Genomic DNA, 57,671 nt, shown 5'->3' with positions numbered 1-57,671 from the left:
CTGAACCATGCTTTTTTGCAATGGCTGCTGCTGTTTCAAGAGCATTTTCTGAGTGCTCTGAAAAATCGACGGGTACTAGTATTTTTTTCATTTTTAATTGTTTTAAGATTAGTAATTATATGGTCATTGAAAACAACTGACTATCGGGGCGTTTACGCTGTAATAATAAATCAAATGCCATACTTATATTTCTAATGAATGGTTTTCCTTTCTCGGTAACAATCAACCCGTTATCTACAAAGGCAAGTAAACCATCATGTTCTAATTCTTTAAGTTTAATAATAATTTCCGGGATTTCTTCAAAATATAAGTCCTCGGTATCCCAATGCGTTTTAAAATTACACATTAAATTAAGAATGTGCTTTCTTATTTTTAAATCTTCTGTATTTAATATATGCCCCTTAAAAACAGGAATAATATTTTCTTTTAATAAATGGTAATACTCTTCAATCGACTTAACGTTTTGTGCAAATCCATACCAACTATCGCTTATGGAAGATACACCAAGCCCAATCATAGCTTGCGTTTTCGAAGCGGTATAACCCATAAAGTTCCTATGCAGTGTTTTGTTAATCATAGACTTGTACAGGGAATCGTTAGGCAGTGCAAAATGATCCATACCAATTTCTGTGTAACCTATGTTTTGTAACATGGTCTTACCTGTTTCGTACTGCTCTCGTTTTTCTTCTCCTTTTGGCACATCTTCGTCTCTAAATCCGCGCTGACCATTACCCTTTATCCATGGCACGTGGGCATAGCTGTAGAATGCAATTCGGTTTGGTTTTAGCATTCCTGTTTTCATAATGGTACCTATAACATCTTCTTTAGTCTGAAATGGCAAGCCAAATATAATGTCGTGCCCCACAGAAGTATAACCAATTTCTCTTGCTAATTCAGTTACTTTTTGTACGTTTTCAAAAGGCTGTACACGATGTATGGCTTTTTGTACATCTATATTATAATCTTGTACGCCATAACTAACGCGTCTAAAACCTAAATTAAATAAAGTTTGCAAGTGTTCTTTAGTGGTATTGTTAGGATGCCCTTCAAAGCTAAATTCATAATCCTCTGCAAGATTAGATGTCATTAATATTTCAGAAATTAAGAACTCTAAATTTTCTGGTGAGAAAAATGTTGGTGTACCACCACCTAGATGGAGCTCTTTTATATTTGGTCGTCCTTTAAAAAGCTTAAGGTACAATTGCCATTCTTTTAATACTGCTTTTATGTATGGCAACTCCAATTCGTGACGTTTTGTAATACGCTTATGGCAACCACAAAAGGTACACAGACTTTCGCAAAATGGTAAATGTATGTAGATGCTTAAACCTTCTTGTGCATTACTTTCGTTAAAAGATTGTATTATCGATGATTCCCATTTTTTCTGAGAAAACGTATCTACATTCCAATACGGAACGGTTGGATAACTTGTGTAACGAGGACCCGCTACGTTATATTTATTAACTAGTGATTTGCACATACCTATGAATTGATAATCAAAATTAGCGGTGTGGCATCGAATAAAATATGATATTTGTCATGTAATAGATTTACCTCTTTTCGCTATGATTAAAACTGAAGTATTTAAAGTTAGTTTGGCAGATAAGCAAAGTGTAATAATCCCTAAACTTTATGCAGAGGTATTCTATAAATTAAAACAAAACCGAATTAAAGTTAAAGCCAATTTTAATTCTAAAACCATTGAATTTTATGCTGCGTTAAGACGAGAAAAAACAGGTGTTTTTAGAATCTATTTTAGTAAAACAAAACAGAAAGAACTTAATCTTACATCTACTGATAACTTAGAAATGCAACTCTCTGAAGATACTACTAAATACGGTGTTATCCCATGTGAAGAATTCGAAGCAGTGATGCTCACAGATTACGAGGCTTACAACATATTTGAAGCTCTTACGCCAGGCAAAAGGCGAAGTATCATTTACGCCATAAACAGATACAAATCATCACAAACGAGGATAGAATAAACTCTTTTGTTTGCTAATAATCTTCGGCGAGGCATATTTGACCAAAAACTATGGTTAAAGGAGAATTAAAGAATTTGCAAAGCACAATCAATCTGCGTAACTTTACTCAAAACCAAAAAAATAGATGATGAAATATTTAAAACCAATCGTAATCTTTATGGCTTTAATTTCTTTTATAGCATGTAAAGACAATAAAAAAACTGAAGAAGTTGTTGAAGAAGTTGAAGTTGAAGAAGTAAAAACTCCAGAAAGTACAACAAAAAAAATGACGATTAACCTATCACCTAAAAGCGATAGTAACGTAGAAGGCACGGTAACATTCCAAGAATCAGACGGAACCGTTTCCATGACAGCAAACATGACTGGACTTACAGAAGGTTCTCATGCCATACACATTCATCAAACTGCGGATTGCTCTTCTGCAGACGGAAAATCTACTGGAGGGCATTGGAATCCTACAGCTCAACCACATGGAAAATGGGGTGATGAAGCTGGTTATCACAAAGGTGACATAGGAAATTTTGAAGTCGCTGCAGATGGCGTTGGTACTGTCGAGTTTTCAACAGATCAATGGTGTATTGGTTGCGGAGATGAGACTAAAGACATTGTTGGTAAAGCGGTTATTGTACACCAAGGTACTGACGATTTTACATCGCAACCGTCTGGTGCTGCTGGTGCAAGAGTGAGTTGTGCTGGAATTATTGAATAGTCGATAGCGCAATAAAAATAACGTTTAAAAAAGAGCTGCTTATTAAGTAGCTTTTTTAATTTTATAAAAAATCTTAAAATGAATCCTTCAGCAACTGGTTGGATAAAGAAACTACTCACCTTTTTACCTGAGAGTACTGTCTTGCAATTAGACAAGGCTTCCTTCTACAAAAGATTAAAAGCCACTGGGTTTATTTATGGTAGCAATATCAATTGTATCTGCGATTTAGTCGATGATACCGATTTTAATGAGGAAGAACGCTGTAAAGTCAATCTAATTACTGCATTCTACTACATCTTTAGTCTTGAAACGGCCGAAGGTAATTTTCTAGATAGTGTAGTTGATTATTACAAAGCTACTGACGAGCATAAACGTTCGTTTTTATCAGAACTCTTTGGGGAGCCAAGTAGCGATAAGTTGTTAGAACAAATTATTCATAAACGTATTCATATTGATGATAATATCATTACCAAGAATTTCAACTATTTTTTGATTAATGCATTTTTGTTTATAGACATCATCGGTTACCATAGATTTTTAACAGAAAAAGAAAATACAAAGACATACATCTCTAATTTTGAATCTGCATTAGAAACCATCGTATTTACTGTTTTAGATTCTAAAACCAACAAAACAGAATACGACCAAAACCTAATTAAGCTTTTTGAAGCTTCATTAAGGCACAAAAAAGAGGTACAATTATCTAAAGACCAGGTTGCTGCTTCTATCTCTGGAACCTTAGAAAAACGATATGTTGTAGATATTGTATGTATGGCGTCTTGGAGTGATAAGCAAATAGATAAAAACGAATACCTATACCTCAACCAACTGCGGCAAGACTTAGATATAGACTCACATATTCTTATTCAATCCATAGATGATATTAATGCGTTTTACGAAAAAAATCGCGATAAAATAGCGTTTTTAAGCGCTAAGAATCTGGCCCAAAGTTTTTATGACAATAGCAGTAGTATAGTTACGCGACTTATAAAACGAAACAGCAAAAGACTTACTAAAGAGCTGTCTCAAAGCAAAGAAGCCATTTATCTGTTAACCCAATCTACAAAACGCAACTTAACCGAAGAGGAACAGAAAAAAATACAGAATCAGCTTTTAGATATTTTTAAATCCATACCAAGTCTGGCTATCTTTATGCTTCCTGGAGGTATGCTTTTATTACCGCTTTTCGTAAAATTTATTCCAAAGCTATTGCCGTCTGCATTTGATGAGAATAGAATTGACGAAGATTAGTTGTAACAAATTGATTTGCAATGTGACTTATTAGGTAAATTCTACCATAATGATAACTGACTACTACTCTATACTTGGCGTTGCCAAAGACGCTAATCTAGAAACCATAAAGAAGGCATTTAGAAAAGAAATAGCACTTTATCATCCTGAAAATAATAAAACTCCAGAAGCTAGAGAAAAATTCGATGTGTTGATTGAAGCCTTTAATGTGTTGTCAGATGAGAAAAAGCGCGAAGCTTATGACATAATGCTAGAAAAAAGTTTTTCTAGCACCGTACCTATGGTCATTAGTCAAAAAGAAGAGGAAACCTACGAAGATTGGAAAAAAGAAGCCAAAAAGAAATCTAAAAAATCATGGGAGTCGGATTTAACGGATTTACTCTTACTCGACCTATTTTTTGATGTTGGAATGTTTGGTATGTTTGATGATTTTGGAGACATCATTGGTGACACAATCGGTGATGTTTTCGATTTATTCTAACCAATTTTTAAAATCCTTAACACGCTCTCGCGCAACGATTATCTTTTGTTCTTTAAACGTGTTTAATTTTATCTGAAGCCTAGAATTTGTGTAGCTTACCATATCTTTAATAGCATTAATATTTACATAAAACTTACGACTTACTCTAAAAAAAACATGAGGCTCTAAGTCATTTTCTAGTTGGTCTAACGTGGTATCGAGTAAATAATTTCTGCCATCTTTTGTATAAGCATAAGTGCCTTTATTTTCGCTGTAAACACATTCTATATCTTCAATATTTATAAGCTTTAAGTGTTGACCAACTTTAACGGAGAAGCGTTTTTTGTATTCGCGTTCAATTGGGTTTACGAGCAAATTTTTAATGTCATTAAAATCTAGAGTTACAGCTTGTTGTTGCGGTGCTCTTTCTTGAAATTTATCTACAGCCGTTTTTAAATCGTCCTCGTCTATAGGCTTCAGTAAATAATCAATACTATTCAGTTTAAAAGCCTGAAGCGCATACTCATCAAAAGCTGTTGTAAAAATAACGGCAGACTTAATTTCTACAGTATCAAAAATTTCAAATGACAAACCATCACTTAACTGTATATCCAAAAAGATTAAGTCGGGATGTGGATTATCTTTAAACCAACTAACAGCTTCTTCCACAGAGTGAAGCATAGTTTCTGCATTTACATCTATAGCGTTAAGCATACGCTGTAATCGGCGTGCCGATGGTTTTTCGTCTTCGATTATAATAACCTTCATACGTTACAATTATAATTTTTATGTCTTAAGTTATTCCCAAGTTTTATGGTTTTCACCCATAAACTCTTTTATCTTTTTCTCTTCCCATTTTTTATTAAAAAGACTACGACCTTTAAATACTTTGATAGCATTGAGAACAACAAAAAATCCCCAAACAATAACTGTGGTATAATTAACGGCTAAAATGGCATTAGTATATGGTGTATCTTCGATAATAAAAAGATTCCAGATGACAAAAGTAACTACGACTAAATAAGCCGCTAAATGAATGTAAAACCATTTGAGTTGAGACACTCTTTTTTTAGCCTCGATATAATATAATTCTTCTTGTTCCTTATTATTCATAGCCATTGAATTTACTGTCTTTTTCACGTTCTTTTTGCATAAATTCTTCAATTTTACGCTGTTCCCAATTTTTCCCTAAAAGAAAATTGAAACCAAATACGCCTATAAAATGAAATAAAAGTCCAATACCCCAAAAGAAGGCTGTGGCATAAGGACCAAATCCGGAGAAACCTGCATTAAAACCTATGAGTAATATTAAAAACACATTGACAATAACATAAGATGCCAAATGCCAATAAAACCCTGAAATGGCTTCTACTCGCTTTTTTGCTCTTAGGTATGCTTCTTCTTCTCTAAAATCCTTCAGAGGAGATTGTTCTTCTTTATAGGGTTCTATACTATATTTTTCCATGATGCTACTTGTTTTTATTTAATTCTTCTTGCATAAACTGTTCAATTTTGCGCTCTTCCCAATCGTAACCCAACAGGTTTGGAAGGAGAAAAACTGAAAAGGCATGTACACACAAGATGGCTCCCCAAACTATGAACGTACTTAAAGTATGTAGGCTCCATAATTCTGTTATAAAACTATCCCAGCTATCAAGATTATCGTTTACTCTAAGCCATATAATAACTAAGTTGATAATTGTAAAAATCATTAAGTGTCTGTAAAACCCTTTTAAGCGTTCTAGTTTTCGTTTTGCACGTTGAAGTTTTAAATGTGATTCTTGATTTTTCATAATACGCTCTTTTAATTCCAACGGTTATTTTCTTCTTCTTTACGCATATACTCTTGTATTTTGCGTTCTTCCCAACGTGCACCAAAAGCACCATCTCCTATAAATACCTTATAGGCTTGAAAGCATAAACTTAATCCCCAACCTAACATAGGAAACCAAAACCATTGTATGGTATGACTTGAGTATCTGTACCAGATAAATATTAAAAAAGGAATAACTAAACAGTACGATACTAAGCTGCCATAAAAGGCCTTGAGTTCTTCTAAACGTTTACGGGCTTTGACGTAACTCTCGTCTAGCCTGTTTTGAGGTAATTGTGATTGTCTCATGATTGATACTTGTTTTGTGAGCATTGGTATGGCTACTGCAAAATCCTCTGCTCGTTGATTGATGATAACTTTTTTATTTGATAGCAACTTATAACGTTGCTTAATATTTTCTAGACCTACGCCGCTACACTTTTTTACAATTTGTTTAGGCTGTAGATTGTTCATGACTACTAAGTAACCACCATCTTCATAAATTTTGATATGTAATGGCTTACTCGATGTTACCATGTTATGCTTTACCGCATTTTCTAAAAGTAGTTGTAATGATAAGGGTACCACTCTACTTTCAGGATTTGAAGCCTCTTCAGGTATTTCAAAAATAATACTGTCCTCGAAACGCATTTTTAGCAAAGACATATAGGTCTTTGCAAATTGCAACTCCTCGTCTACAGTGACTAAATCTTTATTTTTTTGCTCTAAAACATACCGATATACTTTAGATAAAGAGGTTGTAAACTTTTGGGCGCTTTCTGGATTCTCTTCGATTAAACTTGTTAAAACATTTAAGCTATTAAACAAAAAGTGTGGGTCTAACTGATTCTTTAAAGCATCAAACTTTGCACTTGCAGCACCAGCAATAACTTTCTGCTCTTTTATTTTAGTTTTTTGATAACGGTTATAGAAATAAATAACATAGAAAAACGATACTATGGTGAGCGTTATCCATATACCAAAACCATATTGATTATAACTCTCTGTCTTTAAAAACTCCTCTATAGAATTCCCGAAAATTAAAGTCTCGGTTAATATTCTAATCAAAAAGATAGACAGAGCCGTTATAACTGTTGCGCCTGCAATACCATAAAGAATACGTTTAAGAACATCGTAACTACTAAAAGTTTGTTTCTTAATGTAATTGAAATAAATCGTGTTTACATAACTTAACACAAAGGTGTAAAGCATTGTAAAACTAAAGTCTATTAAGAACGATTTTACACTACTATACTGAAACCAAAATCCTTTTAGGATATTTGAAAATACCAGTACAAAGCAACCGATAACAAATACAATGATTAAACTTTTAATAGACTTAAACATAATTTTAATTTCTATAGTTTAGATTTTACTCTTTACAAGGCTTTACAGCTTCTTGCGCCCTGTTTTTACCCCAATTAGGATGGTATTTACTTTCAGGCTCAAACGAATCGAATAAGTCTATAGAACCTTCTAGCTCTTTACAAAATGGTGTTGGGTCTTGGCCAAAATAACGCGCCGAACCCATGGCCCAATCTGCCTTACACATTACTACTCTAGGATTTTTTGGTGCTAGCGCGTAAGCTTTTGCATACAATTCTGAAACCTTTGCAGCATATTTCATTCCGTAAGTTCTACCGTCAAAGGCAACCCAATTGGTATAAATCTGTCCTTGCATCACTAGTAATTCTGGATTATTGGGGCTAAGAGCCATAGCAATATTTAGATGTTCTTGTGCTTTATCTAATTGTGCTTTTAATACAGTTTCGTCTTTCTCATTCCAACTTTTTAGACTGTTGATTTGTGCAATATAATAGTGCGGTAGCCAGTTCTTTTTTTCGGCATTGGCAATACGCTCAAATAAGTTTTGTGCTTCTTCGGTTTTATCTGCGTTCCAAAGCTGAAAAGCTTTGTCCATACCTTTTTCAAAATTGGTCTGAGCATCTGTAATACCAGTTAATAGTATTACGAGGAGTATGAGTAAATTTTTCATTTTTATATTGATTTGATTGATGATTTCTAAAGCGTTATCGTAATTATTTTGCTTTCGCCTTTAAGTTCAAACTTAGCGTCTTTCCATTTTGGAGGTCCCATGGTGCCTCTAGCATTATTGGAGCAACCATAATCTTCTTTAGGAATACCCAAGAAATTAGTATCCATTTTACCATTGTTATTCTCGTCGTGAATAAATGATACGGCATAAATACCTTCTGGTACGTCTGTAAAGACCACCTTTCCTGTTTTGTTAGAAATTTCTCCAATAACTGACATAAATCGTTGGTCTAAAAAATTAGCTTCAGAATTATAAAGTCCAACTAAAAGTCTTCCCTTATCATTGTCTAGGCCACTAATGTTAACAATAATGTCTTGCGTATTTTCCTTTTGTGCATGAGCTACAGTAATGGTAAATACTAGAATTACTAAAATTTTTACAAGTGTTGACACCACGTTTATCTTTTTATTTGATACAAATATGCAAAGGCTTTTTAGTTTCATAAATCAATAGTTACTCAATTGTAGTTTTTTTAGGATGAAATGTAAGATACTAAAAAAAGCACCCTTTAAAAGTGCTTTTTAACTATAAAAAAATAGTCGTAATCCTTTTAATCATTGCTTTTAGTTCTTCTCAAAAGCATCGATGTAGCGTCTAGCTCTTTTGTTTCCTTTATTTAGGTTGTAAGCCTTTTTGTAATTCTCGTAAGCATTTAAACTATCTCCAGACACTAAGTAAGCCTGCCCTAAGCTATCATAGGTATTTGGACTGTTAGGATGCAGTTTTGTATTCATCATTAAAACGCCTATAGCATCATCGAAATTCTTTTCTCTTATATACTTATAGCCCAGTCGATTGAACTTGTATTGATTTATAAATTCACTTGTAGAGTCCTCTGCTTTTATTTTTAAAAATCCTTCTAAAGCGCTATCCCAATCTTTTGCATCTAGATATTCGCTAGGTGTTTTATAGTCATCTGCAACTTTTAAATAATCGTAACTTAAACTATCTGGATTAGTCTCAGAAACCACAGCTAAATAGTGTTTATTGGTTTGTGGATGCGTGGCAAAACGTAATTTTTTGTACAAATCTGGCACAAAAAACTCGTTTGTATCTGTAACCACTGGCTTAGTCTTTACACCACGCCAATCCATATAAAGCTGATTATCTTCATAGGAAATAGTTATAATATCATCGGCGTTGAATAAATATTTACCTTGAGTTTGCTTTTTGAAAGCATCCGAATAGTCAACGGACGATGAACAAGCAGAAAAAAAGATAGCACAAATTAATATTAGAAATAAGAATTTAGGTTTCATAAAAATATGGATTGGTATTGGCAAAAAAGTCTCACTATAAGTGAGACGACTATTTATTAAATTTGTTACGTTTAAATGTCTACCAAAACTCTATCCTTGGCCCATTGTACAGCTGCTTCTAAACTATTAAACCGCTGTATTTTTTTATTAAAGAAAAGATTTTCTATAACGGTATTCATAATACTCCCTTTTGTATTTGCCACAACACCATAGCCCTTAAGAGAATAACTATTTGTAAAAAACTTTAACCAATCGTTGGGCTTTACCGCGTAAGAATTAATCCGATTAGAGATATATACCAAATCGCTACCATCAGTATTTAAAAAAGAAGTAACATCGTCTACAATTTGTTTGGCGTGGTCGTCCCAAGTAATAGTAACGCCACTATTAATTTCCGAGACTACAAAGCCATCGAATATATAAACATCTCCAAAATCGTAGCTTAATTCCTTAAGAATCTTACTAGAAAATACTGAACTTTTCACTGTTATCATTGGGTTGGGGGACTATCAATAAAAATCTAATGTACACAAAAAATTAACTGAGTATATTAATTTTGCAGAAAAGATGAAATAAAAAAACGCTTCAAGACATTTTGAAGCGTTTTTTTAGTATCTCAACAATTTGATTACTAATGATTTATAAAAAAAAGGTTATCTACTTACTTTACATCCATTAATTCAACATCGAATACTAGGGTTGCATTTGGTGGTATAACGCCACCTGCGCCTGCACTACCGTAACCTAAATCACTAGGAATAACTAAACGTGCTTTATCTCCTACATTTAAGAGACAAATACCTTCGTCCCAACCCGAGATTACTTGTCCTACACCAACTTGAAAGTCTAAAGGCGCATTTCTTTTGTAAGATGAATCAAATACAGTGCCGTCAGCTAACTGACCTTTGTAATGTACAGAAACCATGTTGCCTTTTTCAGCTTTTTTACCGTCTCCTTTTTGAAGGATTTGGTAACGTAAGCCTGAAGCTGTTTCTTCAAAACCAGCAGCTAATTTATCTAACTCAGTGCGTCTAGCTTCGCGTTCTGCAGCAACCCTTTTCTCTCTAGCACCTTCAAAAACTCTAAAGGCTTCAACAGCATTAAAGTTTTCAGCAGCTTTACCTACTCTTACAATCTCTATACTTTCAATCGTATCACCTTGAGCTACTGCATCAACCACATCTTGTCCTTCAGCTACTTTTCCAAAAACAGTGTGTTTGCCGTCTAACCAATCTGTAGCAATGTGTGTGATAAAAAACTGACTTCCGTTTGTGCCTGGACCTGCATTTGCCATAGACAATACTCCTGGACCATCATGTTTTAAATCTGGATGAATCTCATCATCGAACTTATATCCTGGATTACCAGTACCCGTTCCTAAAGGGCAACCACCTTGAATCATAAAATCTGGAATAACTCTATGAAATTTTAAACCATCATAATAAGGTGTTCCTTGAGGTTTAGCCGAATTTTCTAAATTTCCTTCTGCTAAAGCTACAAAGTTACCTACTGTACCTGGTGTTTTTTCAAATTCAAGATTGACTAAAATTTCCCCTTTTGATGTATTGAATTTTGCGTATAAACCGTCTTGCATCTCTTCTGTGTTTTATTTAAGGCTGCAAAGATAACAAATGAATGACGATTGACGAATTTAGACTTACGATTTGTTGTAATGAGCAATTGCTATTCGTAAATACAGATTAAAATACTTAGTCATCTGTCAGGGTGAGCTTATCGAAACCGTGCAACTTAAAACTACTTTTTATTACACTTCGACAAGCTCAGTGTGACGTTTGTTTTCAAAATTGAATTAATCTTTTAGTTTTGTTGAAAACTAACTAATATGAAATTTATCACCAAAATACTCGCTAGCATGGGAAACATCAGAGCAATGGAAAAACTACACGTAGATGACCATACTGAAGCAATAATAAACGATATAGAGCAAAAACCTTTTGGTATTTCTGAAAACAACGTTTTATATGCAGGACTGAATGAGTTAGGTGGTTATTATTTTTTCCAAACTGTGGTTGTGGGACAATTTCATATTAAAACTTTAAAAGGAGCTAGATTAATCTTAAAAGGTGACAATATAGAATTGCAATTGAATTCTGATATGTCTGAATTAGAATCTGATTATTCGAACGTTTCAAATCGAAGCATCACTAAAATAGATTTCCAAATAGAAGAAGCAGATATCAAAACACTACAAAATAGCAGAATTACAAGCATACAGCTAAAAGCTAAAAAGCAGGATATTTTGTTTACGAAGTATGAGGAGAAATAATCAACAAAGCTAACTTCCAACTTCTAACTTCTAACTTCCAACTTCTAACTTCTAACTTCTAACTTCTAACTTCTAACTTCTAACTTCTAACTAAAATACTAATTCGCCACCTCACTAATAAACTTAATACGATACAAGCGGAGTTCTTCGTCATCGTAATCGCCATCAAACTCGTCAATAGCAACGTCTATTTTATCGGTTTCAGATTCCATAAAGTAGTCGTGAATCTCTTCTTGTTGGTCTTCATCTAAAATTTCATCTATCCAATAAGAAATATCTAGCTTTGTTCCTGAGAATACGATAGCCTCCATCTCTTTTATAAACTCTGGCATTTCCATACCTTTTGCAGAGGCAATATCGTCTAAGGGCAATTTTCTATCAACATTCTGGATGATATACAATTTTATACCAGAATTGCTTCCAGTGGACTTTACAACCATATCCTCTGGTCTAATGATATCGTTTTCTTCTACATAATCCTTTATAAGTGCTATAAAATCCCTACCATATTTCTTTGCCTTGCTTTCACCAACCCCATGGACGTTAGATAATTCTTCTAGTGTTATTGGGTATTTAAGCGCCATATCCTCTAGAGAAGGATCTTGAAAAATAACAAAAGGCGGCACGCCTAAACGCTTAGCACTAGACTTGCGCAAATCTTTTAGCATGCCCATGAGTTTTTCATCGACTACTCCAGCAGAGCTAGATTTGGCATTGGTGATGATGCTGTCGTCCGTATGCTCATCGAAAACGTGGTCTTCGGCCATCATAAAGCTTTGCGGATTTTTTAGAAAATCTTCGCCTTCTTTTGTAATACGCAACACACCGTAAGTCTCTATGTCTTTTTTAAGCAATTTTGCTACCAGAATTTGGCGAATTAAGGCCATCCAATAACGCGGTTCCTTGTCTTTACCAATCCCAAAGAAATCTTGTTGATCTGTCTTATGAGAGGATACTAAAGCGTTAGACTTACCAACAATAACTTTTACCAAATCTTTAGCCTTATACTTTTGGTTGGTCTTTTTTACAACATCTAAAACAACTTTAACGTCGTCTTTAGCTTCTTTTTGCGGTTTCGGAAAACGAACATTATCGTCCATATCGCCACCTTCGCCAGTTTCGTTATCGAATTCTTCGCCAAAATAATGCAGAATAAATTTACGTCTAGAAATAGAAGTTTCGGCGAAAGCCACAACTTCTTGAAGCAAAGCATGACCAATTTCTTGCTCTGCAACAGGCTTACCAGCCATAAATTTTTCGAGCTTTTCGATATCTTTATAAGCATAGTATGCCAAGCAGTGGCCTTCTCCACCATCGCGTCCCGCACGTCCTGTTTCTTGGTAATAGCTTTCGATACTTTTAGGAATATCGTGATGAATAACAAAACGCACATCTGGCTTATCGATACCCATACCAAAAGCTATAGTTGCAACAACAACATCCGTATCTTCCATCAAAAACATATCTTGATGCTTCACTCGTGTTTTTGCATCTAGACCCGCATGATAGGGCACTGCTTTTATTCCGTTAACCTGCAGAACTTGTGCTAATTCTTCTACACGTTTACGGCTAAGACAATACACAATACCAGATTTACCTTCATTTTGCTTTATAAAACGAATAATATCTGCATCAACATTTTTGGTTTTTGGACGTACTTCGTAATATAAGTTTGGTCTATTAAAAGACGCTTTAAATGTAACCGCATCTTGGATTCCCAAACTCTTTAAAATATCTTCTTGTACTTTCGGCGTAGCCGTTGCTGTTAATCCAACGATAGGAATATTATCGCCTATACGCTTAATTATATGTTTTAGATTTCTGTACTCTGGTCTAAAATCGTGTCCCCATTCGCTAATACAATGTGCCTCATCAACCGCCATAAAGGAAATGGTCACCGTTCTAAGAAAATCAACATGCTCTTCCTTGGTTAACGATTCTGGAGCAACATAAAGTAATTTGGTAATACCATTGGTAATATCTTCTTTTACACGCTTAACTTCGGTTTTATTTAAAGACGAATTTAAAACGTGAGCAACACCATCGTTATCGGAAACACCACGTATGGCATCGACTTGATTTTTCATTAATGCAATTAGTGGAGAAACCACTATCGCTGTTCCTTCTTTTATAAGTGCAGGAAGCTGATAACAGAGCGATTTTCCGCCTCCTGTAGGCATAATTACAAATGTATTATTACCAGCTACAACATTTCTTATAACGTCTTCTTGCAATCCCTTGAATTCCGAAAATCCAAAATATTTTTTAAGTTCTGAATGCAAGTTAATTTGTGCAACACTCATTAATCCCTATTGCTAATTTTAATTTACCTTTGCGTGAAGTTTAAAGATAATAAAAATCTTTATATCAAAACGATTATTCAAACTAGAAGACTATTTTGGAAAAAAAAGCATCTATACTCGATATCGCCAAAGAGACAATTACGATGGAAAGCAAGGCTATTGCTAATCTAGCCAATCTACTAACAGACGATTTTGCAAAGGCTACCGAGCTTATTTACAGCTCTAAAGGTCGGGTTATTATTACAGGAATAGGAAAAAGTGCCATTATCGCAAACAAAATTGTTGCGACACTAAATTCTACAGGAACGCCTGCCGTTTTTATGCATGCTGCGGATGCTATCCATGGCGATTTAGGATTAATATTAGAAGACGATGTGGTGATTTGTATCTCTAAAAGTGGAAACACACCAGAGATTAAAGTTTTAGTGCCTTTAATAAAAAATGCCAAAAACAAAATGATTGCCATTACCGGTAACAAAGAGTCGTTTTTAGGTCAGCAAGCAGATTTTGTTCTGAACGCTTATGTTGAGCAGGAAGCTTGTCCTAATAATTTAGCACCCACAACAAGCACGACAGCGCAATTGGTAATGGGTGATGCACTTGCGGTTTCACTATTAAAACTTAGAGGATTTTCTAGTAGAGACTTTGCAAAATACCATCCAGGTGGTGCTTTAGGAAAGCGTTTATATTTAAGAGTAAACGACTTATCTTCAGTAAATCAAAAACCACAAGTCTCATTAAATGCAACGCTTAAGGAAGTTATTATAGAAATCTCTGAAAAAATGCTCGGCGTAACTGCTGTTACAGAGGATTCTAAAATTGTGGGTATTATCACAGATGGTGACTTAAGACGAATGCTGAGTAAAAGTGATGAGATTTCAGAATTAACAGCCAAAGACATCATGGGCAGTAATCCAAAAACCATAGACGAAGATGCAATGGCCGTTGATGCTAAAGAATTAATGGAAGAATATGGAATTTCACAATTACTTGTAGAAAAAAATGGCAAATATGCCGGTGTGGTTCATTTACATGATTTAATAAAAGAAGGCATTATATAATGGCAAAGAAAAATGTAGATGAAATGTCTTTTTTAGACCATCTCGAAGATTTAAGATGGCATTTAATTAGAATCACTATAGCTGTGCTCTTAGCTGGTATTGTAGCGTTTTGCATGCCTGGAATTTTATTTGATGTAATCATTTTTGGACCTACAGAAATGAGCTTTCCTACTTACGAATGGCTCTGCCAAATGTCTCAAACTATAGGCATAAAAGACACAACGTTTTGTGCAGACAGATTTCCATTTGATTTGCAAAACAGAACCGTTGCAGGACAATTCTCAGCACATATTTGGACGGCAATATATGCAGGTTTTGTTATTGCTTTTCCTTATGTTTTATATCAACTATGGCGATTTATAAGTCCAGGTTTAAAACCCAATGAGCGTAAAACATCTAGAGGCTTTATTGTTATAGCCTCATTACTCTTTTTTGTTGGTGTATTATTTGGTTACTATGTAATAACACCTTTATCATTCAACTTTTTAGCCAATTATAGTATTAGCGATTTAGTGGTCAATGATTTTGATTTAAATTCGGTTATCGCTGTTGTTAGGTCATCATCTTTAGCTTCAGGTTTGGTGTTCGAATTGCCTATTGTCATTTACTTCTTAACCAAAATAGGTCTAGTAACCCCAGAAGTATTAAAGAAGTATAGAAAATTTGCCTTGGTTATTGTATTAATTATTTCAGCAGTAATTACGCCTCCAGATATAGCAAGTCAGGTTATTGTGGCTGTTCCGATACTAATATTATACCAAGTGAGTATTTTTATCTCCCGAATAGTTGTAAGGAATCAAAAACGAAAAGAACAAAAAGCAAAAGCATAAAAATGTCTGATATAGTAAAAGAATTTAATGACTATCGTTCTAAAATGAACGATAAAATTTTAGCCGATAACAACAAGATTATCAAACGTATTTTTAATCTAGATACTAACGCCTATCAAGCTGGTGCTTTAGATGTAAAAACCAAAGAGCTTCTTGGTCTTGTAGCCTCCGCAGTATTACGTTGTGACGATTGCATTCGTTACCATCTTGAAACAGCTTACAACGAAGGTTTAAGTAAAGAAGAAGTTTCCGAAGCTTTAGGGATTGCTACTTTAGTCGGTGGCACCATTGTTATTCCACATTTAAGACGTGCATACGAATATTGGGAAGCATTAGAAAATCAAAACGATTAAGTTTTAAAAGACATTGTCAGGTTGAGCGCAGTCGAAACCTTTAAAATTATAATTCAAAAACCTTTCGACTGCGCTCAAGGTGACAGAATTACACGAAAATTGTATTTTTACCGTTCTTGGTTTAGAAATTAGTCTATGAAATTACACGCCGAAAATTTAATGAAGTCCTATAGCGGACGAAAAGTGGTAAAAGATGTCTCTCTTGAGGTTAATCAAGGAGAGATTGTGGGGTTGTTAGGACCAAACGGTGCTGGTAAAACCACATCCTTTTACATGATTGTTGGTATTATAAAACCAAACGGCGGTAATATCTATTTAGACGATAAAAACATTACCAAATACCCAATGTACAAACGTGCTCAAAATGGTATTGGTTATTTAGCTCAAGAGGCTTCAGTTTTTAGAAAGTTGAGCATCGAAGATAATATTCTTAGTGTACTACAAATGACGAAACTGAGTAAAAAAGAGCAACATGATAAAATGGAGTCACTTATCGAAGAGTTTGGTTTAGGCCATATCCGTAAATCTCGTGGTGACCTCTTATCTGGAGGCGAGCGTCGTCGTACAGAAATTGCTCGCGCTTTAGCTACTGACCCCAACTTTATTTTACTAGATGAGCCATTTGCGGGTGTTGACCCTGTAGCGGTAGAAGATATTCAGCGTATTGTGGCACAATTGACCAAAAAGAATATTGGTATTTTAATTACCGACCACAACGTACAAGAAACCCTAGCCATTACAGACAGAACTTACCTTATGTTTGAAGGTGGCATCTTAAAAGCTGGAAAACCCGAAGAATTGGCTGAAGACGAAATGGTGCGTAAAGTCTATCTCGGTAAAAACTTTGAGTTACGTAAAAAGAAACTTGATTTCGAATAGGAACAAGCCTTATTCGCCTCCATTAGCACTTTCTTTCAATAACTTCTTTTGATATTTACTTTGTACAATGTCAACAATAACTAATACCACAATAACAAAATAGAACGTAGTCTTACTCATTGGTACAATTTCATTTCCAAATAGCTTTAGATGCGCTAAATGACCTCCTTCGGTAACTAGCATAATACCAACAATAAAAAGAATAAATAACCCAAGTACCTCATACATTCTATTTTTAGCCAAGAAAGTAGAAATACGGTCTGCTAAAAAGAGCATCAGTAAACCACTAGCTACAATAGCAATCGCCATAACAATAAAAGCTGTGGTAGAATTATCCAATTCGTTTGTTAATCCAATAGCAGCCAAAATTGAATCGAAAGAGAACACCAAATTCATAATAACAATGCTCGTAATTACTGCATTAGAGGATTTAGTGCCTTTGGATTTGTCTTCAACATCAACATCTAAATCTTTTAAAGAAATCATATGCCAAATTTCTTTTATCGCTGTATAAATTATAAATCCGCCTCCTGCTAAAACAATAATACTATGTCCATTAAACGCAAACTCTAAAACATCTTCAATCTTACCAGTTAAAAATGAAAAAGGATTTTGAAAATACCCAATTAAAGATACCAACAAAAACAATAAAACAATTCGTAAGCCGATAGCTATTAAGATACCTACTTTGCGCACACGTTTTCTGTCGCTTTCAGGTGCTTTTTTAGATTCAAGAGAGATATAAAGAAGATTGTCAAATCCTAAAACAGCTTGTAGCATAACAAGCATAAGCAGCGTAAAAATAACTTCAGCCATAAGTGATTATGTGATTGATTTTTGATTAAATAATGAGACGATAACGTATAAAAGAATAATAAGTGGTATAGCTATAAAATGAAAGATTATAATTAGTGCAAGACTTAATAATAAGAACACATACCGTATAATATTATCCTGAAAACTCCAAGTCTTAAATTTTAAAGCAAACAGTTTAATGTTAGAATTAAGCAAAAAAGAACTCAATACCGTCAATGCAATTAAAAACCAAACGTTTGTAAATAAATTTGAAACAGTTATCGAATACTGAAAATGTAAAATTAAAGGCAAAGATAATACCAGTAAGGTATTTGCAGGTGTTGGCAAACCTTTAAAATAGGTTTGTTGGTCTTCGTCCAAATTAAATTTACCTAATCGGTATGCAGAAGCTATCGTGATTAAAAAACCAATAAGAGCTAAAGGACGTAACTCACCGCCACTCCAACGCATAGATTGGTTCCATGTATCTTCTACCACAAAAATATTACCACCGCCTAACGCTTCATTTATTAAACCATACATAACAATACCAGGTACTACGCCACTAGTTACCATGTCGGCTAAAGAGTCTAATTGAATTCCGAGCGTACTTTGCACATTTAGTTTACGTGCTGCTAAACCATCAAAAAAATCAAAAAAGATACCTAAAAACACAAACAAAGCCGCACCTACATAATGTGTATTCACTGCAAATAGTACAGCTATACATCCAGATAATAAATTAAGTCCTGTTATAACATTAGGGATATGTTGTTTCATCTACTTTTTTAATTTCTGTAAAAATAGAAAAGAATTTTAGTTTAATTGAAGATAATAAAATCTATTCTATTGACAGATATCCATACAATTGACTCTCAATATCGAACAAATTTTAGACCTAGGGCTTAAGATATTTTTAACAAATTCACTACCTTTGGTCGTTATTATTGGCACTTAATCTAAAAAAATAGCATTTCTAAACATATGAATGTCAAAAAACTCCCCAAAAAGTTAGTCCTTATAATCCTATTTGCCCTTGCTGTAAGCATCACAGCTAGTGGACAACGCTATAAAGATTTAATGAATGATTATTCGGTAAACTTCTACGATGTAGTTAACGAAGCCGAAGCTTATTTTAATACCATTGATAAATATGCAAAAGGCTCTGGTTATAAAGATTTTATGAGGTGGGTCGTTGCTAACGAACATAAATACTATCCTACTGGTAATAGACTTTCCGTTAATCCTGCATTTGCTACAAAACAGTACAATGCATATTTGCAAGAAAATGATATTGCATCCATGCGCGAGAATAGTGTTGGTGGATGGAGAGAAGTTGGACCTTTTTTAGTGGAAAATATTACTGGACATTATGCCGCAGGAATGGGACGAGTTGAAGACTTTTATGTAGACCCATCTAACCCTCTAAAGATATATGCAGGCTCTAGAAGTGGTGGCTTATGGAAAACAATCGACGGCGGTAATACTTGGACAAGTACAGATACTGAATTTTTACCTGCGACGGGTGTCAATACACTATCTGTAGACCCAAATAATAGCGACCATATTTATATAAATGTTCGTAATTCTAGAAATGGTTATTCTTACGGTATTTACGAATCTTACAATGGCGGTGATACGTTTACGGAAACAGCGTTTAATCCAACAAATTTAGGCTTTGGTGGTTTGGGCTCTAATTTCAAAATTTTTACAGTAGATCTGCACCCAACAATTCCAAATCTAATAATGGTTGGCACAAATCGCGGGATTTTTAAAACAACTGATAATTTTTTAACCTGGTCGCAGGTAGTTACAACAGGAGACTTTAAACAGTTTAAATTTCACCCTACAAATGCATCAACCATGTATGCATTGAACCAAAAAAACAATTTTAGAGATTTTTTATACCGTTCCACAGATACAGGCAATAGTTTTACAACAACAACAGTTTCTACCACTAACAGCGCTGCTTTAATTGATGTAACGCCAGACGAACCAAATAGCGTATTTTTTGCCAATGGAACTCAAGTTTTTAAATCTTCTAATAACGGATTAAGCTTTACATCGTTTGCAACACATGGCTTCGGGATTGGCGGTTTCTCGGTAAACAGTACAGATAGCGAAAATCTTATTGTTGGCTATGTCGATTTAGCAAATAAGACAAGTACACAAGCTAATTTTGTACAAAGAACCAATTGGAATCTTTATAATTCTATGAACGGCAATGGAACGCTACAAGATAATTATTTTAATAGCACAGCATATGTCCATGCAGACACTAGAGTTTCGGAGTCTGTTAATGGTGTTTTCTATGTTGGTACAGATGGCACATTAGCAAAGAGTAGTGATGGTGGAGTAACATGGACTAATCTAATGCTAAATTCATCCCCTAGAATACGTGAAAATTACAAATTAGGCGCAAGTCAATCTCACAATGCGGTTACCATTTCTGGGTCACAAGACAATGGGACAACCGTAAAAAACGAAACAGAATGGCTCGAAATCTATGGCGCAGATGGCATGGAAGGTGTTATTTTACCACTTAATCCCGATTATATGGTGGGCAGTATCCAATTTGGCGGTAGAATACGCTCCGATAATGGTGGGCAGTCCGTTGCTAGCATTTCCTCTAATTCAGTCGATGGTTGGTGGGAAGCTCCCTTAGCCTTCGACCCAAATAATCATTTTAAGCTGTACGAGTTTAGAAATGGTGTATATACTAGTGACGATTTTGGATTAACCTACAACTACGTGGGTACAACAAATTTTTTGGCATCTAACCCTGATAATTACTGGTGGCAGATTAGAAATGCAGAAATAGCGCAAAATAACTCTAACATTATTGTGGCATCACGGACTAGTGAAATCGAAAAATCCATAGATGGTGGAGCAACATTCTTTAGCATTAAAAATAATTTACCAAATCTTGCTATAGAAGATATTGCTTTCAATCCTAATAACGATGATGATATTATAGTCGTAAACGCGTCTTACCAAAATAATAACCAGAAAGTATTTAGAACAACAAATGGCGGATTATCTTGGACCAATATATCATACAATTTAAACGACATTCCTGTGCATACGGTAGTGATAGAGCAAAATTCTAATCCAAACATCTACATAGGCACAGAAGTTGGCGTCTTCTATAAGCCACTCAACGGCACAGTTTGGACTATTTACAACACGGACCTTCCCAACGTGGCTATCCAAGAATTAGAGATTAATCATGGTGCAAATACACTAAAGGCCGCAACTTGGGGTCGCGGTCTATGGGAATTCGATTTAGTTGATAGAGAAAGTTTTCCATCCATTATTAAAACTGAAATAACAGATGCACCAACCTTAAACAAACCTAAAGAAGGCGTAGATCAGTACGTTACGTCTTTTATAGATTATGCGGGGTCCTTAACAGCTGTAGAGGTAAAATATAGCATAAATAATCAAAATTTCGATAGTACGATTTCAATGTCTAATTTTGGGGGTAATCGTTGGCGGTCAGACCTACCATTACCAAACGGCGCGGTTGGTGATCAGATATTTTTTAAGGTAAAAGCAACAGGGTCTAACGGAGACGTCTCAGAAACGTATAAATTTATGTACCAAGTAAGACCATTTGAGTATTGTGCGTCCCAAGGATGGAATGGTACAGGTAGCGATTACATTAGCCAAGTGACCATAGGAAATAATTTTACAAACAATTCCGGACAGAACTACTACCAGTTTTTTGACGCCTTAGCACCTGTAGAATTAGAAGTAGGACAAACCTATACAGTAACCATGAGCATGCCCGCAGTTTTTGGACCGGATGTAGCCGCTGCTTGGATTGATTTTAATAAAAATGCGGAGTTTGATGCTACTGAAGAAATTAGCATGTCTAACTACGTCTCTAATACAGCAACTGGAAGCTTTACAGTACCCAACGACGCCATTTTAGACCAAGTATCTCGAATACGCTTCAGTAACATATATAATAACACCATTCAACCTTGTGGAGGCTTTTTTGGTGAAGTGGAAGATTATCAAGTGATTTTTAGAAACTCTGCATTATCCGTAGAAGACTTTAACAACCTAGAGAATTCAATTCACATATCTCCCAATCCTACTGAAGATTATGTGACTATAAACGCGTCCGTTTCTATGAACAAAGTAGAAGTCTATGATTTAAGTGGACGAAAAGTGATTATTCAAAATAATTTAAACAGAAGAGAAACGAGTTTTAGTATTGGTCATTTAGCTGAGTCCGTATATATAGTTCAAATACATACTTCTGGCAGACTAATCACAAAAAAAATAATCAAACAAAATTAAAGTTATACGCATTTAACAAACGCCTGGTGAATAGCTAGTTAATGGGCGTTTGCATTTATTATAATACAAAGTTTGTAATACACAATAACTCTAAGGTTTTAGAGTTTAATAAAAACAAAATAATGTGCATCTTTGTAAAAAATTGCTCTTGAAAAATTACCTAGTAATTCTCTTCATCTGCTTGTCATTAACTAGTTTTGGGCAAACAGCCAGAAAATACTCCAATGAATTTATGAATATTGGTGTAGATGCTGCTGCACTTGGTATGAGCAACGCTGTAACATCGCATACCAGAAATGTAAATTCTGGGTATTGGAATCCGGCAGGTTTAGTTAATATTGAAGACAAAGAACTAGCACTAATGCACTCTAGTTATTTTGCAAATATTGCCAACTACAATTACATAGGATTTGCAATGCCGCTTGACGACAGAAGTGCCATTGGATTATCCGTAATTCGCTTTGGTGTAGATGACATATTAGACACGACACAACTCATCGATGAACAAGGAAATATAAACTACGACCGCATTAATATATTTTCTACCGCAGATTATGGCGTAACATTTTCTTATGCCAGAAAACTTCCTATTGATGGGTTAAATTATGGTATTAATGCAAAAGTTATTCGCCGTGTTATTGGCGATTTTGCATCAGCTTGGGGATTTGGTTTTGATGCTGGAATTCAGTTTGAAAGTGATAACAATTGGAAATTTGGAGTAATGGCTAGAGACATTACCACTACCTACAATTCATGGACCATTGACGAAGACGAATTTGAGAAAATTAGCGGTGCCATTGACGGACAAAACCAGACCTTACCAGAAAAATCGGAATTAACTTTACCAAAATTGGAGCTTGGCATGTCCAAAGAATGGACATTCCATTACGATTACACCTTACTAGCGGCCTTTAACCTTAATGCAAGATTTGCTGAAACTAACGATATAATTTCTACCTCTTTTGCAAGTATTGCACCGGCGTTAGGCTTTCAGTTTGGATATACAGATTTGGTATTTCTACGCGCAGGAGTTGGTAATTTTCAAAACGAGCTACAAATCGATAATTCTGAAAATCTAACCTTTCAGCCTAATTTTGGAGTAGGGTTTAAATATAAGGGTATTGAAATCGATTATGCATTTACAGATATTGGCGACCAAAGTGCGGCCTTGTATTCTAATGTGTTTTCAGTAAAAATAGATTTCAGTATTTTTAGGTAGAATTATTAACTATTTTCCGAAAAAGATGGTCACCTCGAGCGAGGTCACTGAGCATGTCGAAGTGCAGTCGGGAGGTCTCATATCAAAAAATCTATTAACTAAATTTATAAATGATTGTCATTTCGAGCGACAGTCGAGAAATCTCTTAAAATGAATAACTTTTCTTTCCTCTCTTTTCTATGCGCTTTCTTTTTTTTAACAAACACTAGTGTTTCCCAACAATTTCAGTTATCACCACAAGCCGAAATCTCAGTATTAACTATCGGTCAAGGTGATAATCTCAACGACGCTTTTGGTCATAATGCATTTAGAATTAAAGATAGAACTATAGGACTAGACGTTATTTACGACTATGGGCGATATGATTTTAACGCACCGAATTTCTACTTAAAATTTGTTCAAGGAAAACTAAACTACCTCATCGGTAAGCGTAATTTTTCTGATTTTTTGGAAACCTACAGGTATTACGACAGAACGATTGAAGAACAAAAGTTAAATCTATCACCAGTCCAAAAACAAGACTTATATAACTACTTAATAAACAATTATAAACCAGAAAACCGCAAATACCTCTACGATTTCTTTTACGATAATTGCGCAACAAAGATTAGAGATGTAGTTAATACAGCTACTAACAATAAAGTAGTTTATAACGCATTAAAAAATCAAGACAATAAAACCTTTAGAGATTTAATTCACGAACATGTAGGGCATAACACATGGGGCAGTTTTGGGATTGACATTGCACTTGGCTCGTTAACAGACAGAGTTGCAAGCAAGGAAGAGCAAATGTTTTTACCCAGATATATAAAAAAGCATTTCGAAAACGCTTCTCTAAACAACGAGCCTCTAGTAAAAAGTAGCACTACGATTTATAAATCCCAGACAGATACCAAGTATACCTCTAACCTATTGTTCAGTCCAATTGTAGTCACGTTACTGTTAGCATTTTTAATTATTTACATAACCTACAGAGATTATAAAAACCAGAGATTAACAAAATGGTTAGACGTAGCACTTTTTATCATTACTGGTATTTCTGGGTTTGTATTACTCTTCTTGTGGTTTGGTACAAATCATAGCGTAACAGGTTATAATTACAATTTGCTTTGGGCATTTCCGCTAAATGTGTTTGTTATTGCACAATTAAGTACTAAAAAAACTAAGAAATGGTTTAGAGGCTATTTAAAATTCTTGTTGATAATGCTTTGCCTAATGTGTCTCCATTGGGTAATTGGTGTGCAAGTATTCGCACTAGCCTTTCTGCCATTGCTCTTGGCATTGATAGTGAGATACGTCTATGTACTAAAACAATCCGTGGTCTAATTGTAGTTATTAACACCAAACTTCTAACTTTCAACTTCTATCTTCTATCTTCTATCTTCTAGCTTCTAGCTTCCAACTTTAACCCATAAGAGTAATTCTTGAAATTCGTGTCAGAACAATAAATCCTATCATCACTTCGAGTGTTCCAAACGTAGCGTCGGAATGTACTTGTGCTGAGCCCAGTCGAAGCATCGAGAAGCCAACTCCGAACTTCCAACTTCCACTCTACTGCCCGCGATAGTACAACACAGTACTCAACGTTTTTAAAATGATATTTAAATCAAGAAATGGGCTACGGTGTTTTATATAATAAAGATCGTACTGAAGTTTTGTGAGACTCTCTTCAACAGATCCACCATAACGCGAGTTTACTTGTGCCCAACCTGTTAAACCAGGTTTTACGATATGACGCGTTTCATAAAACGGTATAGACCGCGATAATTCTGCCACAAAAAACGGTCGCTCTGGCCGTGGACCAATAATACTCATTTCTCCCTTTAAAACATTGATAAACTGAGGAATTTCATCCAAACGAGAACGTCTTAAAAACTTACCAAAGGTTGTAATTCTTGTATCGTTTTTTGTTGCCCATTGCGCCTTTCCGTCTTCCGCATTTGTTACCATAGTTCTAAATTTTAATATGGTAAACAATGTGCTGTTTCGTCCTATACGTTCTTGTGTGTAAAAAAGCGGCCCCTTATTTCCTATTAAATTTCCCAAAAAGATAAACGGAATAATAAGTAGCATGAAAGACAGCCCACAGACTGAAAAAATAATATCAAACAATCGTTGAAAAAATAGATATAGCTTATTCTCATTATTTCGGCTAAAAGGAAAGTACTTATAAAAATCTTTACCAACATGCTGAATCGGAACCTTATTCGTAACCTCCTCATAAACCTGAGTATATTCTCTTATTTTAAAGCCACGTTCTAATAGCAGCATGAGCTCATGGTATAACTCGGGTGTGATGTTTTCGGCATTAGCCGTAGAAATAATAATTTCAGAAATTTTTTCATCTAATATAACATTAGAAAGCTGCTTGGTGTGATATTCGGTTAGCCCTTTATATTTAATAGATTCTTCAGAAGTTCCTTCGCTATTAATAAATCCTATAAACTTATAATTAGAGTCTGCCGAAAGAAGCGTCGATAAGACATTATCTATAGTAGAAAGCTCGCCTACCAAAAGAATATGCTTAAAAAATCGTGGCGACGCGATAAGCGTGTTATATAAAAAACGCCATAAAAAAACAGAAGCAATTAGTACAACATAGAAATAGATGATTTGTAACCGAGCTTCTGGCAATACAGGTGTCACAAAAGGCGTTAAAAGATAGAACAGCATCACCGTAGACATACAGATAACAATATTCTTAAAACTTACGTCGAGCTTGCTGGCTTGTTGCAAATCATAAATCTCAAAAATAGTTCCAAACAAAGAGATGTAAATGGCTAAAACAACAAGTGGAACAGCATTAGCTGGAGCTAGACTTAAATACTCGAATTGGAAATAGTTGGAGAGTATAAAAATTCCTAAAAAAACCATTAGTATATCAACGATTCGCAAAAGAACTTTACGCTCAGATATTTCAAAATGAATGGTGCTATGCTGTTTCATTATAATATTCGATAGCATAAAGATAAACCTCTTTGGCTATTTACAAATAGTCAAACCGATTTTAAAATCTGATACCATTTTAATTTTATGGTATTCCAATCTAAAGACTCTGCTTTTAACCGCGCTTCAGCACTAAAATCTTGCTGCAACTGATTGTCCTCAAAAATCCTAAGTATGGCATTAGTCATGGCGTTGACATCGCCCTTATCGACTAAAAATCCATAACGACCGTCTTCTATTAAATTAGGCATACCACCAACATTTGTAGATACTATAGGAAAACCTAAAGCCATAGCCTCTATGACACTAACAGGCATATTATCAAAATTGGCCGTATTTATAAAAATAGTATAACCTTTGGATAATGTAATCCATTGCGCCTTCGAAAGTTTCCCAGTAAATGTTGGAAAAACACCTATTTCTTTTGCCATAGTTTTGACGGTTTTTAAACTCCCATCTACATCAGGACCTACCATGCAAAGTTCTGCAGGATACCCTTTATCTTGTAAAGCCTTCAAAACATGTATCGCCATTTCAGGATTATAAATCTTAGAAAATGAGCGAACCCAAAGCAAACGAATGCTATCAAGAGATTTAGGTACGACTTCATAATTTTTAAGCTGAATGGCATTAGGAATATAGTCAGAATCAAAACCAAAATCTTTAAACTGATCTTTCATGTACAACGATGGCGAGATGTTTTTGTAACTGTATTTAAAGATCAATTGAGACAATTTTGGATAGTCTTTAAGTCGTTTAGGTAAATTTCCGCCATGTAAAATTGGTAAGTATGGAACACCTAATAGACGACATAACTGACTGCATAGCAAAGCATAATAAAAATTTCTTGTACTATAAGTATCAATTAATACGGCATCAGCCCATCGAGAATACCGTAAACAGTTCCAAAGCATAGAAACCAATCGCAATCCAGTATTTCGGTAGGATGAGGCATAACGGAATGAATGGCCCTCTTGCTCTAAACGTTTACCCAGCACCTGTATCGTCGATAAATTAGATTTAGGAGTTTTTAAGTTGTTTCCTATGTATAGGAGATTTTTCATAAACGACATTTAATAAGGCTAAAGCGTAGAGTACAGCCGGTGCAGCAATACGCATACCAGAATGATTTATGGTTGCAAACCAAAAGGCCAAGAACGAAAAGAAAAAAACATTCCGCCGATTATTAGTTCTAAAAGCCAAGGGTTTAAAAATTAAAATAAGTAAACATATAATACCTAAAAGACCATGCTCAGATAACAAACGTCCTACCTCATTGTGTGAGGGTAGTACTTGACCCGTCTCCTGTATACGCTTATCTTTAACTCTAGAAGCCCCAATACCAAAAAATGGACTTTCTATAAAGCCCTCGATTTCATCTTCAAACAACTGCCAACGTCCAGTGGTTAAATCTTTTTTTTCACGACCCAAAGCATCTTGATTAGCGTAACGCTTATCAATTAAACCACGAGTCTGGTTAGAACTTATTACCCAGGTAACACCTAGAATACTTACCAATAAGAATATTGAGGCTACCAAAGGTATAAATCGTTTTAATCGGACTTTTAAAACAACGGTAGCAAAAAAGGCAGCGATGACTAATGCAGCCGCTATAACACCACCTCGACTAAAGGTAACAATGGCTCTAAAGGTCATCGCTCCCAAAATAGTTAGATTTATTATTTTTATAAATAGATTTGGCGATTTTAATACCAAACGCACAACAATACAAAAAATACCGAGTCCTAGGATGGTGGACACCTGATTAGGACCAAACCCTCCAGATAACGCAAAATTAGACGCCGTTCCACTCAAACGATCTTTAATTGAGGGTGTATACAAAAACAAATACGTGGTTGTAGAAATAATAGGTAAAAGAATATAAAGAATCACCTTATGCAACTCTTGGTGGGTAATTCGTCGATTATAACAAAATAGCGCGGCAAGACCCAGCGAAATGGGACCACTTAGCACAAAAAGAATATTAGTTCTAAAATTTGCTCCATAAGACAGTGTAAAAGAGGCTACGATAATAGAAGGTACAAGTAAAATCAAATAAATAAAATAAGCATAGCCTTTGCCAGAAACACCACGATAAAACATACCTATCAAAACAAAAAGTATGACTAGATATTTTGAAGCTTCATAAGCCAAGCCACCTTTAGTCATACGGAACAGAATTTCCGCACCACAGAAATATGCACAGCCCAACAAAACATTCATGGTCAATTGTCTAGAATTAGACATTAAAATGCGGTATAAAAAATAACCCATAATCACCAAGAAGAACAATTTTGCAAAGGGCTTAAATACAAAAAACACAATACCGAGTCCAACATGTAATAATACAAGCTGTATGTAAGAATTGGTTTGTAATAATCGCGGTCTCAAAGTAGCCTCAAGATAAGATTTCTATTAATATTCGCTGTGTATAATGATTAAAAGTAAAAGTCTTTATAAAATTAGCATTGTGCATAAGCGTAGAATACGCATCTGGAGTTAGTTTAAAAATTCGCTCTAATTCAGTTTTTAATCTCTCGCTAGTAATTGATGAAAGGACATAACCATTAACGGCATGAGTAACATATTGTGAAATTGCAGATACCGAAGAAACAACAGGAACACAACCAAAGTTGGAAGCCTCAGCAATGACTTTTGGAAATCCTTCTGAGGCACTTGTAGGCATTAAGAAAAAATGACTAGCCTTATAGATTTCAAAGACATCAACTCTATCCAAATAACCGTGAAAAACAAAATCAATACCTGTAGATTTTGTAAGAGCTTCAAAATCTTGTTTTTCTTTACCGTCGCCAACGAAATGCACAATACCGACTTTTGCCTTATGCGCTTCAGATAACTGATTAAAGGCATCTATAATTCGGCCTACGCCTTTAGGCGTTTCCAAACGCCCGACATAACAAAAATTTAGACGGTCGTCCAAGTGCTTTTCAGAGACGACCTGCCGTCCAACGTCTATATCAGCATCAGTTAAGCAAGGATTTTCAAACGTAAGACAATGTTTAGGTTGCTTAGCCCAAGCCCCATTAATCGTTACAATGCGATGCTGCCGTTTTAATAGCCATCGTTGTAATCTATAGCCTAAAGGTGGATGTAACTGATTCCAATTACCGGCATACTTATACCAACCTTTTTTCGTAGAGAAAAAGGTTAAATACGGAATTAGAAACACACCGATACCCGTAGGTGTTCGCAGTTGAAACGCATCAGCATCTTTTAATGCCTTTCTTACTATAGAGATAATCTTAGGAATGTAAAATAGTAACTTTAATTTACTCAAAACTGAAGTACCTCCTAAAGCAGGTAATGCAACAAATTTGATATTAGATTCAGAATAGTTTAAAACACTTTTAGGTGCTTTGGTGTTATGAAGCATGGCCACATGAGTAATAGAACTAAAATGAGGCGCTAAATGATTAATTTCATTCACAGTAGGACTCCAACCAACAATATCGCCATCAGAAGTTTTATAATGCTCGGTATGTGATATAATAACCAGTTTCATGCTTCAATATAATCTACATACTGTTTTATAATATGATGCCAGTGATGTTGTTCTGCCCAAAGCTTCGCGTTTTCTGAAAAATCCTCAGAACCATTAAAAATGGTCTTAACTGCATCGACAAAATCTTCAGATTTAGTAGCATCAATCAAAAGACCCGATATACCATCGTCAATAGCATCCTCAATACCGCACCATTTTGAACCGATAGTCGGTAAACCAAAATGATTGGCTTCTATTAACGCAATACCAAAACCTTCGACATCACCTGTGTCTGTAGTCTGACTTAACATCACACAAATATCTGAGCTTTCATAAAAACCGTTGAGCTGCTCTTGTGATACATGGCCATGAAACGTCACATGATTAGAGACATTAAGTGATTTAGCTAAAGCCAACAGATTTTCAGCTTCAGTTTTTAAACCCACACAGTGGTAATGAATATTTGGATAAACTTTCTTGAGTTTTGGTAGATGCTTTATAACAGTGGCCTGCCCTTTTCGTTCGGTAACATTACCAACAGTTAGTAATTTTGGATGTCCTTCTATTTGAATCTTGCTATCAGTACTAGAATGAGACTCAGACAGTGCATAGCCATTTGGAATCACCTCAACATTCTTAAGGTCCAAATCACCAACTAAAGACTTTGTGAAATTTGAAACTGCAATGACTTTATCAAAACGTTTTAATGACCAATTTATAGATTTCCGCAGGCTATTATTTGAAAAATTAACTTCCGTACCGTGAATGACAGCAATTAACTCTACGGATACAAAAGGCTTTAAAAAAGCACCTATCCAAAGTGGAAACTTTCCAGAACATATAAGTGTATCAGCTGTTTTAGACAACTTGTAACAGTACCAAATACGTTTTAAATACATTAGAAATCGAGGAAACATCAAAGCCACACGATAAATATTGCTTTTTAATTTTCTGTCGAATTCCATTTCATTCTGCGACGTATCTCGTTGGTCTGCAATTACAGAAACCTTGTACCCAAAATGTGATAAATATTCTGCTAAATTATAGGCGTGATTACCTATGCCCCCAGGTAATGGCGGAAACTCAGAAGTTAAAAGAACAATATGTTTGGTTGTATCAGGCATTAGAGCATTTCAATTTTTGGTCCTTCCTTAAGTTTCACTGATGACAATCGCCATGATTTTATAATTTGAAAAAGGATTAATGGAGATAAAACTAAAGCAATTAAACTACTTAAAATCAACATTGGTTTATTGCTTTTGTACTTATAAGGCACTACTGAAATTGGGACTGTCCTTAAAACGGATAATAAACTTCGTTTATCACCAAAATAACGTCTAAAAAAATAGAGCACACTTGGTATTGGTCTTGGTTGAAACAGATTTTTAGTTCTAAAAGCATCCCAACTCCCCATTTCACGCAAACCACCAGAACCCACTTTTAAATGTAAGCGTTTAGCATGTGGATTTGATACATTCTTGTAACCATTTAAAAAAGCACGCAAACCAAACTCGCCATCTCCCATCCGTTGTTTTTCAAATTGTCTATCAAAAAGACCTATCTCAGAAAAAATAGATGTCTTAAGGAGGACATTTCCAGTGTCTAATTGGTCACTTATTTTAAAATAGCTATAATGCGCTGGAATTTTATCGCCTACTTTAGAAATCGAAACACCAGAAGAAATATCGGCTTTAAAAAAGTCTAGCGTTTTTAAGTGCTCTGAAATCCAATTGGGCTCTACCCGATTATCATCATCAAACAATAAGATATAATCGCCCTTGGATTGTTTTATAGCTGAATTCCGTGCTAACCACAAAGCCTTTTCTTGTTGGTAATCAACGCTTAAATTTAAATCATAGTGGTTATAGAAGTCTTTTTCAAATGGCTGCGACTGGTCAACGACTATGACTTCAAAATTACTGTAATCCTGAGCTTCCAAATCTTTTAAAACATCCTTAAGGTATGGATAGCGATTGAGAGTTGGAATGATAACAGAAACTAAAGGCTTCGATTTTAAAAGCTGACTTTGGTAATGGCTGTATTCAGTATAATCGAATGTTTCCGAACCAGATGAATAACGAGTTATTTGTCTGCTTTTAAAAAATCCTGAAAGTTCTTTGATTGGATTTTTCAAACGCAACAGCCGTAATAACAAAACGTAGTACACCCAAGCTTTACTAAAATATTTTCTCGAAAACACATAATTATCAAAAACAGATAAGACTTCAACTTCTGAAATAGTGTCTGAATAATTGATATACCCATTTAATACGGCACGCCAGGATTGATCGTACGTTTTTGCCGTCTCGGATTGATACCTATTATCTCTTGGAAAATTGGAGTTAATAGTCGCATCAACTTTTGGAAACACAAAATTCCTGTTTTGGGTTTTTAAACCAAAATAGTGCGTGGGTTGTAAATATTTTAAAAAGCTAAACAACATCTTTGTCTAGTGTTTTTGGTACGCAGAAAATGTTTACAGGTAGCGTCTGAGAATTTTGATATAAGTCTAACTTCATATCATAAATTAAGTAATCTAGCTCTCTAAAATGGTCTATAATACGCTGGTCGTTATTCGTTTCTACGATAACAATTGCAGTATGAGCTTTTAAGATACGCTCGGCACCTTTTAAAATATCGAGCTCAATACCATCGACATCAATTTTTAGTAAATCGACTTGCGAGATATCATGATATTTCACGAAATCATCGAGCTTTACCATGTCTACATCATAAGCCTCAATAGCAGCTGACATGTCCTCGGTGTTAGACGAGAAGGCACTCGCATTTAAATTTACACGTCCTTTTTTGGAGCCTATTGCGAGATTATAAACTTCAAAATTATAAGAAAATTTAGTATTCGCTTCGATTGTTTTTTTAATGGTTTGAAATAAATTCCTATTAGGTTCAAAAGCTAAAACTTTTCCTTTAGCCCCAACAGAATCAGACCAAACAGCCGCCAAGTACCCAAAATTAGAACCCACGTCGAAAACTACTAAATCATTTCTATTGGGTTTAAACTTATCGATTAGCTTAAAACTATTTCTTAGTACCGTATTTTCAATACCCAATTCTTTTGCTTTTACAGCGATTTTTATTGAAGCTACAAAATTGAAATTCACATGATGTTTACCATAACCATGATTAACTAAGACTTTGGCTATCTTAAATCCGTTTGGTGTGTATAATAGCTTTTTCCTCAAACCTTTTAAAGCCTGAGATTGCCCTATCCTCTTTTTTAAATTTTCAGGAACTAAACTGTATATTTTAACTAAAAGTCTATTCATAAAAATTTATAAATTCTTTGGCTTGTTTTGTCAAATTAAATTGATTGATAACTCTTTCTCTTGCAGACTTCGATATTTTTTGTTTTTCCTCATCATCTAAATTTATGACTTCCAATAATTTCTCTGCTAGTAATTTGGGACTTTGTTTAGGTACAACCCAACCCGTTTTATTATTGATAATATTTTCGGACAATCCCTCTGCATCAGATACCACTGATAATAAACCAACAGCTTGAGCTTCGAGAACAGCATTACAAAAACCTTCTTGAATGCTATACTGCAAATAAATGTCCGCATCCTCTAGTGCTTTCTTTATATCCTCATGTTCCATTTTACCTTTAAGAGTCACATTACCTTCTAAATTAAGTTGATGTATTGCAAATTGTAAACGTTCCTTTTCAGCACCATCACCGATAATTGTATAATGAAAAGAATAGCCTAAACTTTTTAAAATGGAGAGCGCTTCTAATGTATAAACTAGACCTTTCTTCCAATGCAGTCTTGCAACAGTTACAAATCTACTCTCTTTAGCTAAATGAAGTTCTTTTTCGTAATTAAAAAAAGAAGTATCTATTGCTGGAGTAATTTTAATTATCTCTGATTCACCTCCAAAACCATTCTCATAAACCAATTCTTTAATATCATCTGAAATTACATGAATCCGATTAACCTTAGTCCAGAGTTTTTGATAACAACTAGGATGTTTTAAAGGATAAACGCCTATATCAAACCCTCTAAAACTGACTGCCATTCTAGCATCAATAGCTTTTGCAACATTTTCTTTATTAAAAACCATAGTGCCAAACCCAAAATGTAACCAATCTAATGGTTCTGAAAATATGTGATAACTACTAATAATATTTTTTAAACGCTGTAAAAAACCAACACCGTCTTTTTTGTCTAGTAGATATAATCTCTTACTCTTTTTAAATTGAAATACAAACGAAAGACATAAGATATAAAGGCTATTAAAGACAATAGAAACTTTGCTCCCTTTTAATTTTGGTGCTAATTTAAATTTAGAGAGATGAAATTCTTTTGTACCCGCACTGCTAGCAAAAATAACCACAGAGAATCCATGCCGTTGTAATCCTTTGATTTTGTTTACAAAAAAGGTTTCAGAATATGCTGGAACTGATGGCAAGACAATACCTATTCGCATAACGCTTCCTTTAACACAGAATGGTATAAATCATTCATTTGATTAATCATTTGGGTGTGACTATGTTGCTGTTCAATGGTTTTTCTAGCTTCTTGGGTTAACTCTAAATAATCATCTTTTGATAATACGCTTACCTTTTTTAAAGCATCCGACAAAGCTTCCGAATTTCTCACAGGCACCAAAAATCCATTCTTAGTATCTGTAATCACTTCATTCATCCCGCCACAATCCGTAGAGATAACCAAAGTACCTAAGGCCATAGCTTCTAAAACCACATTGGCAATACCCTCTTCAACACTAGACAACACTAAAACATCTGCATCTCTAACTAATTGCATCACCTCTGAAAAACAAAGATGTCCTACAAAATTTATGTTATCACGACATCTAAGCTGTGACCGTTTGTAAAGCAATTCTTCATTATTATCTACGCCGACAATCGTATAATTGAAACTTATATCTTGATCATCAATCAATCCCATAGCATCTAATGCATAGGCGTATCCTTTCTTCCAGTGGTCTCTCCCAATAGATATAATATTTAGTGATGTGTTAGAATTAAATGATTTAGAATTAAATTCTAACTTTTTCAAATCTAATCCACTATAGATTACCTTAATCTTTTCTTCGGTCGCGTTATATTTTGCAGCTTCTTTTGCAATGGCTTTAGAAACAGCGTGAAAGGCATCTACTTTAGGAAATAACCTTTTATAAGTTTCTGCTAATTCTAAGTTAGCAATTGGCGAATAATTGATATGTGCCCCTCGTAAACTAACTGCTAATTTGATTCCAAAATCTTGAACCCATATCCAGTCCGCGATGCCTTTTGCCCATTGCAAGTGAAAAATATCTGGTTTATGGTATAATACTGGATAATACTTCACTTTTAGCAAAAACGAATTCTTAAGTTGAGCTTTAATAAAGTTATCGAGTTTTCTTTTATCATTAACATTAAAAAGTAATAGCAAAAAACTGTATTTCAAAAAATTTAAACCCTTACTAAGCCTGTTACTATAGGTGTAATGAAAACTATGTTCTAACTGGTCTAATTTCCTTTTCTTTAAGCCAAATCTGAAAATTAATAATCCTTTAGAACAAAGCCCCTCAACAAGCCGTTCTATAAACGTTGTACTCGGAATTTCTCCAGAATAGACTGCTATTTTAAGAGGTTTTGGCAAAGTGTTTAGTGTTTGTCAAGCAAAAGTACGTCTTTATAAAGATTTTGATGCGAGGCAATAAAATTAGGCATAGAATACTTTTTTCGTATTAGAGATTGCATTTCCTTTTCTAATTGAAGACGCTGGTCTTTCTCTAAATTTAAAATCTGGAGAATACAAGCTTTTAAACTCTCAGCATCATTTGGTGTAAATATACAAGCAGGAAATGGTTGTAATATATCCTTTACACCACTGACATTAGATCCAATTACAATTCTACCAGAAGCCATCGCCTCAAGCGGAGCAACGGGTAAACCCTCACCTAGTTCTAAAGTTGGGATTACAAACAAGTCCGCTAAACCGTGATAAGGCCTAACATCGGTCTTTTTACCTAAAAACTGTATAGTAGGAACACCACTAGCCATCTGCTTCAATGAATTCGCATAGTCACCCTTATCGTTACCAACAATGATTAGCTTTACGCTGGGATTATCCAATTCCATAACTGCCTTAATTAAGACCTCTATACCCTTAACGGGTATTAAATTAACCACGGAGACAATTACAAAGTCATCTGGCTGTATATTAAGTTGAGTTAAAAGTGCTTCATCATTATGTTTTATTGGCGTATAGTAATCTAAATCTACACCAAAAGGAATTTCGGACACTTTTTGGAGTGTTTTTTTAGAGTAAAAAGCCTTCATATCGCTGTTTACAGTGATTATTCTAGAACTTAATGCGGTACGCCATTTCCAAGCTCTATTACCCCAACCCATGGATTTTTTTGTATGTATCCAAGGAATACCGGCGAGTTTTGCCGCCAAAGGTTCAGAGAAATCAGAACTCCAGTGCCAAGAATGTATAATATCAAATTTGTGCTTTCTAAAAAAACCTATAGTCTTTAAGAGTCTAAATGGAAATGTAAGGAAAGGACGATAATTAACAGCAAATGGAAACAAATGCACCTTTACATTCAACTTTTCAATCTCTTTAAAGAAAGGACCTCGGTTATGAAAACAGCAAATCTCTGGCTCAAAAGAATCACGGTCTAAATGTTTAACCAAATCATAAACAACTTTGCCGCTTCCTGCAGTATCAAAATTAGGTATAGTATATAATATTTTTAGTTTCTTTTGCGTCATTTATAACAGCCTATTAATTCCTAAAACGTTCATTTAACAAATTTGTAAACCGTAGAACCATAATTTGTTTTTTGATGCTCTATTCTGTAACCTTTAGTCTTTAAATTCTTTATAAAATATGCCTCTTCGGGTGAAACATCATAAGGACCTTTTTGATCTAAATGCGAAAATAGCATCCAAAAATCCCCTGATAATCTAGACAACTCCACCTCTTTAACACTTTTATCTCGACCTCTAATACCGTTGCCCCAAATTATTGAATTTAGAGCATCTATTTGAGGATAGTTCTTTTTGTAAAATAAAAACGCAGGTTCTGAGGAGTAATAGACATAAATCGTGTCTTTAGGATTAATATGGGTGTTCATGTAGGCCATACTTTCTTTAATTTCTTCGATTTGGACAGGTACTTTTTTATAGGCTATGTAGAGTGATGTCACTAAAGGAAATAAGACTAAAAGAACTCCTATTTTAATGTTTTTTACGGTGAGATAATCGTAAGTAAAAATTATCCCAGCTGAAATAAGTGATATGAGTAAAGGCACTAAATATAAAACCAAGCGAACATCAAAAGGATACAATTTAAAATAAGACAAACCCAGATGTACCAAAATTGGGAGTAGTAAAACCAAAATAATTTTATCTTTTTTTAGCGAAGTAATTATGGCTATTAAAACAAATAAGAGACTTATAAGCCATAGTCGTTTACTTACCAAAACAGTTTTAAAAAGAAGTTCTACTTTAAGAAATAGGGATTGGTAAAAATCTAAAGAAAATACATCATAGGGTAAGAACGCTCCAGCCTTACCCCAATAATCAACCATCATGGCTTTGGTTGGATGATTGTTTATAAACAAAACATAATAAATACAAAAAGAACCTAATCCAAGCATAAGCGGAAGAGATGCTTTTAACACTTCTTGCTTCTTATTTTTATAAAAACTATAGAGCGTAAAAAGCCCTATAGAAAACAAGATAATTATTGAAATGTTTGATAACCAAATACTCAAAATTGCAATTACAGAATAATAAAAAAGAGATTTTCTATTAGATTGTTTTAAATAATTTAGAAAACTGATAATAAGCAACAAACTTGTAAAAATGTCTGTTGAATATTGTTTTACTTCTATAGAATAGTTAAGCACTAAAAAATTTAAACTAAAAATAGCCGATGCTAATAATGCTATTTTAGAGGACTTAAATAGTAGGCGATTTAACTTATAAATTAAGACTATCGATAGTAAATAGGATAAATATGGTAATAACCTTAAGCACCAATCACTATCACCCAGAATAGTAACTACACATTTCTCTATAAATAAAAATCCAATCGGCGCTACTTGGTTACGGTCTAAGGGCTGGAGTAATTCAACAAAAGAATGGTCAAGAATATTTAGAGAAAGCATAGCCTCGTCTAACGTTAAACTTCTAAAGCTTAAAAAATTAAAAAAAGACAGGACTATACTGAAACCAATAAAACAATATAGCATTGTGTTTATATTAATTTTTGTAAAAATGTCTCTGTAAATGTTCAATGTCAGAAGTATAATTCGATAAGTACTTTTGCTACCTAGAAAATAAATTATATTTTAAAATGCAATAAATCGCTCTAAAACCATCTTTCCAACCTATCTTTTTTCCTTCATCATAAGTTCTACCATAATAAGAAATACCAACCTCATAAATTCTAATTTTTGGAATTCTAGAAATCTTTGCGGTCACTTCTGGTTCAAAACCAAAACGCTGTTCTTTTAAGTTTAATCCTTTTAAAACATCGGTTTTAAACAATTTATAACAGGTTTCCATATCCGTTAAATTCAGATTGGTCAATGCATTCGATAAAAACGTCAGAAACTTATTGCCTATAGAGTGCCAAAAAAATAAAATTCTGTGTGGTTTACTGCCCATAAACCGTGACCCATAGACAACATCGGCAAAGCCAGATAGTATGGGTTTTAAGAGCAAGTTATATTCATTGGGGTCATACTCCAAATCGGCATCTTGTATAATAATATAATCGCCTGTCGCTTTACCAATACCTGTATGGATGGCAGCACCTTTTCCTTTATTAATCTCGTGATGGTATATGTTTAAAGGAAAATCAGGATGCTTATCTTGATAATTCAAAAGAGATGCTTTAGTATTATCCTTTGAGCAGTCATTGACTAAAATTATTTCTTTCTCTATATCATTTACTAAATGCACATTTCTTAACGCATCTAAAATCAAATGCACCGTAGCTTCTTCGTTGTAAACAGGAACTATAATCGATAATGTTTTACTCACAAATAAATAGCTTTATGTATTATGGCTCAAGGTAATAAAATACATTGGCTGATTTTTCTATAGAAGCAATAATAATCAATAGTTTTTTAACACTTTAATAGCTTGGGTAATTTGGTGGTATCATGGAACTTATTCGTTAAACAACTCCTGAAACAATGCTAATGTTAATAGCATACTTACAGAATGCGAATAAGTAACTGCATCCTTACTCTTAAAATTAGTGTAAATAGCTTCTGTGATTTTAGTCGGTACTAAATCTTTTAAGTTGGAATTAAATAACCATTCTTTTAAATACCTATCATTGTCAGCACCCACAAATTGCAACTCCCAATTTCTGGTTATATAGGGTTTTCCTAGTAATTCTTTAAGTTCTCTTTTTAATTTATTAGAGATTCTATACGGCAAATTATAAGGACTCTTGTTTAAATGATAATTAGTTAAATTAAAAGGGCGTTGCGCTTGCCAAGTAATCTTTGCAAGCTCAGGATAAGTTTGTTGAATATAAGCGATTTGCAATTGCCTATTAGACAAATAGTTTTCAGGAATTGTGCATATAAATTCAAACATGCGATTATCGTAATATGGTAGTGCCACGGGTTGCATAGCTTCGAAAACAGAAAGGTTGTTCGACGACCATCGAGATACGAAATAACGCGTTTTAAATGCCCGCAATTTTGCATTGGTATCCACTATACTTATGTCTTCTAACATCGCTCGTAATCGAGACCTATAATAGTCTTCAAAATTACCTTCCAGTCCCCAAGCCTCCCATAACAAATGTGCTAGTTCTGCTCCACTTTTTTTTAATAGTAACTTAATGATTTCGTCTAATCCTTCTTCAAGAGATAATTGCGGCAATCCAAAAGAATCAAACAGTAAATCGCCCATATGACCTAATGAAAAAAGATTACCCATATCGCCTAAAGCATCAAAAAAAGCCATTTGACGTGGATGTGTAAATTCTGAATAGCATTCATTGATTTTGGCTAACTCTTCTATACAATCCCATAAATAACCTTGCTCAACTTTAAACGATTCAAAAGAAAAACCACAAGCAGCAGCAATTTGTTTGGCGATTTTAGTTTCGGGATAACCACCATCATAATCATAACTATAAGATTTGACATTAGGGTGATTGCGTAAAGCGACGGCCTGTGTCCTACTATCTAATCCTCCAGAAATTGGCAAAATTACATGTTTACCCTGAGTCTGTTCTTGGACGATAATTTCAAATAAGGTCGTAAATTCTTGCAACGCCTCGTTAAAGCTTATATCCCGAGGCGTATAATGCCAATCAAACCATTTTTCAGAAGAAATAAGCCGATTGTTCTCATCGAGTTTATTTAAAGTTCCAGGAGCTAAAACCACCTCATCTTTCCAGTAGGTGTCTGTATCAAAAAAAAATCCAAAAGCCACAAACAAACAAATAGCCTCTAAATCTAATTCATGCAAACCATTAGACTTCGCAATGGTCTTCTGAATGGGCAGTATAGGCGTTTTTATAGTTTTCATTTACAATACACTATTTATAGAAACGTCTATTTAAACGTAAAAACAAATCACTTGAAATTAAGTTCATTTTATATAGTTTAATAAACGAGAGAGCCCTAAGGTAACTTAGATACGACATGTATTTCTTTTTATAAAATTCTGTTAAGCTATTTTGTACATATACAATATCGCCTTTTGTCGTGGAGCGATTAAAATAACGCACACACAAATAATAATACCCTGTCACCAAATCTCTTTGACGCTTATTTAGCTGACAACTATCGTGCATATAGCCTATTAAGTAATTTACAGCACTACAAAGACTATCCACAGATCTTTTTTTGGTATTTATAGGAGAAACCGAATATAAGAAGTCGACTTTATTATCTAACACTTTGTAATTAGTACTTAACATAAGTCCTCTAATTGACAATTCAATATCTTCTAAAAGATTTAAGTCAGGATTAAATTTTCCGATTTTCACAAAGAATTCTTTATTCCATAAAACCGCAGTGGTCTGCCATATAAATTTGGCTTGCAGAAAATGATTTAAAAAATCTGAAGAAACCGTCGAAAATAATTTTGTTTCTCCTTTGTTATTAATGGTGTTAAAATTACGGAAAACCACAAAATCATTAATTTCGACTAACCTATTGCTTATAAAATCTTCTAAAATAATATCATCTGAATCTAAAAAAACTAACTTGTCATAATTTGATTCTTCAACTCCAACATTGCGGCATACAGAGGCATTAGTTTTCGAATCATTAAACACTAACTTAATATTCTCCGAACTTTTTTCTCTAAAATAGTCCTTTAATAATTGCCTTACAGGAGTATCGGAATAATCGTCCACAATAATCCACTCCCAATTTGATGAAGTTTGCTTTTTTAAACATTCGTAAACTCTTTGAATGCCTTTAAAATCATTAAAATGAGGGGTTATGACACTTAATTTCACAGTGAATGATAAATTGATTATATATTTTGTTTACTATCCAGATAATGCAATCCTTCATTCCTGTTTTTTTCCCTACTCTTAGTAATAACAGGCAAAAGTCTTCGTAATAGATTGTACTTTTTTAATTCTACAAGAGCCTTTGTAAAATTAAGCTTTACCACATTTTTAAGTACTAATTTTATTTGATGCTTTTTAAGTTTGAGAATATCTTTTTCTATTCGAACATTAATATCCGCAAATCTTTGTAAATAACTTCTCTTGTAGTATACTAAATTTTTTGTACCACTTATTACTTTTTGCTTTTCGCTTTTTTTTCTGTCATGCAAGACGTAAGTGTTAGGTACAATTCCAATTTTAAAGTCATGGTACATAACGCGTTGACAATAATTGACATCTTCACCATAATGAAAAAAGATAGGGTCAAAGCCGCCAACTTTTTCTAAAGCTGCTCTAGGGATTAACCAAGCTGCTGCGTTTACAAAAGGAACTTCATAGATTTCTTTAGAAAATGAAGTTTTAAGAGCATCATATAAGAGTTCATTATTAGCAGAAAGGTATTTTAAAAAGTCATCATCTAATTTTTTTCCATCACCATTTAAATGAATTGGACTAAGAATTCCGAAATCAGTATTCTTACTATATACCTCTATTAATTTTTTAATTGCATTTGGTTTTAAATAAGCGTCTTGATTGAGTAAAAAAACAAAATCTGCCCCTAAATTTAAAGCATGTGATATACCAACATTATTTGCTGCCCCAAAGCCTAAATTTTTGTTTTGCGGCAAAATGATAATCTCAGGAAAATTCTCCTCTATAAAATTAATTGTATCATCATTAGAGTTGTTATCTACAACAATAACCTGAAACGGAGCGCAGCTTTTTAAACATTTTAAAAGCCAGTGCATTCCGTTATACGTAACAATTATTATATATGTATTTCCCGTCATAATTATTAATTAAGCCTGTAAAGAAAACATAAGTTTAAGTAAAATATTTTTTTAATAATCTAATTAATTTTATGATTATTCTTTTAGTAAAGGAGTTAGATCTCTTGTAATCATTTCTAGATAAAAAACCATAATTATCATGAGAATGCTTTGAGTAGATGGCATAATCATTCTGCTCTCTATTACCTTTTATTATTCCTGGTATTACATTAAATTTTTTCAAAGCATAAGGTAACGAGATTTGGTCACGTCTTGATTTAGATTTAAGTTCATTCCACCAAAATTCCAGAAATGGCCTTGAAATTAAGTCGTTATTCTTTACCACTATTGTTGTTTCATATAGACCAATGCTCCCCCGAATTCCTTTTAAATAATAACCAATGACCTGCCTAAATATTTTAAAAGGATTATCCTTATCTAACATAATACACTTTACGGCTTCATCGTAAATACAATCTCTATCGGGATGCTTAAAGAAAGCTATTGATTTGTCTGCTACCGCATCAGTTATTTCTATGATTTTAGAATGAATTACTTGTAAATTAGCATCATGCCAAATTACAAAATCATAATCTTTAAATTGGTCCAAACCTATTATTTTATAATACCTCGCATTTTTGGTAATATCATCATAAACAGGTTTTTTATAAATAATGTTATAGACATTAGATGTTAAGTCTTTATCGTCTGTAATGAGATAATAATCTACATGTGGACTCTCTAAATAACCTAAAGGCGATTTAATTTTATCTTTCTCTCCAAAAATAGCAGTATATATTGCTACTTTATATCCCATTTTAAAGCATTTAGGTTAATATTTGACATCTTTCTCGTAAGATTACCAATCTTAAATTTGCTAGTGTTACGAGTTAAATAGATATACTATCTATATAAATCCGTGTATTTCTTGTTAGTTATCTTTAAATCAAAATTCTCTCTTACATGCTTTATAGCATTCTCACTAATACTACTAAGTAAGTTAGGATTATTTATTAATTTTTCCACTTCTGAAGACATAGCGTTTATATTCTTATCTTCAACTAGAAAGCCAGTTATACCATCGATTAAGGTATCTGGAAATCCGCCAGAATTAAAACCAATAACTGGCAGGCCCATAGCCTGTGCCTCTAGTGACACTATTCCAAAAGCTTCAGCTCTATCATATTTATCATTGGTAGATGTCATTAAAAAAACATCACTTGCTTCCAACATTAATTTAACTTCTGCTTGGTTTTTAACACCTACAAACGTTACACTTTCATGCAAATTCAATTGGTCCACTATTTTTTGCAACTTCTCTAATTCATCACCATCCCCAACAAGCGTATATTGTATATCATATCCTTTATCTTTTAAAATTTTGACTACCTGTATACCTAAATACTGACCTTTTAAAGGCAACAATCTACCAACTGTAATCAGCTTAAAAGGTTTGCTTTTAATCATTGATATAGACTGCTCTCTTTTAAAAAAAGAGCTATCAATCCCAATAGGAACAATAGTAATATGCGATTCTGAAAAGCCTTTTTGAACCAACTTATTTTTTAAATAATCAGAATTAACCGTAATCTCATCTACAAATTTTTTGTATTTCTGGATTAAATGCTTTAGTTCTTGGCCTTTAGGTAAAAAATGTGCATCATAGCCATGAAAGGTTACAATTATTTTTGATTTTATATAGCCAATAGCTTTTAAATCTAAGAGAGGATGGCTTGTTGGTGCAAAATGCACATGAAAAACATCGACGTTTCTAAAATTTTTATAAAATTTTAAGACAAAAATATAGAACAAAGACGTTTTCTTAATCAATCGCCAATATTTAACGAAGAAGTAAAATAATAATGGATTTAATAGATAGAATAGACTAATAAATAGCCTTATCATCTTTCCTTTAGGTGGCGAAAAATGATAAATAAAATTTGAAAAGTTGTAAAGTTCTAAAAGTTCTTTTTGTGAGCTATCTTCTAATCTATTTTTCTCATCTACAATAAGCTTAACTCTAAAGCCTTCTTTTATAGTTTCAATAATATTAGACACTACGAAGGTCTCTGAAACCTGAGGAAATGAATTCACTTTAAAAACAATCATTCTTTTACGCATTCGCTGTCTATAATTCTGTTAATTAAAACCCTTAAAATTATACTATCTCATTATTCATAAATAGGTCTTGTTTATCATGGAAATTAGGTCCAAATTTTAAAATAGCCATCTTGGAAATATAAGTGTTAGCCAAAAATTCTGTAGAATATTTTTTTATAGAAAGGGTAATTAGCGATGTCAAAATAATAGTGCTGCTTTACATTAAACCACTTTAAATATAATTTATATATATAATTATCTATACGATTTATATAAGACCTGAGAAAACGACTTAATTTATGTTCTCTTGTAGCACTACTCTCTATGCGCCTTATATGTAAATTAAATATTTGCGAATAGTTTTCATTTGTAAATTCATTAAGAAATAAATTATAAGAAACCAACTTTTTCCTTTTACTTAAACCACTAAACTTATAAGTCTCACCTTGCTTGCCTCTTCTATAGATAGATGACACAATATTTTCGTAATAAATAGGTGCTTCTTTATTTATAAGCAGAAATAAAGGTGTGTCACCAGCAATTAGACTGTTAAATGCTTCTGGTATTCTTAAATTATTTCGAAATACTATCGAAGCAGTTGCAAATTGACGACATCTTACAATTTCCTTCTCTTTAATTTGTCTACTTTTCTTTATGCCAAACAAATTTTTTGTTCCATTGTCATATAAAACCATTGAGTTTTCTGCAATAGCTGAGCAAAATATATTCTTCTCCAAAAAACTAACCTGTCTTTTTAATTTCGAAGAATCCGTCCAATAATCATCACCTTCACATAAAGCTATGTATTTACCATCGCACTGATTTAAAGCCCAAATGAAATTAGGCATTATGCCTTTATTTTTACTGTGGTTATAGTATCTAATGATAATATCACCTGAATAAGTTGCAATTAGTTTATTGATGGTATTATCAGTTTTATCAGTTGAACTATCATTTGCTATAATTAGTTCAACTTCAAAATCACACTCTTGTATTAGCACACCATTAATAGCTTCCTCAATATAATCCTGATGATTATACGTTATCATTACGACACTTACCAGTGGTGCTTTAGACATCCTATATAAGAGATTTTATAATTCTTGCTGGAGCACCAAGAGCTAGTACATTATTTGGAATATCCTTGGTAACCACCGAACCTGCACCTATAATTGAGTTTTTCCCAATTGTTACTTTAGGAAGAATCACTGCGCTCGTCCCTATAAAAACCTCTTCTTCAATCTTACAATTTCCAGAAATGTTCACGTTTGGACATATTTCAACAAAATCTTCTAGAATAACATCATGTCCTATAGTACAGGATAGATTAATTAGTGCACCTTTACCAACTTTTACATCATTTGTCAATATCGTATTTGTCATGATATTGCATCCCTCTCCAATTATATTTCCATAATGTCCAACTTTGGCCAATGGACTAATTGATGATTTAAAAACTCCTCCTAAATCATTGAACTTATTATATAATTTTTTTCTCAGCTTAGGTGAGCCAATGCCTATGGTAAAATCATTTCCATAGGAATTAAAAAAATCAACAACTTCCTTTTCAGACTTTAAAATCGGAAATTCATCATATAGTAAATCACCTATATCATCATTAACATCATCGTAAAAAGCAATATTATCAGTTTTTCCTTGTTGATGAAAAATCTCAAGTACTTCTTTAGCAAAACCTTTTGCCCCAACTATTAACATAAGCTTTCATTTATTATAGTTACTATACGTTTTAGTTCATTTTGTTTTAGACCCACATATAAAGGCAAGCACATGATACATTTAGAAATATGTTCAGAAATAGGCATTGACTTACCCTTAATATAATCAATGGTATTTAATGATGGATAAAAATATCTTCTCGGAGCAATGTTATTCTTTTCTAATAGCGTTTTAACCCTGAGTAGTTGCTCTTCGCTTTCAAATATCAATGGATAATAACTATTATTCCAATCTGTAGCTTCCCTTATTTTAAGACGTTTTAAAATTGAAAAATCTAGATTTGAATTATAATAGTCAATAATTTTCTTCCTTGCATAAACAATATCATTCATATAAGGTAAAACCGCCAAGCCCATGGCGGCTTGCAACTCACTCATTTTTGCATTAATACCCAAACCTTGAAAGTGTTCTGGACCATCATGCCCAAAGTTATGATGGTAAAATAAGGCATTTTGCAAGTCTTGGTTATTACAAAACAAGGCACCGCCTTCTCCTGAATGAAATAATTTAGTCGCATGAAAACTGCAGGTGCTGACATCACCATAATTAAAAATCGATTGACCTTTATAGGTCACGCCAAAACTATGAGCCGCATCATAAATAACTTTTAAACCATGCTTATTAGCAATATGTTCTATGGTCTCAACATTGCATGGATTACCAAACACATGTGTGGCTAATATTGCTGAAGTTTCCGAGGTAATTGTGGATTCAATTTTAGATGCGTCAATGGTTAAATAATCCGGATGAATATCAACAAATACGGGTGTACAACCTTCCCAAACAATACTAGACATAGTGGCAACATAACTAAATGGCGTGGTAATGATTTCGCCTTTAAGTGTTAATGCTTTTATTGCAATCTGCAAAGGTAATGTGCCATTGGTTGTAGCAATAATGTTGGGCACAGATAAATAAGCTTTTAGTTGTTTCTCTAACTCTAAAACTAAATGACCTCTATTGGTAATCCAATTCTTGTCCCAGGCACGTTTAAGAATGGCATTAAATTCGTCTTGCGGTGGTAAAAAGGTTTTTGTTACGTTAATCATTCTTATTTTGTGCTAACTCTTTTCTTCAATTACATGTGTATACGCCCACTTTTGCCATGCGTAAACATGCCATACACCCCAACCATTGTTATGCCTTCCCTTGTAAAAATCGATAATAAACGATTTTATTTTATTGACGTTTATAAAACTCTCACCATAAAATGGTTTATTTAAGATATAATCTTCTACACTATCTTTTAGTTCGTTTCTCAGCCAACTCTCAATAGGGACACTAAAGCCCTTTTTTTGAGTTTCTATATATTCCTTTGGATAATACGCCGCCAAATCATCCTTTAGACCTTTTTTTAAATCATTAGCAGACTCCAATTGTAAAGGTATATCATTCCATGCATAATTAATACTATTCTTATCCAAAAAAGGAACTCTGACCTCTAGGCTGTTTGCCATACTTGTTCGATCTACTTTAATAAGCACACGCTGTAAATGCCCATAGAATTCATTCCATCGTAACCAATGCAAAAGATGACGTTTACTTTTAAATTTAGATAAAGCAAACAAATCCTTAACCTCATCTGAAAAGTTTACATTACTAAAAAAAGTGTTTAACACATCTATTGGAATATATAATTGCTTTGATGTAATCCAATCTGCGAAAAATCTATACGTATATGCGCCCCAAGTGTTGGTTAGCTTTAGTCTATTCAGTACTGCAATTAATGGTCTTCTTATAAAAAATGGTATTCTAAACCAATGCCTCTGATTTAAAACATCCAGCATCCTAGGGTAACCAAAAAACAACTCGTCACCACCATCTCCAGACAACATGACCGTATGAGACTCTCGTGTTTTTTTTGTGATTAGGTAAGTGGGTATACTTGAATAATCCCCAAAAGGTTCTGAAACATATCTAAAGTGCGTTTCAATATTAGAAAGTATATCAGCCTCGTTGACGTTTTCCACAACATGAGAGATGTTTAAATGCGCCGCATAAGCAATTGCCTTTTTGCTTTCATCAAACCTACTATTATTAATACCAAAGGTAAATGCTTTAATATCTGTTTTACTAGATTTAGCGACCGCTGTAATTAGAGGACTATCTATTCCTCCACTTAAAAAAGATGCTAACGGAACATCACTAGCCAATTGTTTGTTTACCGCTGCCTTTAAAATTTCACTATAAGATGTATTACATGACTTAGTTCTATAAACATTTATGTGCTTCGAAAATTCTAAGTAAGTTTTCTTACATATTTCTCCACTTAGAGAAATCTGTATCATCTCACCTGGTCTTACTTGAAAAATATCTTTATAAATAGTATTTGGGGCGTGCATAAAACCAAAACCAAAATAAGCTTTCATCATATCTGGTCTCAATTTTAAAGCATTGCAGTGCCATGAATGCTTAAATATCTGATTGAATTGAGAAGCGAAAACAATACCACTTGCAGAGAGCCCATAGAATAATGGCTTAATACCTGCAAAATCTCTGACTAAAGAAACAGTTTGAGTTACCTTGTCTATAATAGCTATTGCAAACATCCCATTAAGCATTTTCACAGTTTTCTCAATACCAAATCTATCTAATAAATGAATTAATACTTCGGTATCAGAGGTGGACTGTAGACCCTTTAATTGGTGTTCCTTTTGAAGTGTTTTGTAATTGTATATTTCGCCATTAAATATAACCACATAGCGCTTTGATGGACTATATTTAGGCTGGTTTCCATTTGCAGAGACGTCTAAAATAGCCAATCTATTAAAACCTAACTGGTAGTTGTTTTCTTTAAGAGTTTGGGTACTATCTGGTCCGCGATGCTTAGATAACTCTAGTAAAGAAAGAAAGTCATTACTTTCTGTAGTAATAGTAGAATTAAAAGAGAACTCGCCTAGAAATCCGCACATTAGTTCTTATGAATTAGGCTATTATATAATTGCATTAATTTTTCAGCCTCAATATCAGATGAAAAATTGGCATTGCTGTGCTTTATAGCTTCTTTAGAAAAAGAATAAAACTTTTCTTTATCCTTGTATAAATCAATGATGCAATTTGCTGCATCTCTAGAGCTGTTTGCATCAACACAATAACCGGTTACACCATCAAGTATCGTTTCAGGTAAACCATCGGTATTTGATATGATTGCTGGAAGCCCCATAGATTGTGCTTCTATAACCGAAGCACCAAAAGCCTCCGACAGACTTAATTGTAAAAAGAAATCATAGTCTGTAAGTCTTCTCTTGTATGCTGCATTTTCAATTTTACCATAAAAATTTACGTCTTTTCCTAAACCATACTTATCAATTAAGTACGATACTTGAGCTTTGTCTGGTCCATCTCCAAAAATATCATACTGTACATTGTAACCTGCTTCTTTTAGAAATAATATAGTCCTTAAATTTCCATTAATGTTTTTTTCCCAACACATACGATGTGCCGAAATTATTTTTATGGTTTTTCCTGATAGTTGCTTAGGCAATGCTGGCGTTTTATTGCCAAATGAAACGGGTATGACGTGTATTTTATCTTCGTCAACGCCCCAACGTTGCAAATACGCTTTTTGATGCTGACTTACAGTAACAAATGCATCAATGTATTGTGATTGCTTCTTGTAAAATAGTTCCCATTTTTCATAAATCCATGGTTTTAAATAGGTGTCAGCACCTCTCAAGGTAATAACTATTTTAGGTTTACGAGTTGTATTTCTAAAAAAGGAAGTCAAATGAACAAATAAATAACTATGTTGAATATGAATAATATCGTATTGACGCATGATATTGATGCCAACATTAGGTTTAAATATCACTCCTAATTTAGAGACGAAGGTATAGAAATTTCGCTTTAAACGACTTGATGAAATGTTGTAATCTGCTCCTGTCTCGCTGCTGTAGGCTAATATTTTTATTGGTGTTCTTTTCTTAATCTCATGCAACAAAATATTTAAGTACTCTTGATACGTTTTTGGTAGTTTATCATAGACATATAAAATTTTCATATTAACGCTTCATTAGAATTCTAATCTTTTATAACTATTTAACACCCTTAAATCTCTTGTAGAAATAATAATACTTGCCAAAAAAGAAATTACTTAATCTTGCTAGAAAAAAGTAAATAGACCTGTAACCAAATACCTTAATTAGGCGTCTGTAAAAACTAGACGGAATCTGAATTCTATTTCTGCTTCTTAAATAATAAGACACACACGTAATTAAAGAGAATCTTTCAAACTTTTTATGTTTGGTTAAATTTGAGATGTCAATATAGTTTAACCAATAGGCATTGAACTTCGACGTAAAATGTTTTAATTTATATAACCTTCTATTACTACCAATAGAATCTTGATTATCTCTCCTTAAAGTTAAAAACTTATCAATAAAACTTATTCTACTTGTTTGTAATAACGCTTTGCAACAATAATTATATTCTTGTCCTGCCCTCAAATTTTCATTAAAACTTATGTCCTTGGCTATGTCTCTAGAAATCATAAAATCATTTGTAACCCAAGACACATTTCCCATGGCAAAACTCTCGAAACTAATATCTTTTGCAGTATAAGCGTAATGGTAAAATTCAGCTTCAGAATTAAAGTATTTTGATTTACTTATTACTAAATCAACGTTATCTTCTAAAAATGAACGGACTTTGTTCTCAATTTTATTGGGCGACATAAGATCATCATCATCAAACCACTGAATATATTTCCCCTTACTTAATTCAAAACCATAGTTTCTAGCCGCATTTCCTCCTGGTAATCTATCGTGTGGTCTTTTAAAATATTTGAAACGAAAATCCTTTACACAATACTTCTTTAGAATTTTATCCGTATCATCTAAAGAACCATCATCTACTACAAGACATTCCCAATTTTTATAGCCTTGAGCTAAAACAGAGTCTAGTGTTTCAGGTATTAACTTGGCTCTGTTATACGTAGGGATTATTATGGAAACTAAAGGCAGGTCTTTCACTTATTTTATTTATCCGTCTAATATACAATGAAGAATTATAATCTAAAATCTTTTGTAGCACACTCCAAAATATTTTGTAATGTTTGTATATGCCGCATCATACTGAAATTTTCTAAGGCATGCGCTTTACCAGCTGCACCCATTTCTTTTGCATAATCTTCGTCATCTAATAGCTTTAGCATATGCTTAGACATACGCTCTACGTCGTGCTCTTCACCTAACAAACCTGTTTTGTTATGAACTACTACATCTGAAATACCAGCATGGTTTGTAGAGATAATGGGTATGCCTGCCATACTAGCCTCTAAAATGGCAACTGGTGTACCTTCCATATCACCATTTAGGGCAGTAATAGAATGTTGCACAAAAGCTATAGACTCTGATAGTATTTTACGATACAAATCGGGTTTAATAACACCTAAAAACTCAACATGTTTTTCAAGCCCATAGTAACTAACTAGATTTTGACACATATTCAATAAACTACCGTCACCCGCTAATAATAACTTGGCATCAGGGTGTTTTTTTATTACACCTTTAAACGCCATAACAGTGTAATATGGTGCCTTCTTATCCGTAAAACGACCAATACCAATAAATTGCTTTTTTGTAAATTTTGGCTGTACAGTTTCAAATTTAGAATCAGGACCATAAACATTATAAACTAACTTGTTTTCTGGACATCCCATCTCTAATAAGATATGTTCCATTTTTTTTGAAACAGCTACCACCTTTGTTGCTATTTGAAAAACCTCTTTATAAAAATTACATTGTTCTATAACGGTTTTCACACTGGCGTCATAGCCATGAAAATGAACGATAACTGGCAATCCGCTAGATTTTAAGAGGCTTTGTAGATTATAGGCGTGTGTGCCATACTCTACTAAAACAACAGCAATACTATTCTTTTTTAAAGATGCCAGCACCGATTGTTCACGTATATAAGAAAATGGATGCTTTCTTAGTTTGCGGATAATACGAAAACGCAATAAGCTCAATTTTGAAACTAAACGATTAACACCTTCTAATTGCATGTGTCCTTTAGAACCATAATAATAAAAAACGTCTCCTTTGAGATTATTTTTATGTGCCTGAATAAAGGTCTCAGAATACGGATTTTTACTTGGTGAAAAAATTGCTATGTTCAAAACTTGAATTTAAAATAATGCTTTAAAAAACTAAATGTACTAGTTTCAGAGAACTTTATGTTGTAAAAAGCTGGATTAAATATTAAGAAAAATGAATGTAAAACAAACCATTTTTTATAAAGCTCAATTTCAGCTACGTGGTTATTCAATCCTTCTTTTTTTATGTAATACTGAATGATTCCCTCTTCTAACAAGCGTTCTTTTTTTGTTTTTAAGTCTAAATGATTTCGACTTATGCTTTCATGATTTCTAAAATAATTCATGCTCTTAGCCAAAAATCCCACGTTTGTATTTAATGCAAGTTGCGTCCAAAAAAACCAATCGCCGCACATGCGCATGTTTAGCAGATCTTCTGAAAAAATAGTTGCTTGCATATACTTTTTTCTAAAAACAACGGCACTAGCATTAGGGATAACATTTTTAACACTCAAATATTTTGATACAAATTCTAACCCCTCAATAGAAAAATCATCTTTCCATAAATTAGGCTTAAAAGTACTTGTGTAATTAATTCTGTTTTGGAGCATTATGCCATCTTTATCTACATCGGTTGTTTGGCAATACAATAGCCCAATTGATGTATTGCGGCTCATAAAACCTATCATATGTTCTAAAAAATCAAGCTCACAATAATCATCACTCTCTGCAATCCAAACAAAATCACCTTGCGCTAGTTTTAGTCCTTTTTCCCATTGCTTAAAAGGACTACCAGAGTTTTCTTTATTAATGATTACATGAGATACCTTAGGATGATTTTTATAAGAGTTCAATAGGGTTTCACTACCATCGGTAGACGCATCGTCTAAAAGGATAACCTCAAAATCTTGATAAGTTTGGCTAAAAACCGTGTCTAAACGCTGTTGCAAAAACGGCTTGTGATTGTAATTTGGGATGATTATTGAGACTACAGGCCTCATGAGTCTAGAGCTTTTTTTGTAGCTTCAAAATAGGCGGTACCATACTTTTTACAAGGTTCTAAGTGATTACCCTCTGCCCATTCATTTAAAGCGTTAATAAAAATAAAGTTTTCATCTCTTGAATAAGGTTTAAATGCCTTAACTAATCTATTTAACCATTTATAGTATAATTTTGGATTACTACCAATAGCTATTACTCCATTCTCCTTTTTTCTAGCCGTGTTATCCCAAGAAGGTGTTACACATCTAAAAAGTTTATATTTTGGCATTCTCCTTTTTAATGATTCTTCAACTCCAGTCTTGAAATCTCTTTTGTCCAAATCTTTATGCTTTGTAAAACCCAATCTGCTCAGTATTCTTTGACTTATACTTGGAGTTAAATGATTTCTGATGACTTGATGTGGCGAGAATTCGACAGCCGCATCAAAATTTATACTTTCAGGATTAGACCGGTCATTAAAACTCTCTGTAATGCATAAATACAACCCATCATAGCCAAACTCATTTACAGCGATATCTCGCCAGATTTTAGCAGTTTTACTAATATCTGGAAACAATTGATGTCTGTAAACCACAAAAACAGGCTTATTATCTACTCTAATGTATCTTTTATCCTTAAAAACGTTTGAACAGAGCCAACGCATATGGTTTTTATCATCTTCAAAATTATAATTTTGTTCTATGAGAATATCTTGGTCTAAGCCGTCCCATCGTCGTGTCCAGTTTTCATTCGCCCAACATAACATAAAAGGCATATTGGGTTCTTGCAACCTTAATATTTCATCAATCGGATAGTTTAAAAGTCGCTTTCCGTTGAACCAATAATGGTAATAGCAAAAGCCATGGATTCCGTATTTTTGTGCTAATTGGGCTTGAGCTAGTCGAGCTTCTGGCTCTCTTAAATCATAGTAACCTAAATCTGCCGGAACATGTGGTTGGTAATGCCCTTTAAACAATGGTTTTGCCTTTTTTACATTAGTCCATTCTGTAAAGCCTTTGCCCCACCACTTATCATTTTCTGGTATAGGATGAAATTGAGGTAAAACAAATGCTATAGGTCTTAGTTTAGGCATTAAGAGTCTTTTTTTGTATAACTATTTCGATATATTCTGCGCGTATGCCTTTAGATAAATCATCTAAATAGACGATTTCACATTCACCGCCTGTGTGTTTTTCTATAAAACTTTTTATATCATAACCCCAATGAAAAGTGACTGGAGAACCTTTGGCATCTACTGGATTTCCATGCCATTCTGGTTCTAATAAAAAATTGGGACTGCCATCAGGGTTTTTAGTAGCCCAACGCTCCGATGGTTTATGTTTGTTAATTATAGGTACAGAAAAAATATGGGCGCCTCCTGGTTTTAAGGTGCGATGTATTTCTTTAAACGCTTTATCTGGCTCATAAATGTGCTCCATGACATCTGAGGTAATGACCAAATCGAAAGTTTCATCTTTAAATGTCTGATTTTCTAAATCTTCATTTTTAAATCCATCTACAGTATAACCTAGAGTTTTTCCAGGATAATATTGAGATGCCATATAATGTTTAGCGTGTTTTTTTAGCGTTAAACTATGACCTCTATCACCTGGTGAAGATTCATGAATATACAAGGCTTTCCAGTTTGGATAATATGTATTAATAATGTCCATTAAAGCACGCTCTCGTGGAATGGAACCACAATTATTACACTTAAAATGGTCGCGCAACCAATGATGTCTTGCAATAAAGTCGACTTCTTTCTCACAGCAAGGACAAAACCCATTTTGTCTAAAAAAGAATGTGCCAATACGGTTTTCGTATATGGTCTTTATTTTAGCTTTTATTTTTGATTTAAGCTTTTTTATCATGTTATGACATTGGACATAATTAATAACTCAAGTTGTGATACAAAAGCAAATCTATTATACATTAAATTGTGCATACCCCAGATACTTTATTAATTACCATTGATAGCATAAACTTGAAATCGTCATACCATATGCTATTCTTATTTAAGTTATTAATTAATAACGTTGCAGCTTGCTTGGTTGTTCTTTGGAATATATATTCACTATATAAAAGTGATGACGATGATATACCACACAACTCAATTTCAGGATTAGCATATATTAGGCATTCTAGAGGCAAAGAATTCTTTGGAATGAAATTTACCCTACTATTATAGTTTTTTTTGATTTCATCATCAAAATCTGTATTTCTTGGATGACCTTTCCAATATACCACATATTTTCTACCTAAATAATAGTCAATCAGTTTTAGATAGACATTCAGTTCAAAATTCTTGCCAATTAAATTATAATTTGAGAAGCATTGTCCAACAATGACAACAGTTTTTTTATTTTCAATTCTCTCTAATTTAAACTTCTCTACCTTAGAAACTACTTCTAAAACACTTATCAAATGGTCATTGTAAACTATATCATGCTCAAAATCAGATTTAACAAATGATAGCAAAAAGTGCCTGTTCCTTATTCTATTCTTATGTTCACTTAGTACAAAATAATTGTTATCATAGATTAAATCATTTCTATTAAAAATATATTTAATTATTGTATTTAGTTTCTGGATAATTGTGTTTTTCCTAGATAGCAAATTGATAATTGAAAATTTGCGCATTGGAACATAAGAATGCAACCCTTCTTCAAATAATAAGATGGGAATATTTTTAAAAAAATCTGCGATAATCTTAGATTGGGCAGAAAATAATTTTCCTATCCAAAGATTTTCATATTCATTAGCTTTCAAGCTTTTTAAATCTTCAAAAGCAACGACGCTATTTATAAAATCATAGTTAGACAATATGTTGATGCAATTATCCTTAAGGTTTTTATCCATCTCATAGAGAACGATATCACAAATTTGACGTTCGTTTTCTGTATGACCCAAGAAAAAGTTCAAAAAAGATATGGTCTGCCAAGTTCCGTTAATTGCTACAATATCCATATCAAATGAATTTCTCCACAAACTCTCTTACACAGCCTTCACCTCCTTTTCTATTCATTATTAGTATATGTGGAATGGACTTAACAATATCTATTGCATCTCTTGGACAGGCTGCCCACCCAACTTTACTCAATGTCTCGAAACAATTGATATCATCACCTATATATGCCACTTCGTCTAAAGTAATGTTTTCCTTTTTGCAAATTTCCATTAAAGCTTGAAGTTTTCCTGCATGTTGCTGTCCTTGATACAAATAATCCACCTGGAGTTTGTCTGCTCGTCGTTCAACTATCTTAGTATTCTCAGAAGTAATAATGGCTGTTTTAATTCCTGCATGACGTAATAATTCAAAACCTTTTCCATCTCGAGTATTAAATTTTTTTAATTCATCTCCTGTTTCTGAATAGTACATTCCAGCGTCGGTAAGAACACCATCGACGTCAGTAGCGAATAATTTTATTTTTTTATTGTTTTGTTTAAGAACATATTTATACATCATTTGTTCAGCGACTTTCCAATCGTCCGACTCATCTATCTCAACAGCTGTATGTTCAGGCATTTGAAACAAACCAATTTTGCCACTCAATCTGTTTTTATGTTTTAATACACCACCAACAGTATTAATGTAAAATGCTCCATTTTCCATAAATTCACCTGAGAAATCTTGACGTCTAGGACGCTTTTTGTAGTCGTAATTTTTTGGTGTACCATCTCCATACCAAAAGAAACGCTTTACTCTAACCACACTCAATAAAGAATCATATCTTTCCTCTTTATATTTTTGCAAGGCTTTTGTGAAATTCGTTTCAGTAGTAAGAGGCGAAGTAGCCTGAACGAGCATAAAGATAGAGTCAGGTTCTAGATTTATTTTTTCAAGATACTCAAGCATTACACTTTCTGTAGTTGATGTGTCTTGTGAGTTTTTAACTGACCTCCTGTAAATTTCAATTTTAGAAAAATCAAAACTAAGAACCGTTTCGGCAATTGCATCAGAATCTGTTGCAATAACTATTTTATCTACTTTAGGTGTAACTTCTAAAGCCAAGATAGTCCAATATATTAAAGGCTTACCACAAAAGTCTTTAATGTTCTTTAATGGAATGGATTTACTACCACCTCGCGCAGGTATAAAAGCAATTACTCCCATCTTACCATTTTATTTGGTTACTTTTAAGTTTGTTTCTTTGTACTTTTTCTATATCCAAAACCTCTTGTTTCTTGTAACTAAGTGCCCTATAAACCGCATTACTATCCCGTACTAATTTACGCATACCATCTGGTTCTAGTGAAGCTGCGTGATCAGTTCCTTTCCAAGTTCTATCTAAAGTAAAGTGACGCTCTATCCATTCTGCACCAAGTGCAACAGCAGCTGAGTCTACGGCTATTCCTAAATGATGTCCAGAAAACCCTAAAGATTTCACTCT

General features: G+C 33.7%; 57 protein-coding genes (2 of these 57 cut by a window edge). 12 read left to right on the top strand and 45 right to left on the bottom strand.

The genetic code is table 11. The features are described 5' to 3' along the window. A protein-coding gene (locus DFQ05_RS01870; RefSeq protein ID WP_132703008.1) for a universal stress protein crosses the window boundary here: on the bottom strand, positions 1–91 show its 5' portion. It extends 743 nt beyond the left edge of the window; only the first 91 of its 834 coding nucleotides appear in the window; its start codon is at positions 89–91; its stop codon lies off the left edge, out of view. 24 nt (positions 92–115) lie between these two features. Continuing rightward, the gene (hemN, locus tag DFQ05_RS01865; protein WP_132703006.1) at positions 116–1,480 is read right to left on the bottom strand and encodes an oxygen-independent coproporphyrinogen III oxidase; all 1,365 of its coding nucleotides are present in this window, start codon (positions 1,478–1,480) and stop codon (positions 116–118) included. 85 nt (positions 1,481–1,565) lie between these two features. On the opposite strand from hemN, the gene DFQ05_RS01860 reads away from it, so the two are divergent. The 4 genes from DFQ05_RS01860 to DFQ05_RS01845 all read left to right on the top strand — a co-directional run bounded on the left by DFQ05_RS01860 (position 1,566) and on the right by DFQ05_RS01845 (position 4,426). Then, positions 1,566–1,985: a YdeI/OmpD-associated family protein gene (locus DFQ05_RS01860; protein WP_241974190.1), complete on the top strand. Its 420-nt coding sequence runs from the start codon at positions 1,566–1,568 to the stop codon at positions 1,983–1,985. 127 nt (positions 1,986–2,112) lie between these two features. After that, the gene (locus tag DFQ05_RS01855; RefSeq protein WP_132704118.1) at positions 2,113–2,694 is read left to right on the top strand and encodes a superoxide dismutase family protein; all 582 of its coding nucleotides are present in this window, start codon (positions 2,113–2,115) and stop codon (positions 2,692–2,694) included. A 78-nt stretch (positions 2,695–2,772) separates the two neighbouring features. Further along, on the top strand, positions 2,773–3,945 hold the full coding sequence (locus DFQ05_RS01850) for an LETM1-related biofilm-associated protein (RefSeq protein WP_132703004.1): 1,173 nt from the start codon (positions 2,773–2,775) through the stop codon (positions 3,943–3,945). 49 nt (positions 3,946–3,994) lie between these two features. Further along, positions 3,995–4,426: a DnaJ domain-containing protein gene (locus DFQ05_RS01845; protein ID WP_132703002.1), complete on the top strand. Its 432-nt coding sequence runs from the start codon at positions 3,995–3,997 to the stop codon at positions 4,424–4,426. On the opposite strand, the gene DFQ05_RS01840 is transcribed toward DFQ05_RS01845, so the two are convergent. The 10 genes from DFQ05_RS01840 to DFQ05_RS01795 all read right to left on the bottom strand — a co-directional run bounded on the left by DFQ05_RS01840 (position 4,418) and on the right by DFQ05_RS01795 (position 11,127). After that, positions 4,418–5,173: a LytR/AlgR family response regulator transcription factor gene (locus DFQ05_RS01840; RefSeq protein WP_132703000.1), complete on the bottom strand. Its 756-nt coding sequence runs from the start codon at positions 5,171–5,173 to the stop codon at positions 4,418–4,420. The genes DFQ05_RS01845 and DFQ05_RS01840 overlap by 9 nt on opposite strands. A gap of 30 nt (positions 5,174–5,203) precedes the next feature. After that, on the bottom strand, positions 5,204–5,518 hold the full coding sequence (locus DFQ05_RS01835) for a 2TM domain-containing protein (protein WP_158281886.1): 315 nt from the start codon (positions 5,516–5,518) through the stop codon (positions 5,204–5,206). After that, positions 5,511–5,870, bottom strand: coding sequence for a 2TM domain-containing protein (locus DFQ05_RS01830; RefSeq protein ID WP_073085875.1), 360 nt, complete (start codon positions 5,868–5,870; stop codon positions 5,511–5,513). The genes DFQ05_RS01835 and DFQ05_RS01830 overlap by 8 nt, the downstream gene beginning before the upstream one ends. A 4-nt stretch (positions 5,871–5,874) precedes the next feature. Next, a complete protein-coding gene (locus DFQ05_RS01825; RefSeq protein WP_132702996.1) occupies positions 5,875–6,198 on the bottom strand; it encodes a 2TM domain-containing protein in 324 nt (107 codons plus the stop codon). A gap of 11 nt (positions 6,199–6,209) precedes the next feature. Then, positions 6,210–7,565, bottom strand: coding sequence for a histidine kinase (locus DFQ05_RS01820; RefSeq protein ID WP_132702994.1), 1,356 nt, complete (start codon positions 7,563–7,565; stop codon positions 6,210–6,212). Between the two features lie 25 nt (positions 7,566–7,590). Beyond that, positions 7,591–8,214: a tetratricopeptide repeat protein gene (locus DFQ05_RS01815; RefSeq protein ID WP_132702992.1), complete on the bottom strand. Its 624-nt coding sequence runs from the start codon at positions 8,212–8,214 to the stop codon at positions 7,591–7,593. A 26-nt stretch (positions 8,215–8,240) separates the two neighbouring features. Then, positions 8,241–8,717, bottom strand: a complete 477-nt coding sequence (locus DFQ05_RS01810; RefSeq protein ID WP_132702990.1) for a DUF2141 domain-containing protein — start codon at positions 8,715–8,717, stop codon at positions 8,241–8,243. Positions 8,718–8,837: 120 nt separating this feature from the next. Beyond that, positions 8,838–9,533, bottom strand: a complete 696-nt coding sequence (locus DFQ05_RS01805) for a tetratricopeptide repeat protein (protein WP_132702988.1) — start codon at positions 9,531–9,533, stop codon at positions 8,838–8,840. Between the two features lie 71 nt (positions 9,534–9,604). Continuing rightward, complete coding sequence (locus DFQ05_RS01800) at positions 9,605–10,027, bottom strand: hypothetical protein (protein WP_132702986.1); 423 nt, start codon at positions 10,025–10,027, stop codon at positions 9,605–9,607. Between the two features lie 167 nt (positions 10,028–10,194). Then, positions 10,195–11,127: a peptidylprolyl isomerase gene (locus tag DFQ05_RS01795; protein WP_132702984.1), complete on the bottom strand. Its 933-nt coding sequence runs from the start codon at positions 11,125–11,127 to the stop codon at positions 10,195–10,197. A 249-nt stretch (positions 11,128–11,376) separates the two neighbouring features. Between DFQ05_RS01795 and DFQ05_RS01790 the strand changes: the two genes are divergently transcribed. Then, positions 11,377–11,820 carry a hypothetical protein gene (locus DFQ05_RS01790; protein ID WP_132702982.1) on the top strand — a complete coding sequence of 148 codons (444 nt, stop codon included), beginning with the start codon at positions 11,377–11,379 and terminating at the stop codon, positions 11,818–11,820. Positions 11,821–11,918: 98 nt separating this feature from the next. Here the strand turns inward: DFQ05_RS01790 and recQ are convergent, their stop codons facing one another. Further along, complete coding sequence (gene recQ, locus DFQ05_RS01785; RefSeq protein ID WP_132702980.1) at positions 11,919–14,123, bottom strand: DNA helicase RecQ; 2,205 nt, start codon at positions 14,121–14,123, stop codon at positions 11,919–11,921. Positions 14,124–14,266: 143 nt separating this feature from the next. On the opposite strand from recQ, the gene DFQ05_RS01780 reads away from it, so the two are divergent. The 4 genes from DFQ05_RS01780 (at position 14,267) to lptB (ending at position 17,246) form a co-directional block, all read left to right on the top strand. Further along, positions 14,267–15,184: a KpsF/GutQ family sugar-phosphate isomerase gene (locus tag DFQ05_RS01780; protein ID WP_199221960.1), complete on the top strand. Its 918-nt coding sequence runs from the start codon at positions 14,267–14,269 to the stop codon at positions 15,182–15,184. Further along, on the top strand, positions 15,184–16,014 hold the full coding sequence (gene tatC, locus DFQ05_RS01775) for a twin-arginine translocase subunit TatC (protein ID WP_132702976.1): 831 nt from the start codon (positions 15,184–15,186) through the stop codon (positions 16,012–16,014). Before DFQ05_RS01780 ends, tatC begins: the two co-directional genes overlap by 1 nt. A 2-nt stretch (positions 16,015–16,016) precedes the next feature. Continuing rightward, positions 16,017–16,367 (top strand): carboxymuconolactone decarboxylase family protein, encoded by a 351-nt coding sequence (locus DFQ05_RS01770; RefSeq protein ID WP_132702974.1) that lies wholly within the window; start codon positions 16,017–16,019, stop codon positions 16,365–16,367. A gap of 135 nt (positions 16,368–16,502) precedes the next feature. After that, positions 16,503–17,246, top strand: coding sequence for an LPS export ABC transporter ATP-binding protein (lptB, locus tag DFQ05_RS01765; RefSeq protein ID WP_073085852.1), 744 nt, complete (start codon positions 16,503–16,505; stop codon positions 17,244–17,246). Between the two features lie 9 nt (positions 17,247–17,255). Here lptB and DFQ05_RS01760 read toward each other — a convergent pair whose 3' ends face one another. Next, positions 17,256–18,062, bottom strand: coding sequence for a TerC family protein (locus tag DFQ05_RS01760; protein ID WP_132702961.1), 807 nt, complete (start codon positions 18,060–18,062; stop codon positions 17,256–17,258). Positions 18,063–18,068: 6 nt separating this feature from the next. After that, positions 18,069–18,821, bottom strand: coding sequence for a CDP-alcohol phosphatidyltransferase family protein (locus DFQ05_RS01755; protein ID WP_132702959.1), 753 nt, complete (start codon positions 18,819–18,821; stop codon positions 18,069–18,071). Between the two features lie 204 nt (positions 18,822–19,025). Here DFQ05_RS01755 and DFQ05_RS01750 point away from each other — a divergent pair, with 204 nt between their 5' ends. From DFQ05_RS01750 to DFQ05_RS01740, 3 genes are all read left to right on the top strand, one after another. Then, positions 19,026–22,352, top strand: coding sequence for a GEVED domain-containing protein (locus DFQ05_RS01750; RefSeq protein WP_132702957.1), 3,327 nt, complete (start codon positions 19,026–19,028; stop codon positions 22,350–22,352). A 148-nt stretch (positions 22,353–22,500) separates the two neighbouring features. Next, positions 22,501–23,571: a putative type IX sorting system protein PorV2 gene (locus DFQ05_RS01745; RefSeq protein WP_132702955.1), complete on the top strand. Its 1,071-nt coding sequence runs from the start codon at positions 22,501–22,503 to the stop codon at positions 23,569–23,571. Positions 23,572–23,721: 150 nt separating this feature from the next. After that, a complete protein-coding gene (locus DFQ05_RS01740) occupies positions 23,722–24,897 on the top strand; it encodes a lipoprotein N-acyltransferase Lnb domain-containing protein (RefSeq protein WP_132702953.1) in 1,176 nt (391 codons plus the stop codon). Positions 24,898–25,122: 225 nt separating this feature from the next. On the opposite strand, the gene DFQ05_RS01735 is transcribed toward DFQ05_RS01740, so the two are convergent. The 30 genes from DFQ05_RS01735 to DFQ05_RS01590 all read right to left on the bottom strand — a co-directional run. Beyond that, positions 25,123–26,535: a sugar transferase gene (locus DFQ05_RS01735; protein WP_241974189.1), complete on the bottom strand. Its 1,413-nt coding sequence runs from the start codon at positions 26,533–26,535 to the stop codon at positions 25,123–25,125. 32 nt (positions 26,536–26,567) lie between these two features. Continuing rightward, positions 26,568–27,581, bottom strand: a complete 1,014-nt coding sequence (locus DFQ05_RS01730) for a glycosyltransferase family 4 protein (RefSeq protein WP_132702951.1) — start codon at positions 27,579–27,581, stop codon at positions 26,568–26,570. After that, positions 27,538–28,764, bottom strand: coding sequence for an O-antigen ligase family protein (locus DFQ05_RS01725; RefSeq protein ID WP_241974188.1), 1,227 nt, complete (start codon positions 28,762–28,764; stop codon positions 27,538–27,540). The genes DFQ05_RS01730 and DFQ05_RS01725 overlap by 44 nt, the downstream gene beginning before the upstream one ends. Before the next feature lie 151 nt (positions 28,765–28,915). After that, a complete protein-coding gene (locus tag DFQ05_RS01720; RefSeq protein WP_132702947.1) occupies positions 28,916–30,040 on the bottom strand; it encodes a glycosyltransferase in 1,125 nt (374 codons plus the stop codon). Then, positions 30,037–31,143 (bottom strand): glycosyltransferase family 4 protein, encoded by a 1,107-nt coding sequence (locus tag DFQ05_RS01715; protein ID WP_132702945.1) that lies wholly within the window; start codon positions 31,141–31,143, stop codon positions 30,037–30,039. The genes DFQ05_RS01720 and DFQ05_RS01715 overlap by 4 nt, the downstream gene beginning before the upstream one ends. Continuing rightward, entirely contained in the window at positions 31,143–32,390 is a 1,248-nt protein-coding gene (locus tag DFQ05_RS01710; protein ID WP_241974187.1) for a glycosyltransferase family 2 protein, read from the bottom strand. Before DFQ05_RS01710 ends, DFQ05_RS01715 begins: the two co-directional genes overlap by 1 nt. 61 nt (positions 32,391–32,451) lie before the next feature. After that, on the bottom strand, positions 32,452–33,306 hold the full coding sequence (locus DFQ05_RS01705) for an FkbM family methyltransferase (RefSeq protein WP_132702941.1): 855 nt from the start codon (positions 33,304–33,306) through the stop codon (positions 32,452–32,454). Beyond that, positions 33,299–34,468, bottom strand: a complete 1,170-nt coding sequence (locus DFQ05_RS01700) for a glycosyltransferase family 4 protein (protein WP_132702939.1) — start codon at positions 34,466–34,468, stop codon at positions 33,299–33,301. The genes DFQ05_RS01705 and DFQ05_RS01700 overlap by 8 nt, the downstream gene beginning before the upstream one ends. Further along, positions 34,459–35,646, bottom strand: coding sequence for a glycosyltransferase family 4 protein (locus tag DFQ05_RS01695; protein ID WP_132702937.1), 1,188 nt, complete (start codon positions 35,644–35,646; stop codon positions 34,459–34,461). The genes DFQ05_RS01700 and DFQ05_RS01695 overlap by 10 nt, the downstream gene beginning before the upstream one ends. 5 nt (positions 35,647–35,651) lie before the next feature. Further along, positions 35,652–36,767, bottom strand: coding sequence for a glycosyltransferase (locus DFQ05_RS01690; protein WP_132702935.1), 1,116 nt, complete (start codon positions 36,765–36,767; stop codon positions 35,652–35,654). A gap of 29 nt (positions 36,768–36,796) precedes the next feature. Beyond that, positions 36,797–38,170 (bottom strand): glycosyltransferase family 39 protein, encoded by a 1,374-nt coding sequence (locus tag DFQ05_RS01685; protein WP_158281885.1) that lies wholly within the window; start codon positions 38,168–38,170, stop codon positions 36,797–36,799. Between the two features lie 160 nt (positions 38,171–38,330). Then, on the bottom strand, positions 38,331–39,050 hold the full coding sequence (locus tag DFQ05_RS01680) for a glycosyltransferase family 2 protein (protein ID WP_132702931.1): 720 nt from the start codon (positions 39,048–39,050) through the stop codon (positions 38,331–38,333). A 129-nt stretch (positions 39,051–39,179) separates the two neighbouring features. Next, positions 39,180–40,562 (bottom strand): asparagine synthase-related protein, encoded by a 1,383-nt coding sequence (locus DFQ05_RS01675; RefSeq protein WP_132702929.1) that lies wholly within the window; start codon positions 40,560–40,562, stop codon positions 39,180–39,182. A 10-nt stretch (positions 40,563–40,572) separates the two neighbouring features. Then, positions 40,573–41,502 (bottom strand): glycosyltransferase family 2 protein, encoded by a 930-nt coding sequence (locus tag DFQ05_RS01670; protein ID WP_158281884.1) that lies wholly within the window; start codon positions 41,500–41,502, stop codon positions 40,573–40,575. A gap of 17 nt (positions 41,503–41,519) precedes the next feature. Then, positions 41,520–42,449, bottom strand: coding sequence for a glycosyltransferase family 2 protein (locus tag DFQ05_RS01665; protein WP_132702925.1), 930 nt, complete (start codon positions 42,447–42,449; stop codon positions 41,520–41,522). 34 nt (positions 42,450–42,483) lie between these two features. Further along, entirely contained in the window at positions 42,484–43,245 is a 762-nt protein-coding gene (locus DFQ05_RS01660) for a glycosyltransferase domain-containing protein (protein WP_132702923.1), read from the bottom strand. Positions 43,246–43,331: 86 nt separating this feature from the next. Then, complete coding sequence (locus DFQ05_RS01655; RefSeq protein WP_158281883.1) at positions 43,332–44,537, bottom strand: glycosyltransferase family 4 protein; 1,206 nt, start codon at positions 44,535–44,537, stop codon at positions 43,332–43,334. Between the two features lie 137 nt (positions 44,538–44,674). Beyond that, positions 44,675–45,607 carry a glycosyltransferase family 2 protein gene (locus tag DFQ05_RS01650; RefSeq protein ID WP_132702919.1) on the bottom strand — a complete coding sequence of 311 codons (933 nt, stop codon included), beginning with the start codon at positions 45,605–45,607 and terminating at the stop codon, positions 44,675–44,677. A 1-nt stretch (position 45,608) separates the two neighbouring features. After that, on the bottom strand, positions 45,609–46,244 hold the full coding sequence (locus DFQ05_RS01645; RefSeq protein ID WP_132702917.1) for an acetyltransferase: 636 nt from the start codon (positions 46,242–46,244) through the stop codon (positions 45,609–45,611). After that, positions 46,238–47,314 carry a DegT/DnrJ/EryC1/StrS family aminotransferase gene (locus tag DFQ05_RS01640; protein ID WP_132702915.1) on the bottom strand — a complete coding sequence of 359 codons (1,077 nt, stop codon included), beginning with the start codon at positions 47,312–47,314 and terminating at the stop codon, positions 46,238–46,240. Before DFQ05_RS01640 ends, DFQ05_RS01645 begins: the two co-directional genes overlap by 7 nt. Before the next feature lie 12 nt (positions 47,315–47,326). Beyond that, on the bottom strand, positions 47,327–49,177 hold the full coding sequence (gene asnB / locus DFQ05_RS01635) for an asparagine synthase (glutamine-hydrolyzing) (protein ID WP_132702913.1): 1,851 nt from the start codon (positions 49,175–49,177) through the stop codon (positions 47,327–47,329). Further along, positions 49,177–50,265: a glycosyltransferase family 4 protein gene (locus DFQ05_RS01630; RefSeq protein WP_132702911.1), complete on the bottom strand. Its 1,089-nt coding sequence runs from the start codon at positions 50,263–50,265 to the stop codon at positions 49,177–49,179. The genes asnB and DFQ05_RS01630 overlap by 1 nt, the downstream gene beginning before the upstream one ends. Before the next feature lie 34 nt (positions 50,266–50,299). Continuing rightward, positions 50,300–51,235: a glycosyltransferase family 2 protein gene (locus DFQ05_RS01625; RefSeq protein WP_132702909.1), complete on the bottom strand. Its 936-nt coding sequence runs from the start codon at positions 51,233–51,235 to the stop codon at positions 50,300–50,302. 35 nt (positions 51,236–51,270) lie between these two features. After that, positions 51,271–52,383 carry a glycosyltransferase family 4 protein gene (locus tag DFQ05_RS01620; RefSeq protein ID WP_132702907.1) on the bottom strand — a complete coding sequence of 371 codons (1,113 nt, stop codon included), beginning with the start codon at positions 52,381–52,383 and terminating at the stop codon, positions 51,271–51,273. Then, entirely contained in the window at positions 52,380–53,300 is a 921-nt protein-coding gene (locus DFQ05_RS01615) for a glycosyltransferase family 2 protein (RefSeq protein WP_132702905.1), read from the bottom strand. The genes DFQ05_RS01620 and DFQ05_RS01615 overlap by 4 nt, the downstream gene beginning before the upstream one ends. Then, positions 53,297–54,373 (bottom strand): glycoside hydrolase family 99-like domain-containing protein, encoded by a 1,077-nt coding sequence (locus DFQ05_RS01610; RefSeq protein ID WP_132702903.1) that lies wholly within the window; start codon positions 54,371–54,373, stop codon positions 53,297–53,299. The genes DFQ05_RS01615 and DFQ05_RS01610 overlap by 4 nt, the downstream gene beginning before the upstream one ends. Next, a complete protein-coding gene (locus tag DFQ05_RS01605; RefSeq protein ID WP_132702901.1) occupies positions 54,366–55,151 on the bottom strand; it encodes a class I SAM-dependent methyltransferase in 786 nt (261 codons plus the stop codon). The genes DFQ05_RS01610 and DFQ05_RS01605 overlap by 8 nt, the downstream gene beginning before the upstream one ends. A 61-nt stretch (positions 55,152–55,212) precedes the next feature. Next, on the bottom strand, positions 55,213–56,247 hold the full coding sequence (locus DFQ05_RS01600) for a polysialyltransferase family glycosyltransferase (RefSeq protein ID WP_132702899.1): 1,035 nt from the start codon (positions 56,245–56,247) through the stop codon (positions 55,213–55,215). 1 nt (position 56,248) lies between these two features. Beyond that, entirely contained in the window at positions 56,249–57,394 is a 1,146-nt protein-coding gene (locus DFQ05_RS01595; RefSeq protein WP_132702897.1) for an acylneuraminate cytidylyltransferase, read from the bottom strand. Between the two features lies 1 nt (position 57,395). Then, positions 57,396–57,671, bottom strand: partial view of an N-acetylneuraminate synthase family protein gene (locus DFQ05_RS01590; RefSeq protein WP_422398647.1) — the 3' end only. 606 nt of this gene lie beyond the right edge of the window; the window shows 276 of its 882 coding nt (coding positions 607–882); the start codon falls outside the window, past its right edge; it ends in the stop codon at positions 57,396–57,398.

The sequence above is a fragment of the Winogradskyella wandonensis genome, from assembly GCF_004346845.1.
GTDB classification, from domain to species: Bacteria; Bacteroidota; Bacteroidia; order Flavobacteriales; family Flavobacteriaceae; genus Winogradskyella; species Winogradskyella wandonensis.
This window is presented reverse-complemented; position numbering and strand designations above follow the sequence as displayed.

Excerpts from the sequence above, each read along its gene's own strand:
- DFQ05_RS01820 (WP_132702994.1), bottom strand. The coding sequence starts at position 7,565 with ATGTTTAAGTCTATTAAAAGTTTAATCATTGTATTTGTTATCGGTTGC.
- DFQ05_RS01715 (WP_132702945.1), bottom strand. The coding sequence starts at position 31,143 with ATGCCTGATACAACCAAACATATTGTTCTTTTAACTTCTGAGTTTCCG.
- DFQ05_RS01660 (WP_132702923.1), bottom strand. The coding sequence starts at position 43,245 with ATGGGATATAAAGTAGCAATATATACTGCTATTTTTGGAGAGAAAGAT.
- DFQ05_RS01640 (WP_132702915.1), bottom strand. The coding sequence starts at position 47,314 with ATGATTAACGTAACAAAAACCTTTTTACCACCGCAAGACGAATTTAAT.
- DFQ05_RS01675 (WP_132702929.1), bottom strand. The coding sequence starts at position 40,562 with ATGAAAACTATAAAAACGCCTATACTGCCCATTCAGAAGACCATTGCG.
- DFQ05_RS01685 (WP_158281885.1), bottom strand. The coding sequence starts at position 38,170 with ATGCTTTCTCTAAATATTCTTGACCATTCTTTTGTTGAATTACTCCAG.
- DFQ05_RS01760 (WP_132702961.1), bottom strand. The coding sequence starts at position 18,062 with ATGGCTGAAGTTATTTTTACGCTGCTTATGCTTGTTATGCTACAAGCT.
- DFQ05_RS01595 (WP_132702897.1), bottom strand. The coding sequence starts at position 57,394 with ATGGGAGTAATTGCTTTTATACCTGCGCGAGGTGGTAGTAAATCCATT.
- asnB (WP_132702913.1), bottom strand. The coding sequence starts at position 49,177 with ATGTGCGGATTTCTAGGCGAGTTCTCTTTTAATTCTACTATTACTACA.
- DFQ05_RS01825 (WP_132702996.1), bottom strand. The coding sequence starts at position 6,198 with ATGAAAAATCAAGAATCACATTTAAAACTTCAACGTGCAAAACGAAAA.
- DFQ05_RS01860 (WP_241974190.1), top strand. The coding sequence starts at position 1,566 with ATGATTAAAACTGAAGTATTTAAAGTTAGTTTGGCAGATAAGCAAAGT.
- DFQ05_RS01740 (WP_132702953.1), top strand. The coding sequence starts at position 23,722 with ATGAATAACTTTTCTTTCCTCTCTTTTCTATGCGCTTTCTTTTTTTTA.
- DFQ05_RS01855 (WP_132704118.1), top strand. The coding sequence starts at position 2,113 with ATGAAATATTTAAAACCAATCGTAATCTTTATGGCTTTAATTTCTTTT.
- tatC (WP_132702976.1), top strand. The coding sequence starts at position 15,184 with ATGGCAAAGAAAAATGTAGATGAAATGTCTTTTTTAGACCATCTCGAA.
- DFQ05_RS01850 (WP_132703004.1), top strand. The coding sequence starts at position 2,773 with ATGAATCCTTCAGCAACTGGTTGGATAAAGAAACTACTCACCTTTTTA.
- DFQ05_RS01615 (WP_132702905.1), bottom strand. The coding sequence starts at position 53,300 with ATGAGGCCTGTAGTCTCAATAATCATCCCAAATTACAATCACAAGCCG.
- DFQ05_RS01600 (WP_132702899.1), bottom strand. The coding sequence starts at position 56,247 with ATGGATATTGTAGCAATTAACGGAACTTGGCAGACCATATCTTTTTTG.
- DFQ05_RS01655 (WP_158281883.1), bottom strand. The coding sequence starts at position 44,537 with ATGATTGTTTTTAAAGTGAATTCATTTCCTCAGGTTTCAGAGACCTTC.
- recQ (WP_132702980.1), bottom strand. The coding sequence starts at position 14,123 with ATGAGTGTTGCACAAATTAACTTGCATTCAGAACTTAAAAAATATTTT.
- DFQ05_RS01730 (WP_132702951.1), bottom strand. The coding sequence starts at position 27,581 with ATGAAAAATCTCCTATACATAGGAAACAACTTAAAAACTCCTAAATCT.
- DFQ05_RS01845 (WP_132703002.1), top strand. The coding sequence starts at position 3,995 with ATGATAACTGACTACTACTCTATACTTGGCGTTGCCAAAGACGCTAAT.
- DFQ05_RS01830 (WP_073085875.1), bottom strand. The coding sequence starts at position 5,870 with ATGGAAAAATATAGTATAGAACCCTATAAAGAAGAACAATCTCCTCTG.
- DFQ05_RS01790 (WP_132702982.1), top strand. The coding sequence starts at position 11,377 with ATGAAATTTATCACCAAAATACTCGCTAGCATGGGAAACATCAGAGCA.
- hemN (WP_132703006.1), bottom strand. The coding sequence starts at position 1,480 with ATGTGCAAATCACTAGTTAATAAATATAACGTAGCGGGTCCTCGTTAC.
- lptB (WP_073085852.1), top strand. The coding sequence starts at position 16,503 with ATGAAATTACACGCCGAAAATTTAATGAAGTCCTATAGCGGACGAAAA.
- DFQ05_RS01815 (WP_132702992.1), bottom strand. The coding sequence starts at position 8,214 with ATGAAAAATTTACTCATACTCCTCGTAATACTATTAACTGGTATTACA.
- DFQ05_RS01690 (WP_132702935.1), bottom strand. The coding sequence starts at position 36,767 with ATGACGCAAAAGAAACTAAAAATATTATATACTATACCTAATTTTGAT.
- DFQ05_RS01605 (WP_132702901.1), bottom strand. The coding sequence starts at position 55,151 with ATGATAAAAAAGCTTAAATCAAAAATAAAAGCTAAAATAAAGACCATA.
- DFQ05_RS01720 (WP_132702947.1), bottom strand. The coding sequence starts at position 30,040 with ATGAAACTGGTTATTATATCACATACCGAGCATTATAAAACTTCTGAT.
- DFQ05_RS01795 (WP_132702984.1), bottom strand. The coding sequence starts at position 11,127 with ATGCAAGACGGTTTATACGCAAAATTCAATACATCAAAAGGGGAAATT.
- DFQ05_RS01725 (WP_241974188.1), bottom strand. The coding sequence starts at position 28,764 with ATGTCTAATTCTAGACAATTGACCATGAATGTTTTGTTGGGCTGTGCA.
- DFQ05_RS01700 (WP_132702939.1), bottom strand. The coding sequence starts at position 34,468 with ATGCGAATAGGTATTGTCTTGCCATCAGTTCCAGCATATTCTGAAACC.
- DFQ05_RS01770 (WP_132702974.1), top strand. The coding sequence starts at position 16,017 with ATGTCTGATATAGTAAAAGAATTTAATGACTATCGTTCTAAAATGAAC.
- DFQ05_RS01665 (WP_132702925.1), bottom strand. The coding sequence starts at position 42,449 with ATGACGGGAAATACATATATAATAATTGTTACGTATAACGGAATGCAC.
- DFQ05_RS01705 (WP_132702941.1), bottom strand. The coding sequence starts at position 33,306 with ATGAATAGACTTTTAGTTAAAATATACAGTTTAGTTCCTGAAAATTTA.
- DFQ05_RS01735 (WP_241974189.1), bottom strand. The coding sequence starts at position 26,535 with ATGCTATCGAATATTATAATGAAACAGCATAGCACCATTCATTTTGAA.
- DFQ05_RS01650 (WP_132702919.1), bottom strand. The coding sequence starts at position 45,607 with ATGTCTAAAGCACCACTGGTAAGTGTCGTAATGATAACGTATAATCAT.
- DFQ05_RS01835 (WP_158281886.1), bottom strand. The coding sequence starts at position 5,518 with ATGAATAATAAGGAACAAGAAGAATTATATTATATCGAGGCTAAAAAA.
- DFQ05_RS01805 (WP_132702988.1), bottom strand. The coding sequence starts at position 9,533 with ATGAAACCTAAATTCTTATTTCTAATATTAATTTGTGCTATCTTTTTT.
- DFQ05_RS01755 (WP_132702959.1), bottom strand. The coding sequence starts at position 18,821 with ATGAAACAACATATCCCTAATGTTATAACAGGACTTAATTTATTATCT.
- DFQ05_RS01810 (WP_132702990.1), bottom strand. The coding sequence starts at position 8,717 with ATGAAACTAAAAAGCCTTTGCATATTTGTATCAAATAAAAAGATAAAC.
- DFQ05_RS01780 (WP_199221960.1), top strand. The coding sequence starts at position 14,267 with ATGGAAAGCAAGGCTATTGCTAATCTAGCCAATCTACTAACAGACGAT.
- DFQ05_RS01630 (WP_132702911.1), bottom strand. The coding sequence starts at position 50,265 with ATGAAAATTTTATATGTCTATGATAAACTACCAAAAACGTATCAAGAG.
- DFQ05_RS01645 (WP_132702917.1), bottom strand. The coding sequence starts at position 46,244 with ATGTTAATAGTTGGGGCAAAAGGTTTTGCTAAAGAAGTACTTGAGATT.
- DFQ05_RS01750 (WP_132702957.1), top strand. The coding sequence starts at position 19,026 with ATGAATGTCAAAAAACTCCCCAAAAAGTTAGTCCTTATAATCCTATTT.
- DFQ05_RS01840 (WP_132703000.1), bottom strand. The coding sequence starts at position 5,173 with ATGAAGGTTATTATAATCGAAGACGAAAAACCATCGGCACGCCGATTA.
- DFQ05_RS01800 (WP_132702986.1), bottom strand. The coding sequence starts at position 10,027 with ATGATAACAGTGAAAAGTTCAGTATTTTCTAGTAAGATTCTTAAGGAA.
- DFQ05_RS01610 (WP_132702903.1), bottom strand. The coding sequence starts at position 54,373 with ATGCCTAAACTAAGACCTATAGCATTTGTTTTACCTCAATTTCATCCT.